The sequence below is a fragment of the Labrenzia sp. OB1 genome (assembly GCF_001624695.1).
In the GTDB taxonomy this organism is placed as follows: Bacteria; Pseudomonadota; Alphaproteobacteria; order Rhizobiales; family Stappiaceae; genus Roseibium.
Map to the genome: position 1 here is coordinate 57,054 of NZ_JSEP01000019.1, position 57,671 is coordinate 114,724.

Annotated in this window: 46 protein-coding genes (2 of these 46 cut by a window edge); 19 read left to right on the forward strand and 27 right to left on the reverse strand. The window is 59.1% G+C overall.

All coding sequences use genetic code 11. The features are described from left to right. The 3 genes in view from tssF to tssH are tightly spaced (at most 25 nt apart) and all read left to right on the forward strand, a layout consistent with a single transcriptional unit that may run on beyond the window. Positions 1-546 carry the final stretch of a type VI secretion system baseplate subunit TssF gene (gene tssF / locus OA90_RS21305; protein ID WP_068417197.1) on the forward strand. It extends 1,452 nt beyond the left edge of the window, so 546 of the gene's 1,998 nt are visible here — the last part of the coding sequence; its start codon lies off the left edge, out of view; it ends in the stop codon at positions 544-546. Beyond that, positions 543-2,123, forward strand: a complete 1,581-nt coding sequence (gene tssG / locus OA90_RS21310; RefSeq protein WP_068417200.1) for a type VI secretion system baseplate subunit TssG — start codon at positions 543-545, stop codon at positions 2,121-2,123. Before tssF ends, tssG begins: the two co-directional genes overlap by 4 nt. Positions 2,124-2,148: 25 nt before the next feature. Beyond that, on the forward strand, positions 2,149-4,965 hold the full coding sequence (gene tssH / locus OA90_RS21315; RefSeq protein ID WP_068417203.1) for a type VI secretion system ATPase TssH: 2,817 nt from the start codon (positions 2,149-2,151) through the stop codon (positions 4,963-4,965). Between the two features lie 68 nt (positions 4,966-5,033). Here tssH and OA90_RS21320 read toward each other — a convergent pair whose 3' ends face one another. The 4 genes from OA90_RS21320 to OA90_RS21335 all read right to left on the reverse strand — a co-directional run bounded on the left by OA90_RS21320 (position 5,034) and on the right by OA90_RS21335 (position 11,694). After that, entirely contained in the window at positions 5,034-7,049 is a 2,016-nt protein-coding gene (locus OA90_RS21320; protein ID WP_068417205.1) for a M23 family metallopeptidase, read from the reverse strand. A gap of 212 nt (positions 7,050-7,261) precedes the next feature. Then, the gene (locus tag OA90_RS21325) at positions 7,262-9,196 is read right to left on the reverse strand and encodes an adenylate/guanylate cyclase domain-containing protein (protein ID WP_068417209.1); all 1,935 of its coding nucleotides are present in this window, start codon (positions 9,194-9,196) and stop codon (positions 7,262-7,264) included. Continuing rightward, a complete protein-coding gene (locus OA90_RS21330) occupies positions 9,193-9,879 on the reverse strand; it encodes a hypothetical protein (protein ID WP_082837188.1) in 687 nt (228 codons plus the stop codon). The genes OA90_RS21325 and OA90_RS21330 overlap by 4 nt, the downstream gene beginning before the upstream one ends. 192 nt (positions 9,880-10,071) lie before the next feature. Further along, the gene (locus OA90_RS21335) at positions 10,072-11,694 is read right to left on the reverse strand and encodes a caspase family protein (protein ID WP_082837189.1); all 1,623 of its coding nucleotides are present in this window, start codon (positions 11,692-11,694) and stop codon (positions 10,072-10,074) included. Here OA90_RS21335 and OA90_RS29095 point away from each other — a divergent pair. Further along, positions 11,693-11,974: a hypothetical protein gene (locus tag OA90_RS29095; RefSeq protein WP_199823799.1), complete on the forward strand. Its 282-nt coding sequence runs from the start codon at positions 11,693-11,695 to the stop codon at positions 11,972-11,974. The two genes, OA90_RS21335 and OA90_RS29095, sit on opposite strands and share 2 nt — an antisense overlap. A gap of 35 nt (positions 11,975-12,009) precedes the next feature. Here the strand turns inward: OA90_RS29095 and OA90_RS21340 are convergent, their stop codons facing one another. Beyond that, the gene (locus tag OA90_RS21340; protein WP_068417219.1) at positions 12,010-14,676 is read right to left on the reverse strand and encodes a caspase family protein; all 2,667 of its coding nucleotides are present in this window, start codon (positions 14,674-14,676) and stop codon (positions 12,010-12,012) included. Positions 14,677-15,065: 389 nt separating this feature from the next. On the opposite strand from OA90_RS21340, the gene OA90_RS21345 reads away from it, so the two are divergent. Next, on the forward strand, positions 15,066-15,917 hold the full coding sequence (locus OA90_RS21345) for a GNAT family N-acetyltransferase (protein ID WP_068417222.1): 852 nt from the start codon (positions 15,066-15,068) through the stop codon (positions 15,915-15,917). A 6-nt stretch (positions 15,918-15,923) separates the two neighbouring features. Here OA90_RS21345 and OA90_RS21350 read toward each other — a convergent pair whose 3' ends face one another. From OA90_RS21350 to OA90_RS21380, 7 genes are all read right to left on the reverse strand, one after another. Next, positions 15,924-16,868 carry an ornithine cyclodeaminase family protein gene (locus tag OA90_RS21350; RefSeq protein WP_068417225.1) on the reverse strand — a complete coding sequence of 315 codons (945 nt, stop codon included), beginning with the start codon at positions 16,866-16,868 and terminating at the stop codon, positions 15,924-15,926. A 127-nt stretch (positions 16,869-16,995) separates the two neighbouring features. Continuing rightward, the gene (locus OA90_RS21355; protein WP_068417228.1) at positions 16,996-18,114 is read right to left on the reverse strand and encodes a calcium:proton antiporter; all 1,119 of its coding nucleotides are present in this window, start codon (positions 18,112-18,114) and stop codon (positions 16,996-16,998) included. A gap of 265 nt (positions 18,115-18,379) precedes the next feature. After that, positions 18,380-19,159 carry an ABC transporter ATP-binding protein gene (locus OA90_RS21360; protein ID WP_068417232.1) on the reverse strand — a complete coding sequence of 260 codons (780 nt, stop codon included), beginning with the start codon at positions 19,157-19,159 and terminating at the stop codon, positions 18,380-18,382. Continuing rightward, on the reverse strand, positions 19,156-19,911 hold the full coding sequence (locus OA90_RS21365) for an ABC transporter ATP-binding protein (protein WP_068417236.1): 756 nt from the start codon (positions 19,909-19,911) through the stop codon (positions 19,156-19,158). The genes OA90_RS21360 and OA90_RS21365 overlap by 4 nt, the downstream gene beginning before the upstream one ends. 11 nt (positions 19,912-19,922) lie before the next feature. Further along, positions 19,923-20,990 (reverse strand): branched-chain amino acid ABC transporter permease, encoded by a 1,068-nt coding sequence (locus OA90_RS21370; RefSeq protein WP_244274693.1) that lies wholly within the window; start codon positions 20,988-20,990, stop codon positions 19,923-19,925. Positions 20,991-21,063: 73 nt separating this feature from the next. Further along, positions 21,064-22,092 (reverse strand): branched-chain amino acid ABC transporter permease, encoded by a 1,029-nt coding sequence (locus tag OA90_RS21375; RefSeq protein ID WP_068417241.1) that lies wholly within the window; start codon positions 22,090-22,092, stop codon positions 21,064-21,066. Between the two features lie 309 nt (positions 22,093-22,401). Beyond that, positions 22,402-23,745 (reverse strand): substrate-binding protein, encoded by a 1,344-nt coding sequence (locus OA90_RS21380; RefSeq protein ID WP_199823800.1) that lies wholly within the window; start codon positions 23,743-23,745, stop codon positions 22,402-22,404. A 478-nt stretch (positions 23,746-24,223) separates the two neighbouring features. Between OA90_RS21380 and OA90_RS21385 the strand changes: the two genes are divergently transcribed. The 5 genes from OA90_RS21385 (at position 24,224) to OA90_RS21405 (ending at position 30,107) form a co-directional block, all read left to right on the forward strand. Then, positions 24,224-24,832: a pyridoxamine 5'-phosphate oxidase family protein gene (locus OA90_RS21385; protein WP_068417245.1), complete on the forward strand. Its 609-nt coding sequence runs from the start codon at positions 24,224-24,226 to the stop codon at positions 24,830-24,832. Between the two features lie 150 nt (positions 24,833-24,982). Then, the gene (locus tag OA90_RS21390) at positions 24,983-27,022 is read left to right on the forward strand and encodes a M3 family metallopeptidase (protein ID WP_068417249.1); all 2,040 of its coding nucleotides are present in this window, start codon (positions 24,983-24,985) and stop codon (positions 27,020-27,022) included. A 12-nt stretch (positions 27,023-27,034) separates the two neighbouring features. Beyond that, the gene (locus tag OA90_RS21395; RefSeq protein WP_244274690.1) at positions 27,035-27,445 is read left to right on the forward strand and encodes a DUF423 domain-containing protein; all 411 of its coding nucleotides are present in this window, start codon (positions 27,035-27,037) and stop codon (positions 27,443-27,445) included. A gap of 143 nt (positions 27,446-27,588) precedes the next feature. Next, complete coding sequence (locus tag OA90_RS21400) at positions 27,589-29,022, forward strand: cytochrome P450 (protein WP_082837192.1); 1,434 nt, start codon at positions 27,589-27,591, stop codon at positions 29,020-29,022. Beyond that, positions 29,019-30,107 carry a hypothetical protein gene (locus OA90_RS21405; protein ID WP_068417255.1) on the forward strand — a complete coding sequence of 363 codons (1,089 nt, stop codon included), beginning with the start codon at positions 29,019-29,021 and terminating at the stop codon, positions 30,105-30,107. Before OA90_RS21400 ends, OA90_RS21405 begins: the two co-directional genes overlap by 4 nt. Before the next feature lie 10 nt (positions 30,108-30,117). On the opposite strand, the gene fghA is transcribed toward OA90_RS21405, so the two are convergent. Together fghA and OA90_RS21415 are read right to left on the reverse strand one after the other, a co-directional pair. Continuing rightward, positions 30,118-30,951 carry an S-formylglutathione hydrolase gene (gene fghA, locus OA90_RS21410; protein ID WP_068417258.1) on the reverse strand — a complete coding sequence of 278 codons (834 nt, stop codon included), beginning with the start codon at positions 30,949-30,951 and terminating at the stop codon, positions 30,118-30,120. 152 nt (positions 30,952-31,103) lie between these two features. Next, complete coding sequence (locus tag OA90_RS21415; protein ID WP_068417261.1) at positions 31,104-32,216, reverse strand: S-(hydroxymethyl)glutathione dehydrogenase/class III alcohol dehydrogenase; 1,113 nt, start codon at positions 32,214-32,216, stop codon at positions 31,104-31,106. Between the two features lie 395 nt (positions 32,217-32,611). On the opposite strand from OA90_RS21415, the gene OA90_RS21420 reads away from it, so the two are divergent. From OA90_RS21420 to OA90_RS21440, 5 genes are all read left to right on the forward strand, one after another. Next, positions 32,612-33,865 (forward strand): sarcosine oxidase subunit beta family protein, encoded by a 1,254-nt coding sequence (locus OA90_RS21420; protein WP_068417355.1) that lies wholly within the window; start codon positions 32,612-32,614, stop codon positions 33,863-33,865. A 13-nt stretch (positions 33,866-33,878) separates the two neighbouring features. Next, positions 33,879-34,184 (forward strand): sarcosine oxidase subunit delta, encoded by a 306-nt coding sequence (locus OA90_RS21425; protein WP_068417264.1) that lies wholly within the window; start codon positions 33,879-33,881, stop codon positions 34,182-34,184. Beyond that, positions 34,181-37,183 carry a sarcosine oxidase subunit alpha family protein gene (locus tag OA90_RS21430; RefSeq protein WP_068417268.1) on the forward strand — a complete coding sequence of 1,001 codons (3,003 nt, stop codon included), beginning with the start codon at positions 34,181-34,183 and terminating at the stop codon, positions 37,181-37,183. The genes OA90_RS21425 and OA90_RS21430 overlap by 4 nt, the downstream gene beginning before the upstream one ends. Further along, a complete protein-coding gene (locus OA90_RS21435) occupies positions 37,176-37,751 on the forward strand; it encodes a sarcosine oxidase subunit gamma family protein (protein WP_068417271.1) in 576 nt (191 codons plus the stop codon). The genes OA90_RS21430 and OA90_RS21435 overlap by 8 nt, the downstream gene beginning before the upstream one ends. Before the next feature lie 282 nt (positions 37,752-38,033). Then, entirely contained in the window at positions 38,034-38,780 is a 747-nt protein-coding gene (locus OA90_RS21440; RefSeq protein WP_068417274.1) for an endonuclease/exonuclease/phosphatase family protein, read from the forward strand. A 9-nt stretch (positions 38,781-38,789) separates the two neighbouring features. Here OA90_RS21440 and OA90_RS21445 read toward each other — a convergent pair whose 3' ends face one another. The 10 genes from OA90_RS21445 to OA90_RS21490 all read right to left on the reverse strand — a co-directional run bounded on the left by OA90_RS21445 (position 38,790) and on the right by OA90_RS21490 (position 49,854). Next, a complete protein-coding gene (locus tag OA90_RS21445) occupies positions 38,790-40,298 on the reverse strand; it encodes an inorganic phosphate transporter (protein WP_068417277.1) in 1,509 nt (502 codons plus the stop codon). Between the two features lie 173 nt (positions 40,299-40,471). After that, a complete protein-coding gene (locus OA90_RS21450) occupies positions 40,472-40,957 on the reverse strand; it encodes an NUDIX hydrolase (protein ID WP_068417280.1) in 486 nt (161 codons plus the stop codon). Positions 40,958-41,073: 116 nt separating this feature from the next. Next, a complete protein-coding gene (locus OA90_RS21455; protein ID WP_068417284.1) occupies positions 41,074-41,964 on the reverse strand; it encodes a nitrilase-related carbon-nitrogen hydrolase in 891 nt (296 codons plus the stop codon). A gap of 186 nt (positions 41,965-42,150) precedes the next feature. Continuing rightward, a complete protein-coding gene (locus tag OA90_RS21460) occupies positions 42,151-42,342 on the reverse strand; it encodes a hypothetical protein (protein WP_068417287.1) in 192 nt (63 codons plus the stop codon). Positions 42,343-42,441: 99 nt separating this feature from the next. Further along, a complete protein-coding gene (gene recJ, locus OA90_RS21465; protein WP_068417290.1) occupies positions 42,442-44,259 on the reverse strand; it encodes a single-stranded-DNA-specific exonuclease RecJ in 1,818 nt (605 codons plus the stop codon). A gap of 48 nt (positions 44,260-44,307) precedes the next feature. Further along, positions 44,308-45,303: a class II fructose-bisphosphatase gene (glpX, locus tag OA90_RS21470; protein ID WP_068417293.1), complete on the reverse strand. Its 996-nt coding sequence runs from the start codon at positions 45,301-45,303 to the stop codon at positions 44,308-44,310. A gap of 57 nt (positions 45,304-45,360) precedes the next feature. Next, on the reverse strand, positions 45,361-46,683 hold the full coding sequence (locus OA90_RS21475) for a homoserine dehydrogenase (protein ID WP_068417297.1): 1,323 nt from the start codon (positions 46,681-46,683) through the stop codon (positions 45,361-45,363). A 22-nt stretch (positions 46,684-46,705) separates the two neighbouring features. Then, positions 46,706-47,923: an LL-diaminopimelate aminotransferase gene (locus OA90_RS21480; protein ID WP_068417300.1), complete on the reverse strand. Its 1,218-nt coding sequence runs from the start codon at positions 47,921-47,923 to the stop codon at positions 46,706-46,708. Positions 47,924-48,122: 199 nt separating this feature from the next. Further along, complete coding sequence (locus tag OA90_RS21485; protein ID WP_068417301.1) at positions 48,123-49,358, reverse strand: GGDEF domain-containing protein; 1,236 nt, start codon at positions 49,356-49,358, stop codon at positions 48,123-48,125. A gap of 244 nt (positions 49,359-49,602) precedes the next feature. Further along, positions 49,603-49,854: a hypothetical protein gene (locus OA90_RS21490; RefSeq protein ID WP_068417308.1), complete on the reverse strand. Its 252-nt coding sequence runs from the start codon at positions 49,852-49,854 to the stop codon at positions 49,603-49,605. 231 nt (positions 49,855-50,085) lie between these two features. Between OA90_RS21490 and phaC the strand changes: the two genes are divergently transcribed. Next, complete coding sequence (gene phaC, locus OA90_RS21495) at positions 50,086-51,891, forward strand: class I poly(R)-hydroxyalkanoic acid synthase (protein ID WP_068417310.1); 1,806 nt, start codon at positions 50,086-50,088, stop codon at positions 51,889-51,891. A 37-nt stretch (positions 51,892-51,928) separates the two neighbouring features. On the opposite strand, the gene OA90_RS21500 is transcribed toward phaC, so the two are convergent. Continuing rightward, the gene (locus tag OA90_RS21500; protein WP_208986240.1) at positions 51,929-54,196 is read right to left on the reverse strand and encodes an EAL domain-containing protein; all 2,268 of its coding nucleotides are present in this window, start codon (positions 54,194-54,196) and stop codon (positions 51,929-51,931) included. Positions 54,197-54,332: 136 nt separating this feature from the next. Next, positions 54,333-54,599: a hypothetical protein gene (locus OA90_RS21505; RefSeq protein WP_068417314.1), complete on the reverse strand. Its 267-nt coding sequence runs from the start codon at positions 54,597-54,599 to the stop codon at positions 54,333-54,335. Here OA90_RS21505 and OA90_RS21510 point away from each other — a divergent pair. After that, entirely contained in the window at positions 54,598-55,209 is a 612-nt protein-coding gene (locus OA90_RS21510) for a DUF6653 family protein (protein WP_068417316.1), read from the forward strand. The two genes, OA90_RS21505 and OA90_RS21510, sit on opposite strands and share 2 nt — an antisense overlap. Positions 55,210-55,222: 13 nt before the next feature. Here the strand turns inward: OA90_RS21510 and speB are convergent, their stop codons facing one another. Then, positions 55,223-56,185 (reverse strand): agmatinase, encoded by a 963-nt coding sequence (gene speB / locus OA90_RS21515; protein WP_068417317.1) that lies wholly within the window; start codon positions 56,183-56,185, stop codon positions 55,223-55,225. A gap of 218 nt (positions 56,186-56,403) precedes the next feature. Here speB and OA90_RS21520 point away from each other — a divergent pair, with 218 nt between their 5' ends. Both OA90_RS21520 and guaD read left to right on the forward strand, forming a co-directional pair. Then, on the forward strand, positions 56,404-57,369 hold the full coding sequence (locus tag OA90_RS21520) for a cation diffusion facilitator family transporter (RefSeq protein ID WP_068417320.1): 966 nt from the start codon (positions 56,404-56,406) through the stop codon (positions 57,367-57,369). Positions 57,370-57,555: 186 nt separating this feature from the next. Next, positions 57,556-57,671, forward strand: the 5' end (the start) of a protein-coding gene (gene guaD, locus OA90_RS21525) for a guanine deaminase (protein WP_244274691.1). 1,225 nt of this gene lie beyond the right edge of the window; the window shows 116 of its 1,341 coding nt (coding positions 1-116); the start codon lies at positions 57,556-57,558; its stop codon lies off the right edge, out of view.

The following is a 57,671-nucleotide window of genomic DNA, read 5'->3' on the forward strand; positions in this document are numbered from 1 at the left end:
AAGTCCGATGTCGGCGATTTCCGGGTGCTCGAAGATATCGGCCTCAAGGTCGAATGTGTCGCCGGACCGACCGCGCCGAGACCACCGCTCCTGTCCTATAACGAAAGGCTCGGCGAGGAGGGCCACACGGGGGCTATCGCGTGGCGTCTGATCAATATTCTCGCCCTCAACCATACCGGTCTGGTTCACGACGCCGCCGGTGAAGACGGCCGGTCCTTTCGCGACATACTGAGTGTGTTCGCTCCCCTTTCCGACAATTCGGCGGACCGGCAGGCTCAGTCCGTGCGGTCCGTCTCGACCCGACCTGTGGTCCGCAGACTGCAGCAGAAATCCGGCACAGGCGTCGCCAGAGGACTTGAGGTCACCATAACGCTCGATGACAAGGCGTTTGAAGGCACAAGCGCCTTCCTGATGGGGGCGGTGCTGGACAGGTTCATCGCGGAATACGCCTCCATCAATCACTTTACCCAATGCGTGATCGCCACGACTGAGCGGGGAACGATCATGAAGTGGCCGCCAAGGATCGGGGCACAAGGGATCCTATGAGCGGCGCGGACGACAAGGACCAGGAATTGGCGCCGGAGCTTCCGGACAGGGTCTCGGCGCGGGACAAGACGGTGCTGCAGATCGGCGGTGGCGCACCGGCGATCTGGCCGGATGCGGAGACTGAAACTGCCGAAGAAGAGCCAGAGGCAATTGAGACCGGAGCTCGGGACGATGCACCGCCAGAGAAAGACCCTGGCCCCACCCCCGAAGAGGCGATCAAATCGCGAACGATAGAAGCGCGTGCCGAAACTCTTCCTGAAGATCCAAATCCAGTGCCAGATCCAGTGCCAGAACAGGCACCCGGCCCGGAAGGCGTACAAGCTCCGCCCGAGGATCGAGCTGCCGGTTCCGAGCGCCCTTCGGCGGACGAGCAGCAAGGGGAACCGGACGAAGAAATTTCGCCTCCCGCCGAGCCGAGGATCGAAGTTCCCGTTCAGCAGCAATATGCCTCGCTGCTGGCTGCCCTGAGTGACCGGATAGAAAAACACCCGGGCGGACACGATCTTCTGGCGGTTCTTCGTATGCTGGAGGGGCAAACCGCTCCGGGCGCGAAAGCTCCGGGTCTCGACGGGCCCAAAAAGACGGAAGAACCCGCTCCCCCACGGATCGGCAAGAGCCGCCGCCTCATGGAGGACATCGTTCGCTTCGGCCAGGACCCGTCCAGCGAATTCGCAACCTCAACGATCGAGCGGGCCAGCCGTGATGGAGCCGGCGGTCTTGTCCTGCTGGAACGTTTCCTCGGACTGCTCGGCCCTCAAGGTGCTCTTCCCGGTCCATATACAGATGAAGCCATCATGTCGGGGCTGCGCGGGAATGACGAATTCCCGAGGTTCCTGGATGTCTTCAACAACCGTTTCATCCAGTTCTTTTATCGCGCCTGGGCGGACGCAAGGCCGATCGTTCAACACGACCGGCCGGATGATGACCGTTTTCTGGCCTACATCGGCTCGTCCATCGGGCTCGGGGCGCCCATCTACCGCGACCTGGACCGGATCGACGATCGTCTGAAGCTGCTTTACACGGGCCTGATGTCGCCCAAGACGAAAAGTGCGGCTCGTCTGAAGGGTCTGATCACCGGTGTCTTCGGGGTCAGGGTGGAAATCGACCAGTGCGTCGGAACATGGCTGCATCTGGACAGCGATGACCAGCTCAGCCTTGGCGGCCTCGGTCCCGGTGGTGCGGGCCGGTTGGGGGCGGACACGATTGTCGGCGCCCGGGTCTACAGCGTCAGCGACAAGATCCGCATCCGCATCTTCACCCGTTCACTCGACGAATATCGCAAGTTTCTGCCGCCGACACGAACAAAGCCCAATCCGTGGACCGAAAAACTGTTCGATCTCATCGATTTCTACCTGGGTCTCGAGATCGAATACGAAATTGAACTCGCCCTTCCCAGACGCTGTGCCTCGTCGGTGCACATGAATCGCAGCAACTCGGCGACGCTTGGACATATCGGCTGGCTGAAACCGCCTGCCGCGACGGCCGCGGAAGAAGAGGACGTGGAGGAAGAGGGTGAGGACATGCTGACCGATACCCGTTTCAGGCCCGTGCGCCGCCACACCACTGTTTATCAATAGGTCTCAAATTTGAAAGGCCGGTACCATGAGTGACATTCTGGTTGAAACCATTGCCAACAAACTGACTACCGTAAGCTACGAATGCCTCGAAAAGGCCATGCGCCTGACAAAGAGCTCCGGCCACCGGCATCTGGAGATCCTTCACTGGCTCTATTATCTCGCGCGCGACGAGACCACGGATTTCGTTCATATCCTGCGCCATTTCGGCATAGACGCGGGAACGGTCAACGGCGATTTGCAGCAGGCCATCGCGAAACTGAAGATCAACCAGACCGAACTGCCTTCCATGGCGGCACCTTTCCAGGAATCTCTCGAACGGGCCTGGTTCGAAGGCACCTTGAGATACGGAGACTACAAGATCCGTTCCGCTTACGTGCTGATCGCCATGATGGGCGACAGGACCACCTGGCGCGAGCTACGCGGCTATTCCTCCGCGCTTGAACCCCTCAACCGTGACATCCTTGTGCGCGATCTCGACAAGATTGCCGGTGCATCGGCTGAAACCGGCGCCCGCCCGGTGGACGGCTCCGGCCCCCAGTCCGCAGCGCCCGGAGCCGCATCGGAAAGCACTCAAGGCGCCCCGGGCAGCGGTGCCGGCGAAGATGCGCTTTCACAGTTCACGGTGGACTTCACCGCTCGCGCCCGAGCGGAAGAATTCGACCCGATTGTCGGACGTGACGAGGAAATCCGTCAGGTCATCGACGTGCTGATGCGCCGCCGGCAGAACAATCCGATCCTGACCGGTGAAGCCGGTGTCGGCAAAACCGCCATTGTGGAAGGCTTTGCCCAGAAGATTGTTTCGGGGGACGTTCCCCCTGCCCTCCTGGGCACACGCCTTTGCGCGCTGGATCTCGGCCTCCTGCAGGCAGGAGCCTCGATGAAGGGGGAATTTGAAAAGCGCCTGCGCGCCGTCATAGACGCGGTTCATGCCTCCATTGTCCCGACGATCCTCTTCATCGACGAAGCCCACACACTGGTCGGCGCCGGCGGCGCGGCCGGGACGGGCGACGCGGCAAACCTCTTGAAACCGGCTCTTGCGCGCGGAACCTTGCGCACGGTCGCGGCAACCACATGGTCCGAATACCGTCAGCACTTCGAAAAAGACCCCGCCCTGACACGACGTTTCCAGCCCGTGCAGGTGGACGAGCCCGACGAGGAAAAATGCTTTGCCATGGTGCGCGGCCTTCTGGGGCCGATGGAAGACCATCACCAGGTACGCATTCTCGACAGCGCGGTGAGATCCGCCGTGTCCCTGTCGCACCGCTATATTCCGGCACGCCAGCTGCCGGACAAGGCGGTCAGCGTTCTCGACACGGCCTCGGCGCGGGTGAACATTTCCCAGGCTGCACAGCCGGCGAAACTGTCGGACCTTGTGGCAAAGAAGGGCTTCCTGGAAACGGAACGGCAGGCGCTGTCCAACGATACCGAACTGGGCATGGAGCACCAGGAGCAGCTCGATGCGCTCGACATCGCCATCCAGGACACAGAGACCGCAATCGAAACCCTTCGCGGCGAGTGGGATCGCGAGCGCAAACTGGTCGCGGAAATTCGCCGTCTGAACGCCGCGCTGATCGCATTGAAGGGCGGTGAACCTGCCCCGCATCCCGAAAGCGTGGAAATCGAGGACCCGGAAAACGAACAGCCTGCGCTGGTGGGCATCGACGACATCGAGCTGAATCTTGATGTCGATCTGGAGGATGAGGACGCAATCCGCACCGCCCTTCACGACAAGAGGGCGGAGCTTTCGAAAATCCCGGAAGACGACCGGATGGTCTATGCCTATGTGGACGATGAGGCTGTTGCCAGCATCATCTCCGACTGGACCGGCATCCCCGTCGGCCGAATGGTTCAGGATGAAATGCAGACGATCCTCAACCTGACCGACAGCCTCACCAAGCGGGTGATCGGCCAGGCACACGGCCTTGGCATGATCGCCAAGCGGATCGAGACCAGCCGTGCCCAGCTCGGCAACCCGGACAAGCCCATCGGCGTATTCATGCTGTGCGGTCCATCGGGTGTCGGCAAAACGGAGACGGCCCTCGCGCTCGCTGAAACGCTTTATGGCGGTGAGGAGAGCATGATCACCATCAACATGTCGGAGTTTCAGGAAGCCCATTCGGTTTCCGGCCTCAAGGGCGCGCCTCCGGGCTATGTCGGCTACGGCGAGGGCGGCCGCCTGACGGAAGCCGTGCGGCGCAAGCCTTACTCCGTCGTGCTTCTGGACGAAGTGGAAAAAGCCCACCCGGATGTGCACGAAATCTTCTTCCAGGTGTTCGACAAGGGCTGGATGGAAGACGGCATGGGCCGGAAGATCGACTTCCGCAACACGTTGATCCTGCTGACCTCGAATGTGGGCACCGACATCATCATGAACGCGGCCAGACACATGCTGGACTCACCGGTTTCCAGCGACCCGGAACTGGCGGCCACCGACCCGAACGCACCCGATGTGGAAGAATTGGCGGAAGCCTTGCGCCCTGCTCTGCTCGACGTGTTTCCGCCCGCCCTGCTCGGCCGGATTGTCACCATCCCCTATTATCCGCTGTCACCGTCCATGCTCGGCTTCATCGTTCGCCTGCAACTCAACCGGATCGTCAAGCGGGTCCGGGAGAACCGGGAGGCCGAACTTGCCTACGGCGAGGACGTGGTCGCCCATATCGTCTCCCTCTGCCGCGACCCGGACAGCGGCGGACGGATGATCGACAACATCCTGACCAATGATCTGCTGCCCAAACTCTCCCGCGCTTTCCTGACCGCACAGATGAATGGGGAAACGATCTCAAGGGTTTCGATCAAGACCGGTGACGACGGTCTGGAAATTCAGCCCGAAGCAGCTGAATAAATTCGAACCGGCGTGCCCGGCTCTGACGTTCTCACGGAGCATTCCCTGAAACGGTCAGAGCCGGGCCGCTACTGCACGCTCAGAATATCGCCGATGGCGACGCGATAGTTCTTGAGGTCATTGCTCGCCACCGATTGGGGCGCGTCCGCACCGGTTTCCATTTCGAAAGCCAGGGGATCGGCCGGTTCGCCGCGCTGACGGATTTCGAAATGCAGGTGCGGCCCGGTCGACAATCCAGTCGTCCCCACATAGCCGATAAGATCACCGGCCTGAACGACCGATCCCAATTCAATGCCGTCCGCAAATTCGTGCATATGAGCATATCGGCTGGTGATGCCGTCCTTGTGGGTCAGTTCGATGAAATTTCCATAGCCGCCGCGGACATCACGATATGTGACCTTGCCGGAAAAAGCCGCCCGGATCGGCGTGCCGGTCGGAGCCGCCCAGTCGACGCCCGCATGCAGGCGCTCCGTCTTCTTGATCGGGTGAAAGCGCATCCCGAATTTCGACGTCAGGACGCCCTTGACCGGCACCAGCATGGCTCCTGACAGGCTGACCTTGCCTCCTTCGTTGACACAGGCAAAGCCCCGATTGCCCGGTGCTTTCAAAACATAGCAGCGCACCGACCAGTCATCTCCCCGGCGTACGCCGGCGAACAGGACACGCCCACCACCGCGCTTTTCATCCCTCGGCATATCGGTGAACACAAGCGTGAACCGTTCATCCGGTTCAATCGTGCGTTTGAGATCCGTCGTGGGAGCGAGATAGGCTATCGCCTCGCCGACGATGGATGCCGGAACGGCGTTTCGCACCGCCGTCGCATAAAGCCCGTCGATAAGACGATGTTTCTTTGCAGCACCTGCGACCTTATCGGGAGCGTCTTCCTCTTCGACGACAGGTTTTCCGAACCAGGGGTCGGCGCCGTGAACATAGGTATCGCCATCGCGGGACGTCGAAAACGCTGCTGTTCCGAGATATCCGTCCTGACCGTAAAAGGAGATCTGGACGGGCCGGTAATAGTCACCGATACGCCCGAGTTTGTTGGGCATCCTGATGCCTCTTACCGCGATTTTATCGCCCACGATCAAATCGCTTTTCTGAAACTCGTTTGCAGCGAATTCAACAAGAAGCTTGCTGACTTCCTCGTCAAAGCCGTTTGTCTTCAGAAAATCGCCGAGCGTGGTCGTTTCGGAAATTCCGGTGCGGATTTCGATACGGCTCGGCCCCTGACCGATTGGACGCTCGGACAGAAACAGGTTCAAGGTGTCCGTCGGCGGCTTCAGGAAGACCGGCAGATCAGGTGACTGCCCGTCCGCCTGGCTGCTGTCTTCTTCAACCACGATCCCTTCGGCATCATTGCCGCCACCGAAATTGCCGAACTGGAAATCGGTTTCACTGCCCGGTGCGCTGATGATCAGATTGCCGTCCTCGTCCAACATCTGGCTGTCGAGGAAATAAGCGCTTGCCGCGGGCACAAAGGCGGCATCACCCTGCGACGCGCTCGCCGGCACCGGCCTTTCCGTCAATTCTATCCGTTGAGCGGCGGCACCCCGGCCGAGCAGGACCGGATCTCCGGCGAGCGGAATGACAGCGGACATGGCCATGTCGAAAAACGGATCGGCGGGAATATCCAGGTCTTCTTCATTCAGACGCTCCGGTTTGATCTCTTCCCGTGGCGAAGGGTTTTCCCCCTGCCCTGCTTCTTTCAAAGCGGATGAGGCATTCGCGAGCGGACCGGGCACCGCCGCTTCCCCTTTGTTCACCGGTGCGCTCGACGCGGCTGTTTCTTCAGGCGGAGAAAATGAAATCGAGCCGGAAGTAAAAAGATGCGCCAGACCACCGGCCCCCGCCCCCACGATCAGGAACCCTACCGCCATGCCGGCATATAACAGCTTGGAAGACCGCTTCGGCGAGCCGTGAGGAGGTTTTTTCGAGCGAGTTGGCGCCTGCGGGCGGGCAGCTTGTTCCGGACGGTCCTGTGCGCCCTCTGACGTCGCAGATCCCTTGCCGGACGGGCGGATGATGGTCCGGTCGAATTCGGGGCGATGCCCTCCGGGATTCTGATTGTCAGGCCATTGAGCCATGTAGGGACCAACGTCTTGAAGTGAGCTTCAGAAGTCAAAGTATCCTGTCGGCTATCAATTGCCCGAAGGATACTTCATGAAAATCAGATTGCGCTTGAACGATCATGCCGGAGGAGACACCAGGATGCAAAACCGGAACGTATTTCCGTAGAGGAAAAATGGATCACCTTACGGGCGTTCAATTCCTTCAGCATGAGGTTTCGAAAGCAGCTCTATCGCGGGAAATTCAACAGTTTGCTGCGGTCCTGTGCGTCCTTGCCAGCAGAGTCTGCGTCGGTTTTTTCCATATACATTTCAGGTACATCCAGTGTGAACACGGACATATCGGTGCTGAGACCCCGCAATTGGCCAGACCAGATTTCCACTGCGGGATAAGATGCGGGCAGTTTTTCGGCAACCGACCGGCTGACTGCAAGGCGAACCTTCTTTTCCTTGGCGATGGCTTCGATCCGGCTCGCGGTGTTGACAGTCGTGCCCATAACCGTGAAGGAGCGGCGGTGAACGCCGCCAATATCGCCGACCAGAACCGGTCCTGCATTAAGCGCGATACGCAAATCCAGCGGCGGCTGCCCGGTGATTTCCCGTATATGATCCAGCTTGCCGATAATGTCACGGGCGGCATCCACCGCTGCCTTTTCCGGATCTTCGACCAAGTTGGGCGCGTTCCAGACCGCCATGATCGCGTCACCGATATATTTGTCGATATATCCATGATGCGAGGTAATCACCTGGCCGATCGCGTCGAAGCAGGAATTGACCACCCGGACCACATCTCCGTCGGCAAGTTTTTCGGACATCTTGGTGAAGCCGACAATATCGATGAAGGCGACAACAACATTGCGCGTATCGCCGCCAAGTTCAGGCAATTGTTCCGACTGTGCCATCTGTTTGATGACGTCCGGCGCCAGATAATGGCCGAAGAGACGCACGAGCGAACGCTGCCGGCGCTGCAGGATGCCCACCTTGCCGATGCCGGCGACGACCATCGCGCTGACACAGGCAACAGGTGCCACACCCGGAGACAACAGCAAACCGGCTTCCAACCCGACCAGACTGACACCGAGACCGGCGAGGATGCAACCAAGCGCCATGAACGGCAGCGCAACCAGCGGCAGGAGCAAGCCGGTGGCGGCCCCGATGACGGAGAACACAACCGTCAGGGCCGGAAGCGTGCCTGCGGGAGGCGCGACCGCCATCCGATCCGACAGGGCCGCCGCGATCAGGTCCGCCAGGATGAAAACACCAGCGGTGTAGGATCGAACCTGCGGGCGTCCACTTGCCCCGGTCTCCACAAGATCAGCCGGAGTACGGGGCAGGAAGCGATCGGAATAAAGATGCTCGTCCTCATAGGGCAGCAATCCTCCGAAGAGGACTATCCGGCCGTCAACGAAGCGATTCAGATCCTGCCTGCCTGCTTCGGTTTCCTGCATCTTCAGGACATCGAGCACGGAAAGATATGGCGTTGAGGCGGCGAGCCTTGCCGAAGGAATTGCGGTGTAGGCCTCGGGAACCTCGGTGCCGGCCGAGCCGATCAAAGCGTCGATGAGTGAGGAGGAGTCCGATAACGGAAAGTTGGGAGAGTGCCTGCGCACGACACCATCATTTTCAGCCGTAACGGTCACCGAGCGCACACCGCCTGTGCCGGCCGCGGCGGAAAAGGAGCGATGCGGCACACCGATCTCGGTATGCGCGATGAAAACCCTGCCGCGATTCCGATAAAGGAACCTCTGGAAGGGCTGGTCAAAGCCCTTCAGGCGCGCCTCGCCGGTTTCAAGGTCCTTGAAGGCATCGGCGCTATAGGCAAAAACGAAATCATAGCCCAGCGCGCGAGCCCCGGCGTCGAGGACTGCCTGCCCGGCTTCCGCCATGACGGGGGTCATCAGGACACGGGGGATTGGCTCAAGCCTTTCGGAGGCAAGAGCGATCTGGTCAAGGCCGACCACCACCACCGGCGGGGGCGCGGCCTCCTGCGCTGGCGTCAGTATTGCCCGGACCTGAAAAAGCCGGTCTGTAACCCAACCTTCCCAAATGGCCCTTTTGGCGGTCAACCCGATGGCTACGCCCGCACATACCGCTGCGAAGGCGATGACGGCAAAAAGCGTCTTCCGGCCAAGGGCTGGGTCCGCAATCCGGCCACCCGATGTCATTTCACGATGACTACAGCGGTTTTCCGTCCGACCTGTGCCGGATCAATCGTGAATTTACGCATGACCACACCATAGTCGGGAGCCTTGCCTTGCAGGAAAAGCTCGACCTCGACAGCGTCGTTTTCGGCTTCTCTGTCGGGCATTTCAGTCATGATGTTGTCGAGAACATCGAACCGCTTGGGCTCCCCGCCTTCAAAGGAGACAAAGACCGTGTCGTATTCATCGCGCAGTCTGTCGTCGAAGCGCAGCATCAGCGACGCCGCCTTCTTGTTCTCAAGCGCGAGACCGCGCAGTGTAACGGTCAATCCCTTGTTTGCGGTTTCGTCCCCGGTGCCGCTATCGGCCTGGAGGCAATTTCCCGCTCTGAGCACTTCCTGTTGTCCGCCGTCGAGAGCATAGCCTGACGAGGAAACGGTGATCTTGCCCGATTTGACGCGGACCTCCTGACAGGCAGCGTAATCGAGAAGATCGATATGCCCGTCGGAGCCCAGATCAACCTCATCTCCCGGCATCAGTTCCGTGAAGGCCGACACTTGCACCGCCTCGGATTTGTCGAGGATCAGCGCAATGGGGTCTGCAAGTGCCGGACCTGACAGTCCGGAAAATCCCAATGTGAAGGCAGCCGCCAGTCCGGTGGCGTAAAGGCTTTGCCGGACTGGGGCGCGTTTTAGCGAATGCGTCATGACTGTCTCCCAAGTCTATGAACCATATCTCCGGTCCACGTCTTTTGTCCAATGGCATCCTGTGCTCTTGTCGAGTCCAGCGCCGTGCGTGAGCCCAGTTATATCAGAGGAATGGCGGTACAAGTGTGGCTATGGTCACATAAAGGGTTTTAGGCAACAACGGGATACACATCTACCGATTTTGTGTCCGGACTATCCGGCGGGCTCGGTATAAACAGCGGCAATGCCTATGGCGTCCGCGGTTTGGTCGATCAGTTTAAGCATCTGGGGCAGAAGGTCGGCAGAAAGCGGCCATCCATCCAGCGCGGACAGAACCCCGACAAGCCGGGGCATCGGGTTGGACGAGCGCACCATAACGATGTGATCGGCTCCGAAAGGCAGGGCGGCGCGCAAGTTGAGGACATAGGGATTGCCCGCTTCAACGGATGTGTCCTTGCCGAGTGGATCGGCAATCCTGTCCGGGGCCAGCACCCGCAGCGTCCCGTCCGCTTCCAGTGCGAAGACCGCCATATATCCTTCTTGCGCGGATGTCAGACCAACCTTGAAAGGTGAGCCTTCCGGAATATGGCCAACAGCAGGCTGCAAGGTGCCTTCAATCGGCTGACGGTCTCTGGACAGGGCATAAAGATCTGACAGAAACACCCATTTGGTGACCACTTCGGAAAAGCGGTCGGCGTTCCCGGCCCCACCTTTGAGAACCACATCGCCGAACTTTGTCAGCACATCGCCTTCTTCCACATCCCAGAAGAGATCCGCATTCCCCTCCCCCATGACCTTCACCCGCCCCTGATGCTTCAAGGAGAGACTTTCAAGAAGGGGATCGGCAGTCCCGGTACTGGCGGCCAGCGTCAGGCCGTTTGTGCTGCGGTCGAATATGGCGCCGTCAACCCTGGGCAGAACCGCCGCACGGGTTTCACCGCCGATGCTGAGGCTCGGGGATTGACGGCCCTCGGTCGCCACGCGCACTGTTTCCTTCAGAAACCGGCTGAGTTCGGCCATGGAGATACCGCCGTCGCGGTCCAGATCCGCTCTTCCCTCCACCCCGCGCGCAAAGGCCCAGCTCAGTGCCCCTCGCGGTTTGCCGCCGATGAGCAGTTCCGGGATTACCTGACCGTCGACAGTTGCTCCGACGTAGATGACATTGTCGAGGTCTTCCAGATCCTCACCAGGGGCGCCAGCTTGTGCCAGGCCCGGTGGCAGCGGTGTGGATCTCAATACATCGTCCTCAAATGGCGGCAAACCGACCAGACGCGTTCCAAGCCGCTTGATCCGCGGATCTATCGATCTGGTCATTGTGCCGGAATGGCAGCTGTCGGCAAGGACCAGAACGCTGCGCCCACCGGCGGCACGCAGCATGGCGGCCACATCATCATCGCGCAAACGCTCACCGTTCCCGGGCGCGGCCACATCGAAACCCGCCAACAGGAAAACCTCGTCGAACCCGTCCTCCTCAGATCCCGCCAGCCACTCGGGCTCCTGCGCCCCATGCCCGGCATATGACAAAACAAGAACATCCTCGGGACCGGACCGGGAGATCAATCCCTGCCAGGAAGACAGGACTGCAGCACGGGTGGCCTCCCCATCGTAAAGCGCCGTCAGATCTCGCACACCGGCCGCTTCGAGCGTCTCGGCAATGTCACGCCCATCATTGACCGCACCTTTCAGCGGCGAGACATGCTCATAAGCATCGATACCGATGACAAGAGCCCGCCATTCGCCCGCCATGGATGGCACAGCGAACAGCAACAGACACACAAGGCCAAGGCTACCGTGCGCGAGCCATTGTCCGGTTCTCATACGAAACGGAATTCCCATGGGAGTGTCTCTTCAATCAGGGTTCTGGTCCGGGTCAGCCCCAAGAACCGCCACCACCACCACCGGGGCTGCCACCGCCTCCACCGCCGCCGCCGCTGCTTCCTCCACCGCCTCCACCGCCGCTACTGCCGCCGCTGCTTCCGCCGCCACTATTTCCGCCGCTGTTGCCGTTGTTGGTATCGCGCGCCGCAGGATCGTTGATTGGATCGATAGTGCCGGTACCGGACTGTTGCTGGGTCTGGCAACCCGTAAGCACAAACATGGCCAAAGCCGTGAGTGAAGCTGCATACAAAAGTGATTTCATAATTTCTCTCCTTAAAACAAATCGTAGCGCGGGCGATCTTGTTCCCACTGGTGCTTGACCAACGAGATCAACGCTTCATCCCCTTGAACAGGCTGCCGTCCGGAAGCCTTGAAGAAATTTACAAGGGCATCCCGGGTCTTCCGTCCCGGCTGGCCATCCACCGGCCCGGGTTCATAGCCGAGATCCGTCAGAGCCTGCTGCAAGACCTTGGCCTTTAGCCCGCGGCTCGCCTTGCCCAGCGCTTCCCTGCCGTTTTCCGCCGCCTGTGAAGACGGGTCCACGGCAACGGCCATGGCCAGCATTCTTATCCGGTCGCGGCCGGCCGCTTCTCCCGATTGCTCTCCCAGCATGAATGCGGTGTTGAAGGCGCCCCAGGCGTCGCCGCGCAAGGCGCTTTCACGGAACCATCTTGTCGCTTCCGCAGCATCTTTTTCCACGCCCTGACCGTTGAAGTAGAGCAGCCCGATGGCGGTGCCCGCGGCGGGATGACCGCCTTCATGGGCCTTCCTGAACCAACCGAGCGCGGCCTCAAAGTCTTGAGGCACGCCTTTGCCATCCCGGTAAAGCGTTCCCATGTTCAGGAAGCCGTAAATGTCGTTTCGTCCGGCTGACCTGTTGTAATAATAAACGGCCCGGTCGACGTTTTCGGCCACATGCTCGCCGTTCAGATAAAAGCCGCCGATGGCATTGTAGGAAAACGTGTGTCCGGCCTCGACGGATTGCAGAAGTTTTTCCAGACCGTCCTTCTCGTTCTGGGCCGTCCCGTCTCCCCTGATCTCAGCCAGCCCGAGCGAGTGCAGCGCATAGGCGTCGCCGCGTTCGGCAGCCTTGCGGTACAGTTCCACAGCCTTTTCCCGATCCCGGTCAATTCCGGCCCCCAGGAAATACATGCGGCCAAGCACCTGGCCGGCCCGCACATGCCCCATCTGGTAGGCCTGCTCGAAATAGGCAATCGCCTGATCGAGATCGCCAGCCGCGAAAGCCCCGCGCCCGCGCTGAAACACAAAGCGGCCGATTTCCGGATAGGCTTCCATTGCTGAGGCACAGGCTGTGTCGATCGCCCGGGGATCAAGATCGTTCGCCAGACGTCCTTCCGTGACTGCCTGAAGATCAAACGGCTGCGTTGCAAGCTGATCGCAACGGTCCACACGCGGTTGAACGATCTGGGTGATGGTTCTGAGTGACCCGCCGGTTTCATTCGGAAGTTCGAGCTTGAATTCGCGTGCTTCGCGCTCGCTGCCGATCTGGGGCCGGACCGTCAGGGACGCCAGCGCCGACACGGGAAAGCGGTCTCCCGCCTGAAGCAGACGGCCCTCGGAAGAAAGCTGCAGATCGCTATCGACGGACACGACTTTCAGCCAGTCGCTGGTTGCCGGAAGTCCCTCCACAGGCGCTTCGGAGTAGACCTCAACCGGACCGACGCCGATGTCGGCCTCCACTGTACCTGCGGTCGATCTTTCCGTCAGCCAGGCCAATACCGCTGCCAGGCGCGCCTTCAGGTCCTCCCGAAGACCATCTTCCGCAACTGGAGCCGCTGTCTGTGCAACCGTGATCGAGGCAATGGCGGAGACGCTGCTGCCCCACTGGTCTGTCACTTCGTAACCGATCAGTTCCACATTTCCGGCGTCAGCGCCGGTTGGAACGAACTGAAGTCCGGCAAGCTCTTCGGCCTTGAGAACATCGCCCTCGGCAACGGACTTACCGTCCGCCAACTGCAATTTTCCCTTTTCCGGCGCCAGGGTCAGCTTGGCTTCAAGCGTTCCGCCCTCCGGCTGCACCGGTGCCGGAATGTTGAGCGCGACCGCTGTGCTGCCGGCGGGGACGCTGACACGGTGATGTGCAGTGACGATGGGTTCCGGTTTGGGAGGCACGAAGTAGAAACTGGTGACAAGCGTTGAGTCCTCATAGGGGATCTGCTGCCCCCCGGTCTTGCGGACAACTTCGTCCCGGACCCTGGTCATCAGGTCCTTGATCTCAAGCTTCGGATCGAGGGCATTGCCGACCACTGAGGAGGTGAACGGACTCATGGGTCCGTCCCCGTCATAGGCGACCTGGCCCGGACGGGTGGCGTAGGAGATGAAGGTCCCAAGCTTGTTGGGAATCCGGCGGAGCCCCCTCGTCTTTCCGAGCGCATATTCCTGTTCACCCCAAAACAGGCTCGCGATTTCGAAAGGATTGTCCCTGCAGGCATCCAGCATGACGATCTGCAGGCTTGACGCGGCTTTCATGTAATCGAGCAGATGAGAGACCTTGAGACTTTCAAACTCAAGGTCGTATTGCGATGACAATTTTGCATCGACAGGCAGTATGAAGTTCGCGTCACCGACCTGAAGGGCATGGCCCGAATAATAGAAAAGGGCTGTATCGCCATCATTGAGTTCGCGCAGGAACCGGCGGACGACCTCCTCCATTTCCTTCTTGTCGAGATCCATTCCGAGCGTGACATCGAAATCGGCCTTTCGAAGGATACGCGAAATTTCCTTTGTGTCGTTCAGCGGGTTTACCAGGGGCTCCACGTATTGGTAGTCCTGATTTCCGATCACGAGCGCGACCCTCCGGCCCGCTTCCTGCGCGGAGGCGGTCAGTGAAGTCGAGCCGGCCAATGCCAATCCGAGTGGCAGGCTGAGCAGCCCGAAGCGCACGGCTCGCCGCAAGCGGGCGGCAGGCTTCGAAACCACTCGGGTTGAATGTCGAGCGCAAAGAGGCAGATTATACCGATTGGTCATAACGTTCCCAATGTTGAAATCCGTATTTCTCTTTATAGGCCCTTGAGCCCTTGCCGGACTGTGACGAACCGCACACTCCATTCGATCCGGTCCGATTGCCGCCAATGCCGCAGAAATTGGATGTTGCCCGGGAAAATTCCCTCGGTTCTCTAAAATGTATAAAGGCATTACGCTGGGTAAATTGATGCACACTTGCTGCCTGGACGCAAGCCGGGTTCCCTCTGAAAGTCGGGATTTATCTTTTACGTCTTCTATTTGCGGGCTTACGGCGGTTTTCAAGTCCACCCGAGTCAAATTAGTCTGCCGCCAGCCATATAGAAAATCTGACGCTTGGAGCCATCATGTCCGGACCCCTTGAGATTCGCACCCTGCGGGAAGACGAAATGCATATTGCGCTCGAGTTGGCGCGGGATGAAGGCTGGAACCCGGGCCTTGAGGACGGGAAAGTCTTTTATGCGGCTGATCCGGGTGGTTTTTTCGCCGGTGAGGTTTCAGGCGAACTCGTCACTGTCATTTCAGCCGTTCGCTACGGCAACGAGTTCGGCTTTATCGGTTTTTATATCTGCAAGCCCGGCCACCGCCAGAAGGGCTACGGCCATCGGATCTGGCAGCAGGCCCTGGACTATCTTGGCCCCAGACTTTTGGGCCTCGATGCAGTCAAGGAACAGACAGCCAGCTATGCCGAACACGGCTTCAGGCCGGTTTACCGCAATGTCCGTCAAGCCGGCATTTCCCTGTGCGACACTCCGATGGATCCGCGATTGGCACCACTCGGCCAGGGAATTTTCCCGTCAATCCGGGATTATGACCGGCGGTTCTTCCCAGGTCCGCGAATGGACTTCCTGAAGCTCTGGACCGCACCGATGCTCGAGACCCGCAGAGGCTTCGCCTTCGCCGAAGATGGCGTTGTGAAAGGCTATGGCGTCATCCGTCAGTGCCATGAAGGCTACAAGATAGGGCCGCTCTTTGCCGACACACCCGAAATCGCCGATACGCTCTTCCGTGCGCTCGCCGGGCAAGTCAAGGGTCAGCCGATCGTTCTCGATACGCCGGAAGCCAATGCGGCCGCACTCCTGCTTGCGGAAAGATACGAGCTCTCGCCGGAGTTCGAGACTTTCCGCATGTATCGCGGAACGGCTCCGGACCTGCCGCTCGATCAGATGTTCGGTATCACGACCTTCGAACTCGGCTGACTGCAATCAGCCCTGCGCATTGCGGTAGGCGAGGATCGCACCGGCCAGGTCTTCCAGGGCCGCGCCGACAGATTTGAACAAGGTAATCTCATCGCCGGACTGACGGCCCGGGTGTTCGTTCCTGCAGAGTTCGTAAAGATCCGCCTTTACGTCGTCCTTCGATATTACTCCGGAGCTGAGCGGCTGAACGATGTCGCCTCCTTCGGAAAGGCAGCCATCTCGCGTATCGACGAAAATCCGGGCACGCCGGATGAGGTCGTCGTCGCTTTCGCGCATGCTGGGCTTGAATGCCCCGACCAGATCCACATGAGTGCCCGGTTTAACGGCTTTGCCGCTGATCAGAGGCTCAATTGACAATGTCGCCGCGCTGACGATATCCGCGTTACCGATCGCCTCTTCAAGGTTCGCGGCGGCATTGACCGTCACCGGAAACCGCGCCCTGAGGTCTTGAGCCAGCGCTTCGGCCTTCTCCAGGGAACGTCCCCAGACGGTGACCTCTTCTATCGGCCGGACCGCCATATGGGCCGCCACAAGGTTGGCCGCCAGACGGCCGGCCCCCACCACCAGCAGATGCCGGGCGTCGGAACGGGCCAGATAACGCGCTGCCAGGGCGGATGCGGCCGCTGTGCGGCGGGCCGTCAACTCACCGCCGTCGACCAGCACCAGCATCGCGCCGGTGCGCGCATCCGACAGAAGATACTGTGCGGAGACGGCCGGCAGATTGCGCGTCGAGTTGCCCGGCATCACATTGACGACCTTCACCCCGGCGAAGCTGCCCGGCAGCCAGGCGGGCATCAGGAGCATCGTGGCATCCGGCTCGCCGGGCACAGCCATGTCGTGATGGTGGCGCGTCGGCATTTCGCAGCCCGTGCGGAACATGTCCGCCAGCGCATCGATCAGTTCCGGAAAAGGTAAAGCATTGCGGGTCTGGTCTTCGGACAGCAGCAGCATCAAGGGCCAATCTGTATCGGTTGTGTGGTGGGCCGAAAGTCACATCCGCATGATGCAACGGGTGTTCCATTGGCGTCGACTGATCGTCTTAGGAACGTTCACTTCAACCGTGCCGGCGCATCTTGCGTCAACCCAGATCGAAAATCATCATCACATAGGCTGCAAACAGCGCAAGGTGAACCGCGCCCTGGAGATAATTGGTTGTCCGGGCACCGAAAGTCAGCATGCTGACGACAAGCGTCAGAAGCAGGAGGATGATTTCCGGCGCTTCAAGGCCCAGTTCAACCCTAAGCCCCATTATCCACCCGACAAGCAACACCGCCGGCACTGTGAGGCCGATGGTCGCCACAGCGGAGCCGAGACAAATATTGACCGCCCGCTGAAGCTTGTTTGCCACAGCAGCCTGCAAGGCGCTCAGGCCTTCCGGCATAAGGACAAGCGAGGCGACGATAAAGCCGCTCAATGCGAGAGGCGCACCCAGTCCGTCCATGCCGAAATCGACATAAAGCGCGAGTTTCTTGGAAAGCAGAATGATCGGCAGCAGCGCACCGAAAAGGCCCAGAATGTGAAAGGGGACCGACCGGACTTCACCGCCATGATGCCCGTCGTCGCCGCTATTTGTCACTTTGGCTTCACCAACTACCGGCTGACGAAAAATGTTGCTGTGGGTAACGGTCTGCATGGCGAGGAAGACACTGTAGAGCAAAACAGACATGACCAGTTCAAAGCCGGTCTGAAGTCCCGAGAGTGCGCCTCCCGGAGCGGATTCCGTTATTCTCGGCAGCACAAGAGCAAAGATCGAAAGGGGCACCAATATAGAAAGAAACGCATTCGCACCCTGCAGATTGTAGGTCAGATTCTTGTGACGTAACCCTCCCAACAGCAGGCAAAGGCCGACCAGCCCGTTCAGGACGATCATCACCACGGAAAACATGGTTTCGCGCGCCAGCGTCGGCACGGCGTCACCGGACAACATGATGGCGACGATCAGTGCAACCTCGATCCCGATCACAGCAAGTGTCAGGATCAGGGTACCGAAAGGTTCCCCGAAGATCGTTGCAAGGCATCCGGCATGCCTCACCACGGAGAAGGCGCACCACAGGACAGAGGCGAAAATCACGCCCAGAAGGATCAACGAAACGCCGACACCAACCGTTTCCGGTTTCAGACTGTCGCCTACAAGCGTGAAAGCTGCGAATAGTAGAAAGGCAACTAGACTGGACAATTCGGATCTGAAGACGCTCACAGGCTATTCCCGGCTGAAGAATTGCAAAAATCGGTGACCGAACTATAGGCTGCGTCCAGTTTTCCCCGCAACAGAGCGATACCGCTCACTCATTATTGATAAATTTGTCCACAAAAAAAGACCGGTGCTGGTTGCACCGGTCTTTGAGTTCCAGGGGTCAAGCTCGCTTGCGACGCTCCAGATCCGGAGGTCTGCAAATCAGCTTAACCTGTTTATCTAATTCATCTTTTCCTGTCGCATGAGGCATGCACACAAACAAATCCAACTAGATGGCAAGATACTCCTGCCGCAGTTCAGCATTGTCGAGCACTTCCTGCGCCGCTCCGTCGAAGACCACCTCGCCCATATCCAGAATCACCGCACGGTCCGCGAGATGAAGAGCCGCAATCGCGTTCTGCTCGACGATGATGGTTGTGATGCCCAGATCCTTGACACCTTCCAGAATGCGCTCGATCTCCTGCACGATCACCGGCGCCAAACCTTCGTAGGGCTCATCGAGAAGAAGCAACTTGATGTCGCGCGCAAGAATGCGAGCCAGAGCGAGCATCTGTTGCTCGCCGCCGGACATGGTCACGGCGTCCTGCGCCCTGCGTTCGGCAAGGCGCGGGAAATGGTCGTAGATCCGCTCTATCGACCAGCCCTTAGGTTCGGCAATCTGTGACAATTGAAGGTTTTCTTCAACGGTCAGGCCGGAGATTATGCAACGGTCTTCCGGCACAAGCCCGACGCCCAGTCTTGCTGCCTGGTAACTCTTCATTTCGTGCAGCGGCTTGTGATCGAGCCAGATTTCGCCATGGGTCAGGGTGGGATTGTCCATGCGGGCGATTGTCCGCAGCGTGGAGGTCTTTCCCGCGCCGTTACGGCCAAGCAACGCGAGGATCTCGCCTTCCCGCACGTCGAAATTCACCCCCTGGACGATATAGCTTTCACCATAATAGGCGTGAACGTCCCAGGCCGAAAAGAATGCCGGCGCTGTTCCCTGCGCCCTGCGCGGCTGCACACCCGGCGCGGTTCCGCCCGAGAAACGGTCTTCAGTGATGGTCACAGGTGTGCTCCTCCCAGATAAGCTTCCTGAACGCGCGGATCGCCCTTGATTTCTTGCGGTTTGCCTTCGCAGATCACGGTACCTTGTGCCAACACACTGACCTTGTCCGCAAGCGAGAAGACCACATGCATATCGTGTTCGATGACCACCTTGGTGATCCCGCGATCGCCGATGCGCTTCAGGAGATCGATCGTGTTGTTGGTGTCGGCGCGTGACATGCCTGCTGTCGGTTCGTCCAGCAGCAGAAGCTTCGGATCCTGAACCAGGCACATGGCAAGCTCCAGACGCCGCTTGTCACCGCGTGACAGAGATGCCGCGATCATGTCCTTCTTTTCCGCAAGACCTACGTCCTCGAGCATATGCATGGACTTGTCATGGATCTCCGCGTCCCGGTCGAGACGTTTGAAGGCGTGCAGCGCGAATTCGCCATCGCGCCTTGCCATAGTCGGAATCATGACGTTTTCCAGCAGCGTGAGGTCACTGAAGATTTCGGGCGTCTGAAACACCCGCGAGACGCCTGCCTGATTGATCTTGTGCGCCTTGAGCCCGATCAGCGAGGTATCGCCGAACATGACTGTTCCGGTATCGGGGATAAGACGGCCGACAAAACAGTTGAGCAGTGTCGACTTTCCTGCACCATTTGGCCCGATGATGGCGTGAACCATGCCCTCTTCAACGGCCAGGTTTACGTCGTGGAGGGCCTTCAGGCCGCCAAAGGCCTTGTTCACGCCCGAGACTTTCAGAATTTCCATCAGTATTTTCCTTAATCGGCTGGCGCTGCGGCACCGCGTGATTCTGACTTCCCGGAGGAGCGCTTGAACAGGCGCCCGATCCTGGAGAAGCCTTCCATTAGCCCACCCGGCAGGAAGATCACGATCAGCATGAACAAGACCCCCAAGGTCAGATGCCAACCTTCACCCACGAACAGACTGGTCACCGAGACGACCGGCACTTCGATGAAATCGGGCAGGAACCCGAAAATCTCATGCAGGGTCTGATCGTTGAATGCGGAGAAGATGTTTTCGAAGTACTTGATCAGCGCCGCGCCGAAAATCGGGCCCAGCAAGGTACCGGCACCGCCGAGAATGGTCATCAGAACCACCTCGCCCGAGGCAGTCCACTGCATGCGCTCCGCTCCCGCCAGCGGGTCGGTGATGCACAGCAGAGCACCGGCCAGACCGGCATACATTCCCGAGATCACAAACGCCGCAAGGGTGTAGGGACGCGGATTGAGGCCCGTGTAGTTCATCCTGTTCTGATTGGTCTTCACGGCCCGCAGCATGATGCCGAAGGGCGAACGGAAGATCCGCTGGGCGATAAAGAAGGCGATCAGCAGGACTATCGCGCAGAAGTAGAACCCCGCGTAGCCGGTCATCTCTATACCGAACAGGTTGGCGATCAGCGGGCCATCCACAGCATTCGAGGAATCGAACAGACGCGGGTCGGTCCGCAGGACCCGCAGGCCCGTTTCCCCGTTGGTGATCGGCGTCAGCACGGAATAGGCCAGGTTGTAGGACATCTGCGCGAAGGCGAGCGTCAGGATCGAAAAGTAGATGCCCGAACGGCGCAGCGAGACATAGCCGATCAGCAGAGCGAAAATCCCGGATGTGATCACAGCCACAATCGCCGCAGGGACCGGATTCATGCCGAGCAGCTTGAAGGTCCAGACGGCCGAGTAGGAGCCAACCCCGAGAAACGCAGCGTGTCCGAAGGAGAGATATCCCGTCAGACCGAAGAGCAGGTTGAAGCCGGTCGCGAACAGACCGTAGATCATGAACTTTTGCAGCAGGTCCGGGTAGCCGGCACCGATCGGCGCCAGCCAGATCGGCATAGTAAGAACGGCGATGGCGAACACGACGAAAAAGATCCAGTCGCGCATGGGAGAAGTTTTACTTGTCATGTTTTTAGTTCTCCATGACGCCTTTACGGCCCATCAGCCCGCGCGGACGCACGAGTAGAATGACCACTGCAACGAGATAAATGATGATCTGATCGATGCCGGGCAGGATCGCTTTCACTTCGTTCATGGAAGCGAAGGACTGCAGGATGCCGAGCAGGAAGCCGGCCGCGACGGCGCCGGGCAACGAGCCCATTCCACCGACAACAACGACAACGAAGCTGAGCACCAGGAAGTCCATGCCCATGTGATAGTCCGGCGGCAGGATCGGCGTGTACATGACCCCGGCCAAGCCGGCGACGACGGCCGCGATCGCAAAGACGACCGTGAAGCGACGTTCGATGTTGATACCGAGAAGACCGACCGTATCGCGATCCGCCATGCCGGCGCGCACGACCATTCCGAAGGTGGTGAATTGCAGAAAGGCGAAAACAGCGGCTATCACGGCACCGGCAAACGCCAGATAGACCATTCGCCAGTAGGGATAGACGATGACGCCCGGATCGAAACCGAATATCGACCCGATATCGGCCGCGCCGCGCACCAGGTCAGGCGCTGACTGCGGGATCGGGTTGGCGCCGTAGATCGCCTTGATGATCTCCTGAAGCACAATCGCCAGGCCGAATGTCACCAGGATCTGGTCGGCGTGCGGGCGTTTATAGAAATGCTTGATCAGGCCGCGTTCCATGACGAAGCCGATCAGCAGCATCACCGGCACTGCGAGCAGTATGGACATGGGCACGGAGTAATTGAGCATCCATGTGCCGAAGTCCCCCAGCATTGCCTCGACATAGGGCGTCCGGATTTCCAGAGGCGAGCCCCAGGCCGTGGTCTTGGTCGGATCCGTGGTCACGACCTCCAGACTGAGCAGCTTGTTGAAGGTGACCGCACAAAAGGCACCCAGCATGAACAACGCCCCGTGGGCGAAGTTCACCACCCCGAGGGTTCCGAAGATAAGGGTCAGACCCAGAGCGATGAGCGCATAAGCGCCGCCCTTGTCCAGCCCGTTGAGCAATTGTAGAAGAATCACATCCATTGTTCTGCCGCTTTTTGCCTGGAGCAACCTGCATTGATGAAGCATATTGCTCCAACACCTTGGGGTCGATTAACTATTCCGCTTTTACACCATTTCACAAGAAAACGGGTTGATCTGAAACAATCTGCTTTCAGGTAATCACAGATTGATTCAACACTTTGGAACCGGCCAACTATTCCGCTTCGTCGCTTGTTTTACAAGAAACGGTTGAACCGTAGGCATCCTGCGCTCGGCAACACCAAACGCGATGCACCAAAAGGAACGGCAGCCGCCGGCTGTTAGGCGCCGGCGGCTGCCGTCATTCACGCATCAGGCGCCGTTGTTGCAGGTACCCAGTTCGCCACCGAGCATGTCCGCAGGATACTCAACCTGAGACCGCGGGGTCACTTCGACGACTTCCAGAAGGTCGAACTGCGAGGTCGGGTTTTCCTTACCCTTCACAACCAGAACGTCCTTGAAGCACTGGTGGTCATCGGCCCGGTACAGGGTCGGTCCGTTGCCCATGCCGTCAAACTCGAAGCCTTCCAGAGCCGCTGCGATCGCGCAGGGGTCGAAGGTTCCGGCCCGCTGTGCGGCATCCGCATAAAGCAGTGCCTGAACATAGCAGGTGTGAGCTGCCTGGCTCGGCGGGAAGCCGTATTCCTGACCGAAGGACTTCACGAAGGCTTTCGAGCCTTCATCCTGCAGCGACCAGTGCCAGTTGGTGGAGCCGAAGATGCCCTTGACGTTCTCACCGGCACCCTGCGCCATCAGGCGGGAGTACAGCGGAACGATGATGACAAAGTCCTTGCCGTTGACCTGCTTGTCGCGCAGACCGAACTGGACTGCCTGGGTCAGGGAGTTCACCATGTCCTTGCCGTAGTGGTTCAGGACCAGAACATCGGCGCCGGAGTTCAGAACCGGAGTGATGTACTGCGAGAAATCACCTGCGCCGAGCGGAGTGCGAACCGCAGCGGTTGTCTCCCAGCCCATGCCTTCGGTGTATTTCTTGATGGATTCTTCCTGAGACCAACCCCAGGTATAGTCGGCGGTCAGGTGATAGGCCTTGCGATCGGTGCCGTAGTTGTTCTTGAGCACCGGTGCCAGAGCCGCACCGGACATTTCCGTGTTGAAGAAGTGACGGAAACCGTTCTTGCGCTTGTCCTTGCCCGTGGTGTCGTTGGAGTGGGTCAGACCCGCCATGAAGATGACGCCTGCTTCCTGGCAGAGCGACTGCACGGCAATAGCCACACCGGAAGACGAACCGCCGGTGATCATCACCGCACCGTCCTTCTCGATCATCCGCTTCGCGGATGCGCGGGCAGCATCGGATTTGGTCTGCGTGTCGCCGGTCACATAAGCGACCTTCTTGCCGTTCACGCCGCCCTGAAGTTCCTTGGACGAGAACGTATTCAGGAGACCGCCGTCGCCCTCACCGTTCAGGTGCTTCACGGCGAGCTGATAAGCGCGCAGTTCGTCGGCACCCTCATCGGCATAAGCGCCGGTCTGCGGTACGTTGAAGCCGAGGACAACTTCTGCCCCTGTCGGCTCGTTCAGGTAGCCCGCGGACCAGGCACCGCTCGTGAAAATGGTCGGCGTTGCCAGGGCAGCACCACCCATTGCACCGGCGCGCAGGATTGAACGGCGGTTTAGGGGTTTACGAATCAAGCTCATACTTTCCTCCCAGAAAGGCACGGCGGTCCACCTCGGACACGCCTGCTGTGGCTGTTCAGCCGCAAGCAATCCTGGCTGTTCCCCGGTCCGGAACTCCGGCTCCTCCGCGCCAAAATTGCAAGCTGCGGAGACTGTAAAAAAATGAACAGCAATTCAGCAATACGACTATCGGCGCGCATCCGCCGCCAACACATTAGACTTTCGAAGTAACCGCGACTATTATTTGCAGCTAAATATTGCGTCGCACCATTTATATTTTCTTTTTTATACATACACTTAGTTGCAATACTTTCTGCACCGCAAAAAACGCTTAACACCCCAAGGAAAATGAAATCACACACTCGAAATTAGACGAAAGTCCTATGTTTCTCCCGCAAATTTGCTTCAGCCCGGGAAATTGACGCTGACGCGGGCGCGAAGATATGGTCGCAACCGCCACGTATCCCAACAGATCTTCCCTCAAGAGGCCGCCTCCAACATGACCATTCTGACGTCTCTCGACCAGCTCCATGCGCATTACGGCGAACCGGGTGAAGCCTCCCTCGTGAAGGAAATCGACCACCTCAGTCCCGCCTACAGGACAATCGTCGAAGCCTCACCGTTCTGCGCCCTGACAACCTGCGGCCCCGAAGGACTGGATTGCTCTCCGCGCGGCGATGAAGGTGCTGTCGTCCGAATCAGCGACGACAGAACCCTGTTGTTGCCGGACCGGCGTGGAAACAACCGGATCGATTCCCTGCGCAACATCGTGCGCGATCCCCGCGTTTCGCTGATGTTCATCATCCCCGGCTGGAACAACGTCCTGCGCATCAACGGCACAGCCGAGATTTCCGTCGATCAGGAGTTGCTGGCAAGCTTTGAAAAGGAAGGCAAGCAACCCCGCTCGGTGATCGTCATCTCCATAGCTACGGCCTACTTTCAATGTGCCCGGGCGATCATGCGCGCGCGCCTTTGGGACGCCGGTGTCCAGGTTGCCAACGGCGCATTGCCGACCCCGGGAACGATCATGCATGAAATCAGGAACAGCTTTGACGGCAAGACATATGATGAGGCATGGCCAGAACGCGCAGCAAAAAGCATGTGGTGACGGACACCGCCAACCGGGCGGCGCATCGCAGCTGCGCGCACATGCGCCTGGATTTATATCGCGGACAGGCTGTGAACCTTCCCTTCCCGCACCATATCTGAAATACCCGGATCTGAACTATCCGGCCTGTTAGTCATTCCAGAGGATCTCATGACCGCTAACCCGATGCTCGCCGATTGGACCACACCATTCGAACTGCCGCCGTTCAGCGACATCGAACCGGTTCATTTCGAGGAAGCCTTCGATGTCGCGATGGCGGAGGCCCGCAAGGAGACCGACGACATTGCCAATCAAGACGCGGAGCCGACCTTCGCGAACACGATCGCCGCCCTGGAAAAGTCCGGCGAGCTGCTTTCACGTGTCGCGCGGACCTTCTTCAATCTGACTGGCGCTCACACCAGCGCGGCCATTCAGAAGATAGAACGCGACATCTCTCCGAAGCTGGCCAGGCATTCCTCGAATATGCTGTTGAACGCAAAGCTCAACAACAGGGTTGCGGCGCTGTGGGAAAAGCGTGATGCCCTGCAACTGGACACCGAGGAATTGCGGGTTCTGGAGCGTTACATGAAGATGTTTCAGCGCGCAGGAGCCGGGCTCGATGCAGCGGGCAAAACCCGGATGGCGGAAATTTCCCAGCGCCTTGCGACGCTTGGCACCCAATTTTCCCAAAATGTCCTGAAGGATGAATGCGACTATCAACTTGTTCTGGAAACAGAGCAGGATCGCGCCGGATTGCCTGACTTCCTGCTTGGCGCCGCGGCTGAGGCAGCAAAGGAACGCGGCCTGGAGGGCAAGCACGTCATCACCCTTGCGCGCTCTTCCATTGAACCATTCCTGCAGTTTTCCACCAACAGGAGCTTGCGTGAGGAAGCCTTCAGGGCGTGGTCGGCGCGCGGTGAGAATGGCGGTCAAACCGACAACAGGCAAATTATCAACGAAACACTGTCGCTCAGAGCGGAGAAAGCAAAGCTCCTCGGCTTTGACACCTTCGCCGCCTATAAACTCGACGATACGATGGCAAAGACTCCCGCCAATGTGCGAGACCTGCTGACCAGGGTCTGGGCGCCGGCAGTTTCCCAGGCGCACGAGGAAGAAGCCAAACTTTCCCGAATGGCTCAAAACCACGGCGAAAACCACAAGATCGAAGCGTGGGACTGGCGGTTCTATTCCGAGAAGGTCCGTAATGCCGAGCATGATCTGGATGAGTCCGAGATAAAGCCGTACCTGCAGCTCGACAATATCATCCAGGCGGCCTTCGACACCGCGAACCGCCTCTTCGGTCTTACCTTTGAAGAGCTCAAGGGCCTCCCCGTCTATCATCCCGACGTTCGCGTCTTTGAGGTCAAGAAGAACGGCAAACATGTCGGGCTTTTCCTGGGCGACTATTTCGCAAGATCGTCGAAGCGGTCCGGCGCCTGGATGAGCGCCTTCCGGTCACAGCACAAACTGGATGGCGAGGTGACGCCCATCATCGTCAATGTGATGAATTTCTCCAAAGGCGCGCCGGGTGAAGCCACCTTGCTGACGTTCGATGACGCGCGCACGTTGTTCCACGAATTCGGCCACGGTCTGCACGGCCTGCTGTCCGATGTGACCTACCCGTTCATTTCAGGAACCAGCGTCGCGCGCGATTTCGTCGAGCTTCCCTCGCAGCTTTACGAGCATTGGCTATCGGAACCGGACATCCTCTCCCGGTTTGCGGTTCACTACAGGACAGGCGACCCCATGCCGAAGGCGCTTCTGGACAAGCTGCTGGCGGCCAGCAACTTCAACAAGGGCTTCGAGACGGTCGAATATATCTCGTCCGCGCTGATCGATCTTGAAATGCACCTGCTGGACGCCCCTTCGGGGCTCGACATCGCGGAATTCGAACGCCGGGAACTCGACACCATCGGCATGCCGTCGGCGATCACAATGCGCCACCGTATTCCCCACTTTCAGCATGTGTTTTCCGGCGACGGATATTCCGCGGGCTACTACAGCTACATGTGGTCAGAGGTGATGGACGCGGACGCCTTTGAGGCCTTCACGGAAAAGGGAAATGCATTCGATCCGCAAACGGCGGAAAAGCTCCTGACACACATCTACTCGGCGGGTGGTCGTCAGGACCCAGATGAAGCCTATGTGGCCTTCCGGGGACGCGCGCCGAAAATCGATGCGCTTCTGGAAAAACGCGGCTTCGCCGCCTGACGGGAGCGCTTGATGAAACCGATGCATTCCGAAAACCAGCCCGTTGCGGGGGCGACGACCTCGGCCTTCCTGCGTCTCTGCCTCGTCCTGTCAGGACTTGCCGGCGCTCTTGGCGTCATAAGTCTGGCCATGTCCGCGCATGCGTCCGCGTCGTCGCTGCTGCAAACCGCGGCGCAACTGCTTTTGCTGCACGCACCGGTGTTTCTCGGGCTCGGCATCCTCGCCCAGATACGCAAGGTACTGTTCCTGCCCATGGTCTTGCTGCTTATGAGCTCAGGGTTGATCCTCTTTTGCGGCGATATGTTCGCGCGCGTCATTCTGGAGCAGAGACTGTTTTCCATGGCCGCGCCGATTGGCGGCATGCTGGTGATCCTGGGGTGGCTGGTGCTCGCTCTCAGTGCTTTACGTGTCAGACCCAAGTGATTAAAAGCGGACGAACTGGAATCGCGGAGCATGCCGGGTTCGAACGAACACGGTCAGGATGCTCACAAACATTTTCTCAACCGGTTTTCGCTTGCATGAAAGCAGTTTGAGCCGGCCATGACCTGTAGATCTGGAATTCATTTGTGACTGTGATCGTGCCCAAGCCCGAAGGCGCTAAAAAAGTCGGAAAGCCCAAGGCTTCCCCGGCAAAGGAATTCGTACCGCCGTATCCGTTTCGCCATGAACAGATGCCTCCGGTCTGGACGCTCATCGGCCTGGCAAAACGGAATTTCCTGTCGATCTGGGGCCTGGATGACTTTCAAAGCCGCCTCAGAAGCAAGAAGATCTTCACTCGCGACCTGGTCATCTGCAACCGGCCGGATGTCGTGCGTGAGGCGTTCCAGTCAAATCACGAAGTCCTGCAGCGCAAAAGCCCGCAGATGCGGCATGCGCTGGAACCGCTGCTCGGCGACGGCCTGTTCATCAGCGATACGGAAACCTGGGCGAAGCGCCGCAAGATCGTCGCGCCGATCATTCACGGCTCGCGCGTCAAGGGCTTCGCCCCGATCATGATCGACACGATCGACGAGAAACGCGCCGACTGGGAAAGACTGGGCGACGGCGCGGAGGTCGATGCGCTGGCGGAAATGGCGCATCTGACCGCTGAAATCATCAGCCGGACGATTTTCGGCCGCCAACTCGGCAAGGACTACGCAGCTGAGGTGGTTCAAGGGTTTTCCGACTACCAGCGCCACATCGATCAGATCGATCTGTTCTCCCTCTTCGGTCTGCCCGAATGGCTGCCGCGCATCCGCGGGAGATCCGTCAAGAAACCCGTCAAGCGCATCATGACTGTGCTCGATGAAATCATCGACAGCTACGACGCGCAAAAACAAAAAGGGGAAGCTTCGGTCATCGGCGGCCTCCTGGAAGCCCGCGACGACGAAGGCAATCCCCTTAGCCGGGACGCCATTCGCAGTGAAGCCGCGGTGATCTTCATGGCGGGTCACGAAACGACGGCCAACACGCTCGCCTGGGCCTGGTTCCTGCTCTCCCAGTGTGAGCGAACGCGCGAAAAGCTTCAGAGCGAACTCGACACGGTGCTCGCCGGACGAACACCGACCTTCAAGGATGTGGCGAACCTGCCATATACCAAAGCTGTGGTGGAAGAGACCCTGCGGCTGTATCCGCCGGTCCCGATCCTTGCCCGCGAAGCCATGGCCGACACGACGATCGGCGGCAAACGGTTTGCCAAGGGCTCGCTCGTGATGGTGGTGCCCTGGCTGATACATCGCAGTCCGAAGCTCTGGGCGAAACCCGATGTGTTCGATCCGCAGAGGTTTCTCGACCCGAAGGCCAAAAAGCCCAACAAATACGGGTATGTGCCGTTCAGCATCGGACCACGCATCTGTGCCGGGCTGCAGTTCGGCATGACGGAGGCCATTCTCAGTCTCGCCATCCTTGCGCAAAATTTCGACCTGAAGCTAAAGGAGGGCACGGATGTTCAGCCGATCGCCAGATTGACATTGCGCCCCGGCGACAGTCTTCCCATGACCCTGCATTCCCGGCGGACATGAAAAAACCGGACCGGCTGGAAGATATTCCCTTTGAAAAGACGCTCGCGACGGAACCTGCCGCGCCACCGATAAGGGCGTTGCTTTCACAGGAACCGAAACTGCGTGACAAGGCCAGGCTCTACTGGCTCCGTCACAGCAAGGACGGCGCACTCAACACCGTTTTCCATACAGCTCTGAAACACTGCCCCCCGGACTTCGTGTCCGGCGTCGGCAAGGCGCTTACACCACTGGTGCGCTGGTCCTACCGCAACAAACTTTTCCCGAACCGCATCAAGCGCAATTTCTCGGAACTGACGCGCGGCCGATGGCAAAGCGAGGCGGCAGAAGACGCCGGACTTCGCAGATGGTGGCAGAACATCGGTCGGAGCATATCCGAATTTAGTGTCGTCAACAGGTTATGGAAAAGCTCTCATATAGAGGTTGAAGGCGTTGAAAACCTCGAAACCGCGCGAAACGCCGGTGGCCCGCTGATTTTCACGTCCATGCATCTTGGCACATGGGAAGCCCTGTTCGTCGCCATCCACGAAAACCTGACCGGTCCCAGCATTGGACCTTTTCAACCGGAGCCGAACCGTTTCAAAAACCGGATCGTTCACGCGATCCGCAAGGAACGAAACCAGTATCTTTTCCCGCCCGGTCAGCGCAGCGCCTACCTTCTTCGCAGGTTGATGACGACCGGGCGATACTCCATGACCATCTTCATCGACGAGGTTCGCGACAAGCAGGTCCACCTGCCGCTCTTCGGCAGGAAGCTGCCTGACAAAGGCAATGGTGTGGTCGCCGTCAAGATTGCAAATGCCTGCGATGGCATACTCGTTCCGACCTACCTCACCCGCACGGGCCCGGCCCGATTCAAACTGGTCATTCTCCCGTCCATAGAGCGCTCCTCACCGCAGTCCGCCTATGACATTCCGGATACGATCGGCAAACTCAACCGGGTCTTCGAGCCGGTGGTCCTCGATCATATCGAGGAATGGTACATGCTCGGCGAGCTGCGCCTGCCGCAAAGCTTTCGCAACACGCCCTACGCGAAAAAGCTCGCGCTCAGGAATGCCGAGACGCGGCCGGAATTACGCTATGTATGAAGCAAGAGCCTCAGGACCTGCTCTTCAGCCGCTCCGCATGCCAGGCGACATGATCGCGCGCGAAGGTCGAGACAAAATAGTAGGAGTGGTCGTAGCCCTGCTGGAGCCGGTATTCATGCGTGGTTTTCGTGTCCACCAGCGCGGTGACCAGGGAAGACGGTTTCAGGAGGTCGTAGAACTGATCGTCCGCCCCCTGATCGATCAGGACATCTCCGCTCCAGCCCTTGTCCTTCAACAGCATTGAGGCGTCATGAGCGCCCCATCCGCTCTCATCCCCGCCAAGATACGCCCCCAGCTGTTTGCGGCCCCAATCCGATGCAACCGGGTTGGCGATCGGTGCGAAGGCGGAAAGAGACTGGTAGTGGCCCGGATATTTCATCGCCAGTGTCAGAGCGCCGTGACCGCCCATCGAATGCCCGGTAATTCCATGATGGACGGAAACCGCGAATTTCTCGGTGACGAGATCGCGCAATTCACTGGCGATATAGGTTTCCATCTGGAAATGTTCCTTCCAGGGCGTCTCGTCGGCATTGACGTAGAAGCCGGCCCCTTGCCCCAGATCGTAAGCCTCGTCGTCGGCCACCCCCTCGCCGCGCGGGCTGGTGTCCGGAAAGACGATGGCAATTCCGAATTCGGCGGCGTGTGCCTGAAGACCAGCCTTGGTCATCGCGTTCTCGTGGGTGCAGGTGAGGCCCGAGAGATACCACAGGCACGGCACCGGGCCATTACTGGCCTGTGGCGGCATATAAACCGCAAAAGTCATTTCGCAGTTACAAGCCTCCGACAAATGACTGTAAACGCCCTGAGTGCCACCGAAAGCCTTGTTTTCGGATATAGTTTTCATGGTCCTCAACTTCCAACTTTCGAACACTTCAACGCAGACGGCCTTCCCTTCAAGTGAAGGGACTGCAATCTGAGAGCCAGGCCTGAACTTCAGCCCCGATCCTCAATTGCCGGCTCACCAGCATGCACTTGAAGCCGGGGCCGGCCGATTGATCAGTAAAGCACGACGGAACGGATCGATTCGCCCGCATGCATCAAGTCGAAGCCCTTGTTTATGTCTTCGAGCGGCAAAGTGTGGGTGATCATCGGATCGATCTCGATCTTGCCGTCCATGTACCAGTCGACAATCTTCGGCACATCGGTGCGGCCACGCGCGCCGCCAAAGGCGGTTCCGCGCCAGGACCGTCCGGTCACCAGCTGAAATGGCCGCGTCGAGATTTCCGCACCCGCAGGCGCGACGCCGATGATGATGCTTTCGCCCCAGCCCTTGTGGGCCGATTCCAGTGCCGTCCGCATGACGTTCACATTGCCGGTCGCATCGAAGGTATAATCCGCCCCGCCCTTGGTGAGATCCACCAGATAGGAAACCAGATCCCCGTCAACCTCGCTTGGATTGACGAAGTCGGTCATGCCGAAACGCTCGGCCATCGGCTTCTTGTCGTTGTTCAGGTCCACACCGACGATCTGGTCGGCGCCGGCCAGGCGCAGGCCCTGGAGCACGTTCAGGCCGATGCCGCCGAGGCCGAAGACGATGGCGCGCGAGCCGATTTCGACTTTCGCGGTGTTGATCACCGCGCCGATGCCGGTGGTGACCCCGCAACCGATGTAGCAGACCTTGTCAAAGGGCGCGTCCGGACGGATCTTAGCAAGCGCTATTTCCGGCACGACGGTATAGTTGGCAAAGGTCGAGGTGCCCATGTAGTGAAGAATCGGCTCGCCATCTAGCGTGGTGAAGCGCGAGGAACCGTCAGGCATCAGCCCCTGCCCCTGTGTGGAGCGGATCGCCTGGCAGAGGTTCGTCTTCGGGTTCAGGCAGTATTCGCAGGTGCGGCACTCGGGGGTGTAAAGCGGGATTACGTGATCACCTGGTTTCAGGGTCGTGACACCCGGCCCCACCTCGACGACAACCCCGGCCCCTTCATGGCCCAGGATCGCGGGAAACAGCCCCTCCGGATCGGCTCCGGACAAAGTGAATTCATCGGTGTGGCAAATGCCCGTCGCCTTGATTTCCACGAGGACCTCGAAAGCCCGCGGGCCTTCCAGGTTCACGGTCGTGACTTCGAGCGGTTTTCCGGCCCCAACGGCGACTGCGGCACGAACTTCCATAAATGTATCTCCCAGAATCCATAATTTGGAGGAGAGTTACCGGCCCGGCCGTCAATTGCAAGAACCCTTGCGTCCCCCTGTGTCGGAATAACGCATTTTAGCCAGGTTCACACACTGCATTTTGTCAGGAAAGCATCTCCTTAAGACCCCTGTTTCCTTTATTCTCCCTGCGTTTCTCCGCACCCGCCGGCAGGCTTAAGACACTCATGTCGTATTCTGACAAGCTGGCGACTGAAACCTGATACGCAAGCTGATGTGCAATCGCGAATATGCCGGGCGATGGACGGGACCCGGTCCTTGTCGCTAAGGTTCGGGTCACGGAGATTCAACTGGAAACGCCGCCGATCCCTGAGCGACAGGGAAAGACGGCCTGCAACGCGCGGAGCCGCTGCTTTATGAAGCGTTATTCCTTCCTGGAACTGGCGAAAAACGCCTTTTCAGCGCATCAGAACTGGGGCCGCCAGTGGCGCGCTCCCGAACCCAAGGCTGAATACGACGTGGTTATCGTCGGCGCAGGCGGGCACGGACTTGCGACGGCGTATTATCTTGCCAGGGAACACGGCATCCGCAATGTGGCGGTGATTGAAAAAGGCTGGCTCGGCGGCGGAAACACCGGCCGGAACACGACCATCGTACGGTCGAATTATCTCTGGGAAGAAAGCGCAGCACTCTACAATCACGCCATAGGTCTGTGGCAGAACCTTTCCCAGGAACTGAATTACAACGTCATGTATTCCGCGCGCGGCGTGATGATGCTGGCGCACACGATTCACGATATTCAGGTCGCGCAGCGGCATATCCATGCCAACAGGCTGGCCGGGGTCCAGAACGAGTGGCTCAGCCCGGAACAGGCAAAGGACTACTGCCCGCCCCTGAATATTTCGAAGAACATTCGATATCCGGTGCTGGGCGCTGCCCTGCAAAAGGTTGGTGGCACGGCGCGCCATGATGCGGTCGCCTGGGGCTATGCCCGCGGCGCCGATGACCTTGGCGTTGATATCATCCAGAATTGCGCGGTTACCGGCATTCGTCGGAGCCAGGACGGTTCTGTCGAGGGAGTCGAGACCGCCAAGGGGTTCATCAAGGCAGGGAAAGTCGGCGTGGTGACCGCCGGGCACACGTCCGTGGTCATGGAAATGGCAGGGGTTCGCCTGCCACTTGAGTCCTTTCCACTTCAGGCGCTGGTTTCCGAGCCGATCAAACCCGCTTTTCCGTGCGTGGTCATGTCCAACACAATCCACGCCTATATCTCACAGTCGGACAAGGGGGAGCTGGTGATCGGGGCCGGTACGGACCAGTATGTCTCCTACTCCCAGACCGGCGGCATCCATATCAGCAATCATACCATCGACGCGATCTGCGAACTCTTCCCGCATTTCCGCCGCATGCGCATGCTGCGCAACTGGGGCGGTATCGTCGATACCACGCCGGACCGCTCGCCGATCCTGTCGAAGACGCCGGTGCCCGGGCTCTACGTCAATTGCGGCTGGGGAACGGGCGGGTTCAAGGCCACGCCCGGATCGGGTCACGTCTTCGCGCATACCATCGCCAAGGACGAACCGCATCCGATCAACGCGCCGTTCACCATCGACCGGTTCCGTACCGGACGCCTGATCGACGAGGCGGCCGCGGCCGCCGTGGCCCACTAGGGAAAGTGCAGACATGCTTTTGATTTATTGTCCCTATTGCGAGATCGAGCGCGCGGAAACCGAATTCCACTGCGGTGGCGAAGCGCATATCGCGCGGCCTTCCGATCCCGAAAAGACAACCGAAGACGACTGGGTGGAGTTCCTTTACATGCGCTCCAACACCAAGGGCATCGCTGCGGAACGCTGGCGCCACATCCATGGCTGCGGGCGGTTTTTCAATGCCGTGCGCAACACGGTCAGCGATGAATTCCTGAATATCTACAAAACGGGCGAAGCAAAGCCGGATCTTGAGGCATTTGCCAGGGAGGCCGGCAAATGAGCCAGCCGTTCCGGACTGAAAAAGGCGGACGGATCGACCGCGCCGAGGAACTCACCTTCACCTTTGACGGTGAGGAATTGCACGGCCATGCGGGCGATACGCTTGCTTCGGCATTGCTTGCAAATGGCGTCCATCTGGTCGGCCGTTCGTTCAAGTACCACCGTCCGCGAGGTATCCTGACAGCAGGTTCGGAGGAGCCGAACGCGCTGGTTGGCGTCTACCGAAAGAGCGATCAGACACCGAACCTGCGGGCAACGCAGGTCGAACTCTACGATGGGCTGCAGGCGATTTCGCAAAACCGCTTCCCGTCACTTGGCTTCGATGTCGGCGCGGTCAACGATCTGTTGTCGCCGCTGTTCCCGGCGGGGTTCTACTACAAGACCTTCATGTGGCCGAAATCCTTCTGGGACAGGGTCTATGAACCCATCATCCGGGCAGCGGCCGGACTTGGCAAACCGCCGAAAAACCCGGATCACGACACCTATGGCAATCTTTACGCCCATTGCGATGTCCTGATTGCCGGTTCCGGGCCATCCGGTCTTGCGGCAGCTCTGGCGGCGGCCGAGACAGGCGCCAAGGTTATCCTGTGCGACGAACAGGCCGAGTTCGGCGGGTCGCTTCTGAGTGAAACCAGCGCGACCATCGACGGCAAGGATCCGGCAGTCTGGGTCGCCTATGCCGTCGCCAGACTTGGCGCGATGGACAACGTCACACTGCTGCCTCGCACCACCGCATTCGGCTATTTCGCGCATAACTTCGTCGCGCTTGCGGAACGGGTGACGGAACATCTTGCGGATCCCGACCCGAGACTGCCACGTGAACGCCTTTGGCAGGTGCGTGCCAAGGAAGTCGTGATCGCTGCCGGAGCCATCGAAAGGCCGATGGTGTTTCCGGAAAACGACCGACCCGGAATTCTGCTAGCGGACGCCGGACGTACCTATCTCAACCGCTATGGCGTGAAGGTCGGGCACAAGGTTCTTGTTGCAACGGCTTGCGACACCGCCTGGCAGGCGGCTTTCGACCTCGCCGATCATGGCGCGGAAGTCGTGGGGATTATCGATCTTCGCGAATCTCCGCCAGAGAGCCTTGTCGCAATCGCCGCCGCGCGCGGTATCCGCGTCGAAGCCGGTTGCGTGGTCACGGGCACACTAGGCCGCAAACGCGTCAAGGCGGCGCTTCTGGGCAGGTTGATGACCTCGGGTCAGGTCGCTTCAGGTGGCCAGATCGAGTGCGACGCCCTGCTCATGTCCGGCGGCTGGACACCAACCGTCAGTCTTTTCTCCCAGTCGCGCGGCAAGGTCGTCTGGGATGCGGAGGCAGGTGCCTTCGTGCCGGGCAAGTCGGTTCAGAAAGAACGCTCCACCGGCGCCGCTAATGGCTTGTACGGCCTGGAAGCGTCTCTCGCGGACGGCTACGCGGCGGGCGAAGGCGCCGCAAGGGCGGCAACCGGAAAATCGGCCGCGATTGCCCACAGCCGGACAAGCGGCGGCGAGGCCGGAAGCGGCGGCACGCTCGGCGCCCTTCCCCACGACCGCAATGCGTCCCGCGTCAAGGCGTTCGTCGATTATCAGAACGACGTCACAGCGAAGGATGTCAAACTCGCGGTGCGCGAAGGCATGCAGTCGATCGAGCATATCAAGCGCTACACGACAACAGGCATGGCGACCGATCAGGGCCGCCTTTCGAACATGAATGCCCTTCAGATCGCCTCCGGTGCGCTGGAGAAACCGCTTACGGACGTGGGATTGACGACATTCCGACAGCCGTTCACGCCAACCACTTTCGGATTGTTCGCCGGTATATCGCGCGGCGACTTCTTCGACCCGGTCCGAAAAACGCCCTCGCATGACTGGGCCGTTGCAAAAGGCGGTCTCTTCGAGGACGTCGGCCAGTGGAAACGCGCCTGGTATTTCCCTGAAAACGGCGAGGACATGCATGCAGCCGTTGAGCGGGAATGCCGGACCGTGCGTAAAAGTGTCGGCCTGTTCGATGCATCCACACTCGGAAAGATCGAAGTGGTCGGCCCGGACGCGGCCGAGTTTCTGGAGCGAATGTATACCAACCCGTGGAAGAAGCTTGCCCCCGGGCGCTGCCGCTATGGCCTGCTTTTGAACGATGCGGGATACATTACCGACGATGGCGTCATCGGCCGCCTTGCCGATGACCGCTTCCATGTCACGACGACCACCGGAGGTGCGGCGAGCGTGTTCGCGACCATGGAGGATTATCTGCAGACGGAGTGGCCGGATCTCGATGTGTGGATCACGTCCACCACGGACCAGTATGCGGTCGCCGCTGTTCAGGGGCCAAAGGCCCGTGAGGTGATTGCCCCCTTCATTGAGGGAATAGACCTGTCCGCCGAGGCCCTGCCGCACATGAGCGTCAGGGAGGCAACGTTCTGCGGCGTTCCCTGCCGCCTGTTCCGCATTTCCTTCACCGGTGAACTCGGTTTTGAAATCAACGTGTCCCGCCGCCACGGAAAGATGATGTGGGAGACCCTGGCCGGGGAGATCGAAAAGCATGGCGGGGCTGCCTACGGCACCGAAGCGATGCACGTGCTGCGCGCCGAGAAGGGCTATATCATCATTGGCCAGGACACCGACGGCACCGTCACCCCGCAGGATGCGGGCATGACCTGGGCCATCGGCAAGAAGAAACCGGACTTCGTCGGCAAGCGGGGTCTTGAGAGGCCGGATCTCAAAGCGGAAAACCGCAAACAGCTTGTCGGTCTCCTGACAAGGGATCCGAAGATAAAGCTGGAAGAAGGCGCGCAGGTCACGATACTGGAAAATCCGGCCACCGGAACACCGGCGGAAGGTCACGTGACCTCATCCTATTTCAGTCCCGCGCTGGATCGCACGATTGCCCTGGCAATCGTCAAGAACGGCCATGCCCTTGAGGGCAAGACGCTCTATGTGCCGATGCCGGAGGGCAGCATCCCGGTCGAGGTCGCCGGCACGGTGTTTTACGACAAGGAAGGAGCTCGGCTCAATGTCTGATCTTCTGGCAAGCGACCTGGTCACCCCGGACGCCGGCGAGGCCCCACTTCTCGGCTTGGCCAGCGTGTCCATTTTGAAGGTCGCCCCGCTCACGCGGTTCTCCTTCCGGGCACGTACGGCCTCCGTCAAGAAAGCCGGAGCCGCAGTCGGCATTCCTCTGCCCATCAAGCCCTTGACCAGCGAGACTGCCACCAAACGGGCAGCTCTCTGGATGGGACCGGATGAATGGACCCTGCTGGCGCCTGAAGAGGATCTTCAGGCTGTAGTCACCGGAATCGGCAGTAAACTTGGGAGTGAACCGCATGCGCTGGTTGATGTTTCCGACCGCTCGGAAGCGGTGATCGTCACCGGTGAGAAAGCTGCATGGCTGCTGAATACCGGTATCTTTGTCGACCTGTCGCAGGAAGCCTTTCCTGTCGGCACCGTGACGCGCACCGTCTTTCATAAAGCGCCGGTGATGATCTGGCGGATCGGTCCTGACGCCTTCGTGGTCGAGGCCTGGGGATCCTTCATGGACTATGTTGCCGGACTGCTCATTCAGTGCGCGCAGGAACTGGAAGCGGCCTGATCGCCCGTTCCCGGCCAGCGTCCCGGAAAATTCGGCCCCTTGCAGACGGTAATATTCTGCAAGGGGTTTCTTTGTATGCTTTTCCGATAACACCCGATTAGGGCATGTCGCGTTAAATTGAATTCAGGCAACCGCCCGAACGCATTTGCAATGCAAACGCTGCCTCGGGCGTTTTCCAGAATAGGCGGATCCGTCTTAACGCGACACGCTTTGGAACCCAGCGGCTGGTATTGCCTCCAGCACGCTTGCAATTGCAGCCGGAAGCCCGCAAATCTGTCGACCATGATCAAGATCGGTTCCTACAACATTCAAAAATCCATCGGGGTTGACGCCCGCCGCCGTCCGGAGCGCACTCTGAGTGTTATCCGGGAGCTGGATTGCGACATACTTGCGTTGCAAGAGGCCGACAAGCGTTTCGGCCCGCGCGAAAGCACCCTGGACAGGGACAGCATTCTGGAGGAGACGGATTACCGGCCCGTGCCGTTTGCGACCGGCGACATGAGCCTCGGCTGGCATGGCAACGCTCTCCTCATTCGCAACAAGATCGGTATTCTCGACTACCGGCGGATAGAGCTTCCGACCCTGGAGCCCCGCGGCGCCGTAGCGGCGGATCTCCTTGTCGGCGGCGAAAAATTACGTGTTGCGGCGATGCATCTGAGTCTGGTCGGCCATTTCCGCAAAAAACAGGTCGCATCGCTGATGCATCAGTTGCACGAACATCTTGACTATCTGCCCACGGTTCTGATCGGCGATCTGAACGAATGGCGCGACACATCGGGCAGCATGAAGCTTTTCGAGGAACGCTACGAGGTCACCACACCGGGGCGCAGTTTTCCAAGCCCCATGCCGGTCGGCAGCCTGGACAGGATCATCACCAGCCCGGAATTCACGGTAAGGGAAGCGGGCGTTCACAAATCCAAGACCGCGCGCATCGCGTCCGATCATCTGCCCGTCTGGGCGCATCTGACGCTTGAGCCCGCCGGTCACCTGGCCGCGGCGGTCAAACCTGCCATCAGTCCGCCGGGATGAGCTGGTTTTTCAGGAAAATGCGAGTGTGACCAGCTGGAACATGCCTGCCGCAAGCATCGCCGCGGACGGCACGGTGACGATCCAGGCCGCAATGATTGTCATCAGATTGCTGCGGCGCACGAGCCGCAGGCGCCTGCGTTCTTCCCGGTTGCGGATGAATTTTCCCGGCTTCGTCTCATTGCCCTTCACCACATGCCGGTTGAAATACCATTCGCGGTAGAATCCGACGCCGAACACTGCCCCGAGGGCAATATGGGTGGACGAGACCGGCAAACCGAGACCGGAAGCACCAAGAACGGTGATCGCGGCCGCGAGCGCAATGCAAAATGCCCGTACCGGGCTCAGCTTGGTGATCTTCTTGGAAACCACCGTGATAAGACGGCGGCCGAATAGCAGCAATCCCGCAGAAATGCCGAATGCACCGACGAATTTCACCCAGAGCGGAATGTCCGTATTGAGCGACCCCAGGAACCAGTAGTGGAGATCTGTCAGTTCGGTGGACTGGCTGAAGACAATCGCCGCAAGCGGCGCGATCGCATTGGCGACATCGTTGGCGCCATGCGCAAAGGACAGAAGACCGGCGGTGATCAATAGCGGAATGGTGAACAGCACACGCAGGGAGACTGTCTCGTCCTCCAGATCCATGGTCTGTGCGGAAACCACCCGCCGGTAGAACGACCAGACGGCCAGGCCGATCCCTATCGGCAGCGCCGCAGCCAGCGGTCCTGGAAGAAATTCCAGCAGTGCCGATGTCCGCAGCAGCATATAGCCGGTGAAAGCTGCTCCCATGATTCCGAGCAACACTGGAAGCCAGAAACAGGCCGCTTCAATCTTGTTTTCGTTGTAGATCACGCGGGCATTGATAAATGCCATCAGGGCCGCTGCTATGGCTCCGCCCAGCACCGGCGAGATAACCCAGCTTGCGGCGATTGCGGACATCGTCGTCCAGTTGATGGCCGAGAATCCGCTGACCGCAATTCCGGCTCCCAGAACGCCGCCGATGATAGAATGGGTTGTCGATACCGGCGCGCCGATAAACGTGGACAGATTGATCCAGAGAGCCGATGCGGCCAGGGCGGTCAGCATGGCGAGCATGAACGAGGTATTGTCGATCACGTCGTGGGGGCTCAGAATGTCGCCTGAGACCGTGGATATGACTTCCGAACCCGCCAGAAGCGCCCCGGCGCTTTCGCAAACAGCGGCAATGATCAGCGCACCTGTCACGCTGACGACGCGCGCACCGACAGCCGGTCCGACATTGTTGGCAACATCGTTCGCACCGATGTTGAGAGCCATGTAGCCGCTGGTCACGCTTGCGGCGATCAGGATCAGAACATCCGAAACGTCCGAGGAAACGATCTGCGAGGCCGCCGTTGCCGCGCAGAGCGCAAGAAAGATGACAGCGAGGCCGTAACCGCTCAGCTTTCGGCCCATGGCTTCAGCTGCGTCGCCGATAAATCCGATCCTGTCGAGATCCTTGTCCAGGGCCCTGGATTTCAGGTCCTTTTGTGACGGCAAGCGGCAAACCCTTTTTGAGCCGGAATTAATTTGGGGAACCCTGCCCGGTCAGGCCGGAACTACACAACCAACCTCAACAAACAAGACACTTTTTAAGGTTGGCCTAAACTTGGCAAGCTGAGACGACACGCGTGCGTCAGCCGCACTTCAAATTCGTTACTTGTCTGGACAACTCACTTGATCTGGTAGCGGTGGCGGTGCAGGAAACGCTTCAGGGGCGTCTCATCCGCGGCTTCGACGGCTTCTGACAACGGCATCCATACGCAACGGCGCTGTCCGATCTCCGGAAAGTCCTCGAGCTGCTTTTCAAAGCGGATCATGAAAACGAGGACCTTGGTCCTGATCTTCAGACCATCGGAAAGCCCCTTGAAGGAGCGGAAACTTCCAATAGGCTTGGCCTGCGCCTTTCCAACGACGCCGGCTTCCTCATAGGCCTCGATGACAGCGGTCTGATGAGCCGGCTTGTCCTTTTCCGGCCACCCCTTGGGCAGGATCAAACGGCCGGTGTCGCGAGTGGAAACGAGCAGAACTTCAGGTTCGCTGTCGCTTGGCCGAACGCACAGCGCCGCTATCTGCAGTCTGGCCGGCTTGACGAACAAACCACTGAGACCTTGCAGCCACGAAACATGCTGTACAGACATCGACTTTGCGAATCCCATCTCCACTCCCGAGCGCTGGATTTGCAGTGTATATAGTGACTTGCAGTGATTCCGTCTAGAAAAAAGTGCACTTTGTGCGCAAATCTGGTCTGTTTAAGTGCATAAAATTTCCACACTCAATCGGCAGAAACCAACACATGATCGGCGCTCCATGCGCCCGGCCAGACCTCAGCCGCGCCTGATCTGAGATCACGTAACTGCTGAAAGGGAACTGTTGCGACCAGAAAGGGTTCTTCACCACCGGCACCGCCGGTTGGCGAAATGTCCGCTGCGACGCCAGTGTGTCCGAATTCCTCCTCGCAGGGCAGATAAAGCGCCGCGCCGGAAAAATTGGTATCGTTCTGTGTCGTCCCCCTGGAGGTGCCGACCACGCCGCAAACCGCGACGGCACACATGAGTTCAACCGCGCGCGCCCTTGCACAGCCGAACACCCGATAATAGCCCGACGGCTTCTCAGTCATCGAAGGGACCAGCAGCAGGTCCACACCGTGCCCGGCGAGCAGACTGCTGAGTGCGGGCATTTCAACATCCAGGCAAATCAGGATCGCCATTTTCAATCCGTCGAGTTCAAAAACCCGCAGAGCGGTTCCCGGCGTCAGGTGCCATGTATCGGCACTTTGCTCAAATGGGGTCAGAGAAAGCTTGTCCTGACGGATGTTCCGGCCGTCCGCTGTCAACAGAACTGCGGTGTTGGTGATCCCTCTTGCGGTTTTAACCGGCATCGTCCCGGCCAGCATGGAAACACCGTGCTTTTGCGGAAGGTGCCGGATCAAAGGCACCAGTTCCGTACCGACAGCCGCCAGGAACGACATTTCCTCTTCCGGTGGCAAGCCTTCGGGCTTGAAGGCGAGGCAGCATTCGACCAGGTATTCCGGAAGAATCAGGAGCCTTGCCCCAGCATCGGCTGCGCGCTTGACGCCCTCCTCGATCTGCCCGGCCAAAGCGGCAACCGACCCCGGCGCGCGGCCGAGATTGAAAGACCAGAGAGCAATCGAATAGTCAGTCATGGCGCCACGCGAAATCGTTCCCGATGCGTACGCCTTCAGATGAACGCGAAAACACGCAGACGGATAGGTTTCAGGAGATCGGATCCGCCTTGCAACGTTCATCCGAACGCCAAGGAGGCTCCGCAGAGCGCCAGAGATAAATGAGTTGATCAGGGAAGATCAAGGCTGAAACGTCGGCTGACGGGATCAGGCGAGAAACAATCCGACAAATGCCGCGAGTACGATCAGGAAACCGGTGCCGACAACAGCGGCTTTCGGTTCAGGCGGGAGGGCATGCAGTTTAGCCGATCGGCGGACTTCGCGGATGCCCTTCAGCGCAAGATCCGTGCGCCGGTCAATTTCCGCAAAATATGGCGAAAGCTCATTCTGAGCGCGCATGCCTGTTCCTCGCGATTCCTTCGTCAGAAGGAACGCTAGGGCAAGTGCGTTAGCTTTTCGTAAATGTCCCTCACGCCCTGACTCGGGCCCGGCTGGCTTTTACACACGCATCTTTTGCGGATCGGCCACATCCAGGATGCGCAGTTGAACCTTGGGCGTTCCCTGCCAGGTGTCGATCGAGAGTGTTCCGGCGACATGGAGCGAACGACCCCGGCCTTCCAGCAGCATCCGGCCGTGCGGTTTGTCCTCCGCCTTGAAGCAGATCGCCTTGAGCGTGCTTCCGTCGCCGGCTGCCAGTGTTGCCCGGACATGGCCCTTGCCGACCACGTCGGCAAAGGAAATCCGGTGCGCGGGAAAGGCAAAGACCGGTTCGGAATGACCGGCTCCGTAGGGCCCGGCCTTTTCAAGAAGCTCCAGCAGGTCGAGTGTCGCACCTGTTGCGGTCAGCGCAGCGTCGATCTTGAGTTCGCGGTGCGCGGAGGCCTCATTGACGTCGTCACCGAGCATTTCATTGAAAAAGACTTCCAGATCCGCAACCTTTTCCCGGCGCACGGTGAGACCCGCCGCCATTGCGTGGCCGCCGCCTTTATCCAGAAGCCCTTCGTCAACCGCCTTGCGGACAGCCTTGCCGAGATCCACGCCGGAGATCGAGCGGCCGGAACCCGTTCCCTTGCCCGTTTCGTCATAGGCGATGGCAAAGGCCGGCCGGCGGTGGGCATCTTTCAGGCGAGAGGCAATCAGCCCGACGATACCCGGATGCCAGCCTTCGGACCCGGTCAGAAGAACCGGCGGATCGCGTGCCTCAATGGCCATTGCCGCTTCCGCGCCCGCCTCTTCCAACATCATCGCTTCCATTGCCTGACGCTCGGAATTGAGCTGGTCGAGGCGTTCGGCAATCGCTCGCGCCTCGTGCGGGTCTTCCGTTGTCAGGAGCCTTGCCCCGAGTGCCGCATCGCCGATCCGTCCACCCGCGTTGATCCGCGGCCCCAGCAGAAAACCGAGATGATAGCTGGCGGGCTTGCCACTAACACGTGCGGCGTCCGACAAGGCGGTCAGTCCGAAATTCCGCCTTTGATGCATGATTGCAAGTCCGCGGGTCACATAAGCCCTGTTCAGACCCTGCAGGGGAACGACATCGCATACCGTACCAAGGGCAACGAGATCCAGCAGCCCCATCAGGTCGGGCTGCTGCCTGCCCTGGAAAGCGCCCCGTTGCCGCAATTCCCTGTTCAAACCGACGAGAAATAGAAAGGTCACGCCGACCGCGGCCAGATGCCCCTGCCCCGACAGATCGTCCTGCCGGTTGGGATTGACCAGCGCCCTGACATTCGGAAGCGTTTCACCGACCTGGTGATGATCGATGACCACGACATCGAGATCAAGCTTCTGCGCCGTTTCAAAGGCTTCGAAAGAGGTGCTGCCGCAGTCCAGCGTCACCAGCAGCTCCGCACCGTCCTGCCGCAATTGTTCGATCGCCGGTCCGTTCGGGCCGTAGCCTTCGATGATCCGGTCGGGAATATGAATGACCGGATTGAGCCCCAGTCCCTGGAGATATTTTGCAAGGACTGCGGAAGATGTGGCGCCGTCGACGTCGTAATCACCGAAAATGGCGATCTTCTTGCCCGCCTGAACAGCATCGGCGATGCGGGCCACTGCGGCATCCATGTCCACAAGCTTTGAGGGATCGGGCATCAGAGCCTTGATGGAAGGATCGAGAAACTCCGGCGCTTCATCCGGCAGAACGCCGCGGGCGGCCATGACGCGGGAGAGAACATCCGGCAGCCCGTGCATCTGGGCAATTGCCGTTGCGGAGCGTGCCTGCGCTGCGCTCAGGCGTTCGCGCCAGGCATTGTCATTTGCCGAACGGGCAACCCCCAAAACGAGCCGCCTCTCCTCTTCTCCTGCATTGCCGATCATTCAAAGCCTAAATGTCAAAAGACCCCGGAGCCTTGCCAGTTCCGTTCCCTAGTCCAGAAGGAATTTTTCCAGATCCGTATGCTGGGCCTTGATGTAGCGGACCGTTCCGGTGGACGAGCGCATGACGACGGTGTGAGTGGTGATGTGATGGCGGCCGAAGCGGACGCCCTGCAGGAAGTTCCCGTCGGTCACGCCGGTTGCCGCGAACAGTACATCCGGCCCCGCCATTTCCTGCAAGGTGTATTTCTTCTTGATATCCTCGATTCCCATACGGTGGGCCCGCTCGACCTGCTCCTCGCGGGTGATCACCAGGCGTGTCTGCATCTGGCCGCCGATACAGCGCAATGCGGCAGCCGCCAGCACCCCTTCGGGTGCGCCGCCGATCCCGGCATAGAGATCGATGCCGGTTTCGTCCGGATCGGTGGTATGGATAATGCCTGCAACGTCTCCGTCGCCGATCAGACGGATCGACGCGCCGGTCGCCCGGATATCCTCTATCAGGCGGGCATGACGCGGCCGGTCCAGAACACAGGCGGTGACCTCGTTGATCTTGACGCCCTTTTCCTTGGCGACGGCGGCAAGGTTGTCGGCAATCGGTGCATCAAGATCGATGGTGTCGTCCGGATACCCCGGGCCGATCGCGATCTTGTCCATGTAGCTGTCCGGCGCGTTCAGCAAATCGCCCTCCGGTGCCAAAGCGATGACGGCCAGTGAGTTCGGCAGGTTCTTCGCGCAAATCGTCGTGCCTTCAAGCGGATCGAGGGCGATGTCCACCTTCGGGCCGTTCTTGGTGCCGACATTTTCGCCGATATAAAGCATGGGAGCTTCGTCGCGTTCCCCCTCGCCGATCACCACCGTGCCGTCGATGGGCAACCTGTTCAACTCGCGCCGCATTGCGTCCACAGCAGCCTGGTCCGCTGCCATTTCGTCGCCACGGCCGCGCAGGCGCGCAGCTGAAACAGCTGCCCGTTCGCTGACACGAGCCAACTCAAGCGTCAGAATTCGGTCCAGGCCACTGGTCGACTGTTTTTCGGTATCGGACATCAATTTCTCCAGTTCTCCCCACGGGCCGCGCCGCGTGACACACTCGAATTCACAAGTTCAATTCAGTTTTTCGATGCGGATCAGCTGCGGCTCTTCGGCAACCACACCTTTCGACATGATGGTCTCCAGCGCCTGCTTGATCGCGACTTCAGTGGTTTCATATGTGATCAACATGACGGGCTGAGGCACATCCGCATCATATTGTGCAGGCGGCTCATCAGTACCTTGACGCTTCTGGACGATCGACTCGAGCGAAATTCCGGCATCGCCCATGCAGCGCGCGATTTCGGCGAATGCTCCCGGGCGATCATAGACAGACAGGCGGATATAGTAGCCACCTTCATGCATGCGCATCCGCGCCCGCTGGTAGTCTTTCAGGTCCCCCGCCGGCATGCCGAGCACAGGTGTTTCGTCCCCGCGCGCGATATCGGCAATGTCCGCAACGACGGAGGACGCCGTTGCGTTGCCGCCGGCGCCCGGCCCGACCAGAACGATTTCACCCACGAAATCGCCATCGACAGCCACCGCGTTCAATACGCCGTCAATCCGCGCAATCGCAGAGGTTTTCGGAACCATGGTCGGATGTACGCGCTGCTCAATGCCTGTCTCCGTCCGCTGGGCGATTCCCAGAAGCTTGATGCGGAAACCAAGCTCGTCCGCAGCCTGGATATCGGCGGTCGAGATCGACGTGATCCCCTCCATGTAGATATCCTCGTCGGCAATCTTCGTACCGAACGCCAGACTTGTCAGGATCGCAAGCTTGTGGGCCGTGTCATTGCCCTCGATATCAAAGGTCGGATCGGCCTCGGCGTAACCAAGGCGTTGCGCTTCTGCAAGACATTCCTCAAACCCGATGCCCTCGGCTTCCATTCGGGTGAGAATGTAATTGCAGGTCCCGTTCAAGATACCGTAGACGCGGCTGATGTCGTTGCCGGACATGGACTCCCGCAACGTCTTGACGACGGGTATCCCGCCGGCGACGGCGGCCTCGTAATTCAGGCAGGCGTTGTTGTCTTCGGCAATCAGCGCGAGGTCGACACCGTGCCTGGCGAGCAGAGCCTTGTTTGCGGTGACCACGTGGACGCCGCGCTTGAGGGCCGCGCGCACGCTGTCCTCGGCGGGACCGCTGTCGCCGCCGATCAGTTCCACGAATATGTCGATCTTTGCCTTCCCGGCCATTTCGACCGGGTCGGAGAACCATTCCAGCCCGGAAACATCAATGCCGCGATCCTTGCCGCGGTCTCGGGCGCAGACCGCGGTCACGGCCACCGAACGGCCGGATCTGCTTCCGATCTGCCCTGCATGTTTTGCGAGAAGTTGGACAACGGACAGGCCCACGGTGCCAAGGCCGGCGACGCCCACTTTCAATGCTTCTGACATATGGGAAATAATCCAGTTCTATTCAGCCTGAGGTCCCGAGCGGGATGACGTTGTGCAGCTTTTGATCCGCCGTTTCAAGGAAGCGGCGGATATTTCTTGCGGCCTGACGCAGCCTTTGCTCGTTTTCCACCAGTCCTATGCGCACATATTCATCGCCATGCTCCCCGAAGCCGATGCCCGGAGCGACCGCGACCTCCGCTCCCTCCAGAAGCAACTTCGAATATTCGAGACTTCCCAGGGAACGGAACTTCTCGGGGATCGGCGCCCAGCAGAACATGCTGGCTTCAGGTGCCGGAATGTCCCAGCCCGCGCGGCCGAAACTGTCGACAACCACATCGCGCCGGCGCTTGTAGACCGCGCGCGTCTCCTTGATGCAGTCGTCGGGGCCGTTCAATGCCGCCGTAGCGGCAACCTGAATGGGAGTGAAGGCTCCGTAGTCGAGATAGGATTTGACGCGGGCAAGCGCGGAAATCAGACGCTCGTTGCCGACGGCAAAGCCCATGCGCCAGCCGGGCATGGAAAAAGTCTTGGACAGCGAAGTAAATTCAACCGTGACGTCCATGGCGCCGGGAACCTGCAGCACAGACGGAGGCGGTGTATCGCCGAAATAAACCTCCGAATAGGCCAGATCGGACAGGATGAAAATGTCGTGCTTGCGCGCGAACGCAACAACGTCCTTGTAGAAGTCGAGATCTGCGCAGCAGGCGGTCGGATTGGCCGGATAGCACAAGATGAGCGCGATCGGCTTCGGTACGGAATGGATAACGGCACGTTCCAGGGCGTGGAAAAAGTCCGCACCCGGCTCGGCAGGTACATTGCGGATCGAGGCGCCGGCCATGAGAAAACCGAAAGTGTGGATAGGATAGCTCGGGTTCGGGCTCAGAATAACGTCCCCGGGAGCGGAGATCGCCTGGGCCATATTGGCAAACCCTTCCTTGGACCCCAGGGTCGCGATCACCTGGGTTTCCGGATCGAGTTTCACGCCGAACCGGCGTCCGTAGTAGGCCGCCTGTGCCTTGCGCAACCCGTGAATGCCCTTGGAGGCGGAATACCGGTGGGTGCGCGGATCCTGGACCGCTTCGGTCAGTTTGTCGACGATATGCTTTGGTGTCGGCAGATCCGGGTTGCCCATGCCGAGATCGATAATGTCCGCTCCCGCCGCGCGCGCCTTCGCTTTCAGACGGTTGACCTGTTCGAAGACATACGGCGGAAGCCGTTTGATCTTGTGGAATTCCTCCATGGCGCGGATCCTTGCGAGTTGACGATACGGACCGCGAGGCGTTTCAGCGGCAACGACTGCGCGGCGGGGACCTTTTAGCAGCCTCGAAATAAATACGCACCCGTCTTTATGTCACGCGCGCACATTCTGGAAATCGGATGAATCCGCCAGATCTCAAACCCGGCAATTCGGCGCCTGAACGGGTTGCCGGGTGAACCGGTCAGGCGGCTTTTGTGCGCTGGGTGGAAAATGCAGGCTCCACCTCGAAACTCTGCAGCCCGCCATCGGCGGACAGCGCCATCGTGACAATCTGAGCTTTTCCCTGGCGCTTGGCCTTGTAGAGGCCTTTGTCCGCCACATCCAGCGCACGCTCCAGCGGCACATCGCGGTCGGCCGTCACAACGCCGGCACTGGCAGTGACGGTGAGTTTTCCGCCAGAGACCTCGCGGCACTCCATACTGAACCGCCGGCAGACCCGCCTGGCGGTGAGCAGGGCCGTTTCCTGGCCGCAATTCGGCAGGAACACGGCGAATTCCTCGCCTCCAAGCCGCCCGGCGACAGCCGAAACATCGAGCGTATCTTTCAGGACACGGCCAAAGAGCTGAAGCACAGCATCGCCCATGGGGTGACCGAACCTGTCGTTGACGGATTTGAATCCGTCAAGGTCCAGCATGACCAGACTGAAGGTTTCATATTCCGCTCTGTTTTCAGACATCCAGCTTTGCGCGCCGTTCAAAAAGGAACGCCGGTTCGCAAGTCCCGTCAGTGCATCCTGATTGGCCTGCTGCCTGAAACCGTGCATCGAGCGCTCGACGATCATGCAGGCTGGCAGCAGGATGGTAACGACGATGGAAAGCAGGATGATGATCAGGTGCACCGCCATGAATCTTTCCGGGAATGCCGTCAGGAAATCCGGATAGAGCCGTACATTCTGATTCACGATGAACCATACATACCCAAAGCACTGGACGAGGGTCGTTATGCCGAGCAGCCGGACTGAGTGAAGGCCATCCTTGTTCTGCCGGAACGCCATCCAGACAATGGAAAGGCAGGTCAACATCAGGTAGCTCTGCACAAAGTTGGCGCGTGCCGGAAAGCTCTCGAAAAAAAGCGGATAAAAGCAGAGACCGATCCACAAACACGCGACGGCGAAATTCAGCCAAATGGTCGGCCGCGCCCCAAGGAAAGTCGCGAATCCGCTGCGTCCCAACCCGAGACCCAGAATCAACAGCGTATTTGCTACCAGGATACTCACACTATCCGGCGCGACGCCGCGCATGCCAACCAGAACCGCTCCTGTTCCGGCCAGAAACATGCCGCACGACCAGAGAAGCAAACTACGCGCGCAGGCCGGGCTGCGCGCTTTCCAGAAGACAAAAAACACTATCAGAACCGCGCTGCCGGCAAATAGAGCGACCATCACGCTGGTAAACAAGGTAGGGGTATCAAGCGTCATTAAAGGGTCCATCCTGCCACAAGCCGATACTTCCTCCGCAGTTGTAAAAAACTACTTTAATTCTGCCGTAAATATCAATGTTCTTTAATGCAATTGACAAAAATTGATATGTCGGTTTCGGGCCGCAAGTCATGTTTCCCCCAACCGTCGGAACACATTGCAAGTGTTTTCACAGGTTGCCGCGGACACGGCAGAGGCAACAGCCCACGGAATCGATCTTGCCCAAGGACTCCGGCCGCGGGCTTTACTGCGCCGCCAGACTTTCCAGATAGGCTTCGGTCGCCTCTCTTTGCCTGGGATTGATCAGCCCGGACGCCTCACCGGCATAAACCGTCGGACGGTAGCCTTTCGGAGCTGGAACGCTTGTGCTTCCCTGACCAGGATTGGTCTTGAGCGCATCCACAAGTGGTGTGCCGGGGCCTACCGCGCAGGCAGCGAGCCCGAAGAGCAGCGACAGGCCGCAAGCCGGAGCGAAAACCTTACGTATTATTGACAAGCGCCTCTCCTCGATGCCGTTCCCGCGTCCATCCGACTGTCACAAATCTCCGCTAGCCGGAACGTTCGAAGCCATTGGAATCCAATCGACGCAACCGGAACCTTGTGTCATAAATACCTGATAGTTCAAAATACCAGCGGAAATATAACAAGATAACGGATTTGAACAAATACGGGCTCTCTGGCCATCCCAGGGCCGGACGGGGCAGGAAACCGGAGGAACCCCCCGCTAATGGCTGATGATCGCCAGCATCCCATGTTGCAATACATCATAAACAACCCGGAAGCTTTTGCCCAAAATCTTGCAAAAACGCTGGAGAATGCCGGCAAGGCAATGGCCGCCTATATCGAGCCTCGCGAACAGGGCAAGATCAGCCATGAAGCAACGGATGAACTGACCGGTATCGTCAAAACCCTCGCACAAGTCGGCGAATACTGGGTGTCCGACCCGCAGAGGTCCGTCGAAGCCCAGTCACGGCTGTGGGGCAGCTATATCGATCTGTGGAATTCTTCCCTGAAACGCATGATGGGCGAGCCTTCCGAACCTGCCGTGCAGACCCCGCCGAGGGACAAGAGGTTCGCGGACCCCGACTGGGACAACAACCAGTTCTTCGATTTTATCAAGCAGCTCTATCTCATCACCAGCAAATGGGCCGAGGACATGGTCCAGGATGCCCAGGGCCTCGACGAGCACACCCGCCACAAGGCAGAATTCTATGTTACGCAGATCGCCAACGCGATCTCACCGTCAAATTTCGTTCTCACCAATCCGGAGCTGCTTCGCCTGACGATGGAGAGCAACGGGGAGAACCTGGTCAAGGGCATGCAGCATCTTGTCGAGGACCTGAAGTCCGGCAAGGGCGACCTCAAGATCCGGCAGACCGATCCGTCGAAATTCAAGTTCGGCGAGAACCTGGCGACATCGCCCGGCAAGGTGATCTCCCAGAACGACGTGTGTCAGGTGATCCAGTATTCGCCATCCACCGAAGAGGTGCTCAAGCGACCGCTCCTGATCGTGCCGCCCTGGATCAACAAGTTCTACATTCTCGATCTGAACCCGGAAAAGTCGTTCATCAAATGGGCGGTCGACCAGGGCCATACCGTCTTCGTGATCTCCTGGGTCAATCCGGATGAGCAGCAGGCACAGAAGAGTTTCGAACACTACATGAAGGAGGGTATTCTCAATACTCTCGACGTGATCAAGCGCGCCACCCGCCAGGAGGAAGTCAATACGATCGGCTATTGCGTCGGCGGAACCCTGCTGGCCGTGACGCTGGCCTACATGGCCCGTATCGGCGACGAACGGATCAAGACCGCAACCTTTTTCACCACCCAGGTCGACTTCACCTTCGCGGGCGATCTCAAGGTCTTTGTCGACGAGGAGCAGATTTCCCTCGTGGAAAAGCGCATGGCGGAATGCGGCTACCTCGATGGCTCGAAAATGTCCTCGGCCTTCAACATGCTGCGGTCCAACGACCTGATCTGGTCGTATGTGGTCAACAACTATCTGAAGGGCAAGGAGCCCTTCCCGTTCGACCTGCTCTACTGGAACTCCGATTCCACCCGGATGCCGGCGGCCAACCATTCCTTCTATCTGCGCAACTGTTATCTCGACAACAAACTGTCCAAGGGGGAAATGGAAATCGCCGGAAAGAGGCTGGACCTGTCCAAGGTGACGATCCCGATTTTCAATCTGGCCACCCGCGAAGATCACATCGCGCCGCCGAAATCCGTTTTTCTCGGCTCCGGCTGCTTTGGCGGGCCGGTGGAATACGTTCTGGCCGGTTCCGGTCACATCGCCGGTGTGGTCAATCACCCCGGAAAAAACAAATATCAGTTCTGGACGGGTGGCGAAGCCAAGGGAATGCTTGAAAACTGGCTCAACAACGCTGAAGAGCACCCCGGTTCCTGGTGGCCGTACTGGGACGAATGGATCCGCTCACAGGACGCCACCAAGGCAAAGGCCCGCAAACCGGGTGCATACAGGGTCAAACTCCTGGAAGACGCGCCGGGATCCTATGTGATGAAAAAAGCCTGATCCCGAGCTTCCCGTAACCGTTTGAACAAGGAGCGCTTCAGGCGCGCTTTTCCACGCGCCCGAAGTGGGACTCCAGCGGCGTCAGGGTCATGGCGAGCAGCTTGCCGAACCGGATTGCACTCATCGGCCGGCCAAAGTGGAAGCCCTGCACGGTCTCACAACGGCAACTTGCCAGAAACGCCTGCTGTTTGGCGCTCTCGACGCCTTCGGCGACCACATTCAACCCGAGTTCCCGGCCAAGGGAAATGATCGCCCGCGCGATGCTGCGGTCGCTTTCATCAAAATCGAGATCGCGGATGAAGCTGCGGTCGATTTTCAAACGGGTAAGCGGGAAACTCTTCAGCGCCGCCAGGCTGGAATAACCGGTTCCGAAGTCGTCGATGGCAAGCTTCAATCCAATCCTGCGGAAATCGTCCATGATCTGGACCGCCTGGTCGGCATTCTGGATGAGGAGGCTCTCGGTTACCTCCAGTTCGAGATACCCGGCGTCCAGGCCGGACGTGTTCAATGCCGCCGTCACATCGGAGATCAATCCGGAGTCCCGGAACTGCCTGACCGAAACATTCACGCCCATCGTTATCGGCGTCAGTCCTGCATCCTGCCATTGCTTGTTCTGCAGGCAGGCTTCATGCAGTACCCATCGGCCCAGGGGAACGATCAATCCGCTTTCTTCCGCCAGCGCGATAAACTCGCCTGGCATCAGGCGGCCAAGAGCGGGATGCTGCCAGCGGACCAGCGCCTCGGCACCGACAATCCGACCGCTGACGAGATTGTATTGCGGCTGGTATTCCAGGAAGAATTCCCCGGTTTCGATGCCGGTGCGCATTTCCTCCAGCAACGTCAGCTTGTTGACGGATTTCTCGGGCCGGGTCTGGTCATAGATCTTGAAACCGTCCCGGCCGGAAGATTTTGCCTCGAACATCGCCTTGTCGGCATTTTTCAGTAGCTCCGCCGCGTCGTTGGCATCTTCCGGATAACAAGCAGCCCCGATGCTGCAGGTTACATGGAAAGACAGGTCACCGATGTTTATGGTTTTGGTGGTGACCGCACGCAGATCTGTCATCAGATCCTCAAGGTTCACCTTGAGCGCCGAACCACCCTCGACAATCAGCACGAACTCATCGCCGCCGAAGCGGATCGCCTCATGTTTTTCCGCGAGGACCGATTTTATCCGCTCGGCAACGATCGCCAGAACCTTGTCACCGATCGTGTGCCCGAAACTGTCATTGACGAATTTGAAGTTGTCGAGATCGACAAACACCACGGCCACCGGCTCTCCCGACTTTCGGCTGATCTCGACTTTTTCTTCCAGCTTGTGCTTGAATTCCTGCCTGTTGGGCAGGCCGGTCAGAACATCATGATGAGCGAGATAGCGGATCTTGCTCTCCGCCTGATCGCGTTCCACCGCGATGGACGCCAGGCGCGCGGCCTCCGTCGCCAGTCCCTTCTCGTGCTCCGTCGGGGTGCGCACTTCCGTCGAATAAAGACCGAAGGTTCCGAGGACCCGGGAGTCCTTGCTGAAAAACGGTACGGACCAGCATGAGCGCATGTCGTAGTTGCGCATGATGTCCCGGTGGTCCTTCCAGAGTTCATGGGTGAGGACGTCGTCGACGAACACGCTTTGCCGGGTATGAACCGCTGTGCCGCAAGACCCCATTCCTGGCCCGACCTGCAACATGTCGGTCTGTTCCATATAGGCTTTCGGCAGATTGGGAGCCACACCATACATGAGCAAGGTGCCGCTCTCATCCGTCAGCATCACGGACCCGAAAACACCTTCCAACTGGTCTTCTATCGTCAGGACAAGTGTTTCCAGCACGTCGTCCAGCGGCTTGCCGCCGGCGATCTCCTGCAGAACCTTGTTTTGCCCCTGCTGCAGCTTTTCCGCTTTTTTACGCTCGGTGATATCCCGGCAGAGGCCGATAATCCCGACGACTTCGTCCTTGTCGTTGGTGACCGGGAACTTCGAGGAGGAAAACCATTTTCTCCTGCCCGACGGCAAAATCAGGAATTCCTCGTGATCGATCTGGGGAGACTTTGTCGCCATCACCTCTGTCTCGATCTTCATGAAGCTGGAGCCGATTTCCTGCGGATGAAGCTCCATGTCCGTCTTGCCGAGCAATTCGGAAAAATCGCTATATCCGATGTCGATCGCAACCTGACGGTTCGCCATCACGAACCTGCATTTGCGGTCCTTGACGAAAATATAGTCGCTGACCTGGTCGACAAGTGTCTGCAGCCATTCACCGGTCAGATAGAGTTCGTCGCCCTTGCGAAGCTGCGGCATGTCATTCAGACGCGCCAATTCCGAAGCCAGTGACGCCCCATCTTCCGGCCCTATGAGGTCAGTTAGCTGCCGGCTCCAGTTTAAAACCATCAGATCACCCCTACCCAGTGGATACAGCCATCTTCGCAGCCTTCGTATTTCTAAAAATTTCGAGCTAAAAACTCATTAAAACGACAGTCTCAAACTTCATGATTGCGTTAATTTTCAGCCGAAACCCTGTAAAGCCTTCTTCTATCATCCTGATTTTATTTGAATTCAACACCACGTCAAACGGCTTGCAAGATTTTCTCCCAAAAAGCTTTTTCTGTTGGCATCCACTATTTGTAAGTTGCAAAAACCAAACAAAGTTGTTTGCAAAACCCACCGTCACCCGGGTATTGTCTTTTCTTGATCCGCGAACCTGGCAACCAACCCTGTCCATGCAACCGTCTCAGCTTCAGATTCCTCCCAGAACCGGTCCCGGGCAGTCCAATGCCTTCGGAACCAACACGCGCCTTCTGCTTTCGAGCGGCGGAGCAGGTAAATCGCCGCGCTTCGTGTCGCCTTATGTGAAGCTCGCCGCGCCGGCTCTGGTCACTGGAGCGCTGTGGTCTCATCTCTGGATCGGACATGCCGTTGCCGTGTTGCTGACAATCGTCATCGCTGCAGTTCTGCTGCTGATCCCCAAGCCTTCCATAGTCTCACCGCATCGCAACGGCTGGACGAAACTTGTCGGTTTCGGCGAGAGGATCTGGCTGAACAGGCTACTCGTTGCCGTCCCGCAAGGGCTGAACAGGCGTCTTACGACACTGTATCTCGTGTTCTGGAGCGGTACCTTTGTCGCAGTCCTCGGAGGGTTCACAGCCTCGCCGATCCTGACATCCACCGGCCTTCTTGTGGCATATTGTGCCCAGATTATCGGGTTTCAGAAGCTGATCCAGCTCTACCGGGTCATGAAAGACAGGGACCCGCTCTACCGTTCCTGGTCCCTGACCGCCGAAAATGACAATCAGCACGGCGCACCCGAACGCCGGACTAACTCCATGAACTAGATCCTGACCGGGCTTATGCCGGTTTCGATCGTTTTTCCGCGAGCAGACCGATATAGGTCAGCGCAACGCTGGCTCCCGCGATCGATGTGATGTCAGCGTGATCATACGCGGGCGATACCTCGACAACGTCGCCGCCGACAAAATCAATCGCCCCCAGCCCCCGCAGGATGGACAGCGCTTCGCGGGAAGACAGGCCTCCGGCGACAGGCGTGCCGGTGCCCGGTGCGAAGGCTGGGTCCAGGCAGTCGATATCGAAGGTCAGATAGGCCGGTCCCTGCCCCACGCGGCTGACGATCCGGTCGATGGTTCCCGCGATACCCAAGTCATCCATCTCGTGACCGTAGATGATGTCAAGACCGCAGGTTTCAGGCGCATGGGTACGGATGCCGATCTGGATGGACCTGTTCGGGTCGATGAGACCTTCGCGCACCGCCCGTCCGGTGAACGTGCCATGATCGATCCGGTCGCCCTGATCCGGCCAGGTGTCCTGATGGGCATCGAATTGCACGAGCGCAAGCGGGCCATGTTTGGCGACATGGGCCTTGAGCAGTGGATAGGTGACAAAATGATCGCCGCCGATGGAAAACAGATGCGTGTCCGCCGCGAGAATGCCGGAAGCCTGCGCCTGGATGTGTCCCGGAATATCGGCATTGCGGCCGTAATCGAAAACGCAGTCGCCGTAATCCACGCAGGCGAGTTGTTCGAACGGGTCCATGTTGAAAGGATACTGCGGGTCGCCGTCGAAAATCGCCGAAGCACGCCGCACGCCTTGCGGCCCGAACCTGGCGCCCGGCCGGTTGGAGACCGACGCATCGAAGGGAATGCCCCAGACCGCCAGATCCACTCCGTCGAGATCGCGGCTGTAACGCCGGCGCATGAAGGACAAGGCCCCTCCATAGGTCGGCTCATGCGAACCGCCTTTCACGGATGTTCCCAGAAAGGCATTATCGGTCGGACGCGGCAAATCTGATGACATTTCTGTTTTCCCGGAAGCTGCGCGATGCGAACCACATCGCAGACCGGTTTTAACAGTCATCCCATTTCAGTCCAATCATCCCGAGCCTGTATTTTTACGGTGGACCAGTGGTGCCGAGGCAGGCTGCTTCATGGCTGCGCACCTTGAAATGCCCCCTGAACTGTTCAAACTCCGGTTTCCGTATATGAATTCAAGCTTGTGACAGAAAGATCAACCTGATGACCGAGCCCCACAATGGCGAGACCGGCGACGGGCACGAGCATACCGATGGCGATCATTCCGGCCACAAACACTCTGGGCACGGGCATTCCGGGCACGATCACGCTCCGACAGTGAACGACAGAAATGCACGCGCGGTGGCCTGGGCAGGACTGCTGATCGCAAGCTTCATGTTTGCCGAACTGATCGGCGGCTGGCTGGCCGGATCGCTTGCCCTGATGGCAGACGCTGTCCACATGGTCTCGGACGCCGCCTCCCTGGGGCTGGCCTGGTGGGCGTTCCAGCAGGCCAGGAAGCCCGCCGACGCGCGCCTGACCTACGGCCGCGACAGGCTGCCTGTCCTGATCGCCTACTCCAATGCCATTTTCCTGCTCGTCGTCACTGCCTGGATCTGCATCGAAGCTGCCGAACGGTTTGCAAAACCGGAGAAGGTTCTTGCCGGTCCGATGTTCATCATCGCAGTGATCGGGCTTGCCGTGAACATCGGCGCGTTCCTTATCCTGCAGCGCGGAGGCGACGGCTCGCTCAACATCCGTTCCGCGATCCTGCATGTCATCGGGGATCTTCTCGGGTCCGTCGCAGCGATCATTGCCGCGGTGATCATCTATTTCACCAACTGGTACCCAATCGATCCCATCCTCTCGGTGTTTGTCGCGCTGCTCATTCTACGCTCCGCCATCACCATCCTCCGACAATCGTCGCACATCCTTCTGGAAGGCGCTCCAACGGACATCGACCGTGACGCCATGAAAGCCGACCTCCTCGCAGCGATACCGGGCCTGTCGGACGTCTACCACATACACCTTTGGTCGCTCGCCGAAGGCAAGGTGAATGCGACCATGCATGCCATTGTTTCGTCGGAGGAATATGCTGTAACAGTCCCCGGGGAAATGCGTGCCCGGCTCAAGGACGAGCACGGCATCGCGCATGTCACCATCGAGGTTTCCGCAGCCTCCAAGGCGTGACACTCACTCGATGCGAGCGGTTGCTTGGGCGGCGGAAAACCTCCCGCCCCTTTCGACACGCCGCATATGCGGATCAGCTTTTCCAAATCGGCAAAGATGGTCCATTGTTCGTTCTTTCCGCAGGACTTAAAAGAGGAAAGCGCCACACCGGCGCTTATCAATGTTCAGCACCGGGGATTTCATTTCGTGCCAGATCAGACCGCAGATCAGAATGTGAGAATCCTGCGCGGCAGATTGCTGAGCTTTTCCGCCGCTCCGCAAGGGCCGGAAGATACCAGCGCCTATTGCTACGAGGAAGACGG

What these genes read in the sequence shown, in the direction of transcription:
- phaC (WP_068417310.1), top strand. Translation starts at nt 50,086, where the DNA reads ATGGCTGATGATCGCCAGCATCCCATGTTGCAATACATCATAAACAAC.
- OA90_RS21385 (WP_068417245.1), top strand. Translation starts at nt 24,224, where the DNA reads ATGACCATTCTGACGTCTCTCGACCAGCTCCATGCGCATTACGGCGAA.
- OA90_RS21370 (WP_244274693.1), bottom strand. Translation starts at nt 20,990, where the DNA reads ATGCCGATCTGGCTGGCGCCGATCGGTGCCGGCTACCCGGACCTGCTG.
- OA90_RS21455 (WP_068417284.1), bottom strand. Translation starts at nt 41,964, where the DNA reads ATGACTGACTATTCGATTGCTCTCTGGTCTTTCAATCTCGGCCGCGCG.
- tssH (WP_068417203.1), top strand. Translation starts at nt 2,149, where the DNA reads ATGAGTGACATTCTGGTTGAAACCATTGCCAACAAACTGACTACCGTA.
- OA90_RS21420 (WP_068417355.1), top strand. Translation starts at nt 32,612, where the DNA reads ATGAAGCGTTATTCCTTCCTGGAACTGGCGAAAAACGCCTTTTCAGCG.
- OA90_RS21375 (WP_068417241.1), bottom strand. Translation starts at nt 22,092, where the DNA reads ATGGATGTGATTCTTCTACAATTGCTCAACGGGCTGGACAAGGGCGGC.
- OA90_RS21350 (WP_068417225.1), bottom strand. Translation starts at nt 16,868, where the DNA reads ATGCTGCTGCTGTCCGAAGACCAGACCCGCAATGCTTTACCTTTTCCG.
- OA90_RS21520 (WP_068417320.1), top strand. Translation starts at nt 56,404, where the DNA reads ATGACCGAGCCCCACAATGGCGAGACCGGCGACGGGCACGAGCATACC.
- fghA (WP_068417258.1), bottom strand. Translation starts at nt 30,951, where the DNA reads ATGAAAACTATATCCGAAAACAAGGCTTTCGGTGGCACTCAGGGCGTT.
- OA90_RS21485 (WP_068417301.1), bottom strand. Translation starts at nt 49,358, where the DNA reads ATGACGCTTGATACCCCTACCTTGTTTACCAGCGTGATGGTCGCTCTA.
- speB (WP_068417317.1), bottom strand. Translation starts at nt 56,185, where the DNA reads ATGTCATCAGATTTGCCGCGTCCGACCGATAATGCCTTTCTGGGAACA.
- OA90_RS21320 (WP_068417205.1), bottom strand. Translation starts at nt 7,049, where the DNA reads ATGGCTCAATGGCCTGACAATCAGAATCCCGGAGGGCATCGCCCCGAA.
- OA90_RS21380 (WP_199823800.1), bottom strand. Translation starts at nt 23,745, where the DNA reads ATGAGCTTGATTCGTAAACCCCTAAACCGCCGTTCAATCCTGCGCGCC.
- OA90_RS21390 (WP_068417249.1), top strand. Translation starts at nt 24,983, where the DNA reads ATGACCGCTAACCCGATGCTCGCCGATTGGACCACACCATTCGAACTG.
- OA90_RS21475 (WP_068417297.1), bottom strand. Translation starts at nt 46,683, where the DNA reads ATGTCAGAAGCATTGAAAGTGGGCGTCGCCGGCCTTGGCACCGTGGGC.
- OA90_RS21365 (WP_068417236.1), bottom strand. Translation starts at nt 19,911, where the DNA reads ATGGAAATTCTGAAAGTCTCGGGCGTGAACAAGGCCTTTGGCGGCCTG.
- OA90_RS21405 (WP_068417255.1), top strand. Translation starts at nt 29,019, where the DNA reads ATGAAAAAACCGGACCGGCTGGAAGATATTCCCTTTGAAAAGACGCTC.
- OA90_RS21345 (WP_068417222.1), top strand. Translation starts at nt 15,066, where the DNA reads ATGTCCGGACCCCTTGAGATTCGCACCCTGCGGGAAGACGAAATGCAT.
- glpX (WP_068417293.1), bottom strand. Translation starts at nt 45,303, where the DNA reads ATGTCCGATACCGAAAAACAGTCGACCAGTGGCCTGGACCGAATTCTG.
- OA90_RS21325 (WP_068417209.1), bottom strand. Translation starts at nt 9,196, where the DNA reads ATGACATCGGGTGGCCGGATTGCGGACCCAGCCCTTGGCCGGAAGACG.
- OA90_RS21435 (WP_068417271.1), top strand. Translation starts at nt 37,176, where the DNA reads ATGTCTGATCTTCTGGCAAGCGACCTGGTCACCCCGGACGCCGGCGAG.
- OA90_RS21440 (WP_068417274.1), top strand. Translation starts at nt 38,034, where the DNA reads ATGATCAAGATCGGTTCCTACAACATTCAAAAATCCATCGGGGTTGAC.
- OA90_RS21395 (WP_244274690.1), top strand. Translation starts at nt 27,035, where the DNA reads ATGAAACCGATGCATTCCGAAAACCAGCCCGTTGCGGGGGCGACGACC.
- OA90_RS21330 (WP_082837188.1), bottom strand. Translation starts at nt 9,879, where the DNA reads ATGACGCATTCGCTAAAACGCGCCCCAGTCCGGCAAAGCCTTTACGCC.
- OA90_RS21510 (WP_068417316.1), top strand. Translation starts at nt 54,598, where the DNA reads ATGCAACCGTCTCAGCTTCAGATTCCTCCCAGAACCGGTCCCGGGCAG.
- OA90_RS21415 (WP_068417261.1), bottom strand. Translation starts at nt 32,216, where the DNA reads ATGGAAGTTCGTGCCGCAGTCGCCGTTGGGGCCGGAAAACCGCTCGAA.
- OA90_RS21460 (WP_068417287.1), bottom strand. Translation starts at nt 42,342, where the DNA reads ATGCGCGCTCAGAATGAGCTTTCGCCATATTTTGCGGAAATTGACCGG.
- OA90_RS21425 (WP_068417264.1), top strand. Translation starts at nt 33,879, where the DNA reads ATGCTTTTGATTTATTGTCCCTATTGCGAGATCGAGCGCGCGGAAACC.
- OA90_RS29095 (WP_199823799.1), top strand. Translation starts at nt 11,693, where the DNA reads ATGGGAGTGTCTCTTCAATCAGGGTTCTGGTCCGGGTCAGCCCCAAGA.
- OA90_RS21430 (WP_068417268.1), top strand. Translation starts at nt 34,181, where the DNA reads ATGAGCCAGCCGTTCCGGACTGAAAAAGGCGGACGGATCGACCGCGCC.
- tssG (WP_068417200.1), top strand. Translation starts at nt 543, where the DNA reads ATGAGCGGCGCGGACGACAAGGACCAGGAATTGGCGCCGGAGCTTCCG.
- OA90_RS21335 (WP_082837189.1), bottom strand. Translation starts at nt 11,694, where the DNA reads ATGGGAATTCCGTTTCGTATGAGAACCGGACAATGGCTCGCGCACGGT.
- OA90_RS21480 (WP_068417300.1), bottom strand. Translation starts at nt 47,923, where the DNA reads ATGGAGGAATTCCACAAGATCAAACGGCTTCCGCCGTATGTCTTCGAA.
- OA90_RS21505 (WP_068417314.1), bottom strand. Translation starts at nt 54,599, where the DNA reads ATGGACAGGGTTGGTTGCCAGGTTCGCGGATCAAGAAAAGACAATACC.
- recJ (WP_068417290.1), bottom strand. Translation starts at nt 44,259, where the DNA reads ATGATCGGCAATGCAGGAGAAGAGGAGAGGCGGCTCGTTTTGGGGGTT.
- OA90_RS21450 (WP_068417280.1), bottom strand. Translation starts at nt 40,957, where the DNA reads ATGGGATTCGCAAAGTCGATGTCTGTACAGCATGTTTCGTGGCTGCAA.